At 62.1% G+C, this 57,319-nt stretch carries 36 protein-coding genes and 1 pseudogene; 21 read left to right on the plus strand and 16 right to left on the minus strand.

Going from position 1 to position 57,319, the window contains the following annotated elements; all coding sequences use genetic code 11:
* Together ACZYR5_RS07565 and ACZYR5_RS07570 are read right to left on the minus strand one after the other, a co-directional pair.
* Positions 1-12,625 (minus strand): retention module-containing protein (locus ACZYR5_RS07565; RefSeq protein WP_489107614.1); only part of this gene is annotated, 12,625 nt, incomplete at its 3' end.
* A gap of 266 nt (positions 12,626-12,891) precedes the next feature.
* Positions 12,892-13,083: a hypothetical protein gene (locus ACZYR5_RS07570; RefSeq protein ID WP_489089539.1), complete on the minus strand. Its 192-nt coding sequence runs from the start codon at positions 13,081-13,083 to the stop codon at positions 12,892-12,894.
* Between ACZYR5_RS07570 and ACZYR5_RS07575 the strand changes: the two genes are divergently transcribed.
* The 9 genes from ACZYR5_RS07575 to ACZYR5_RS07615 all read left to right on the plus strand — a co-directional run bounded on the left by ACZYR5_RS07575 (position 13,006) and on the right by ACZYR5_RS07615 (position 25,642).
* On the plus strand, positions 13,006-14,334 hold the full coding sequence (locus ACZYR5_RS07575; protein ID WP_489089514.1) for a TolC family outer membrane protein: 1,329 nt from the start codon (positions 13,006-13,008) through the stop codon (positions 14,332-14,334). The two genes, ACZYR5_RS07570 and ACZYR5_RS07575, sit on opposite strands and share 78 nt — an antisense overlap.
* 40 nt (positions 14,335-14,374) lie before the next feature.
* Positions 14,375-16,531: a type I secretion system permease/ATPase gene (locus ACZYR5_RS07580; protein WP_489089063.1), complete on the plus strand. Its 2,157-nt coding sequence runs from the start codon at positions 14,375-14,377 to the stop codon at positions 16,529-16,531.
* On the plus strand, positions 16,521-17,888 hold the full coding sequence (locus ACZYR5_RS07585; RefSeq protein ID WP_489089064.1) for an HlyD family type I secretion periplasmic adaptor subunit: 1,368 nt from the start codon (positions 16,521-16,523) through the stop codon (positions 17,886-17,888). Before ACZYR5_RS07580 ends, ACZYR5_RS07585 begins: the two co-directional genes overlap by 11 nt.
* Positions 17,889-18,000: 112 nt before the next feature.
* The gene (locus tag ACZYR5_RS07590) at positions 18,001-18,651 is read left to right on the plus strand and encodes an energy transducer TonB (RefSeq protein ID WP_489089065.1); all 651 of its coding nucleotides are present in this window, start codon (positions 18,001-18,003) and stop codon (positions 18,649-18,651) included.
* Positions 18,652-18,706: 55 nt separating this feature from the next.
* A complete protein-coding gene (locus tag ACZYR5_RS07595; protein ID WP_489089066.1) occupies positions 18,707-19,627 on the plus strand; it encodes a LysR family transcriptional regulator in 921 nt (306 codons plus the stop codon).
* Positions 19,628-19,739: 112 nt separating this feature from the next.
* Positions 19,740-21,278: an MFS transporter gene (locus ACZYR5_RS07600; protein WP_489089067.1), complete on the plus strand. Its 1,539-nt coding sequence runs from the start codon at positions 19,740-19,742 to the stop codon at positions 21,276-21,278.
* A gap of 19 nt (positions 21,279-21,297) precedes the next feature.
* Positions 21,298-22,362, plus strand: coding sequence for an HlyD family secretion protein (locus ACZYR5_RS07605; protein ID WP_489089068.1), 1,065 nt, complete (start codon positions 21,298-21,300; stop codon positions 22,360-22,362).
* On the plus strand, positions 22,359-23,951 hold the full coding sequence (locus ACZYR5_RS07610) for an efflux transporter outer membrane subunit (RefSeq protein WP_489089069.1): 1,593 nt from the start codon (positions 22,359-22,361) through the stop codon (positions 23,949-23,951). Before ACZYR5_RS07605 ends, ACZYR5_RS07610 begins: the two co-directional genes overlap by 4 nt.
* Positions 23,952-24,061: 110 nt before the next feature.
* Positions 24,062-25,642 carry a glycosyltransferase family 39 protein gene (locus ACZYR5_RS07615; protein ID WP_489089070.1) on the plus strand — a complete coding sequence of 527 codons (1,581 nt, stop codon included), beginning with the start codon at positions 24,062-24,064 and terminating at the stop codon, positions 25,640-25,642.
* 12 nt (positions 25,643-25,654) lie between these two features.
* Here ACZYR5_RS07615 and ACZYR5_RS07620 read toward each other — a convergent pair whose 3' ends face one another.
* Together ACZYR5_RS07620 and ACZYR5_RS07625 are read right to left on the minus strand one after the other, a co-directional pair.
* On the minus strand, positions 25,655-26,413 hold the full coding sequence (locus ACZYR5_RS07620) for a slipin family protein (RefSeq protein WP_489089071.1): 759 nt from the start codon (positions 26,411-26,413) through the stop codon (positions 25,655-25,657).
* Positions 26,414-26,415: 2 nt separating this feature from the next.
* Positions 26,416-26,952 (minus strand): NfeD family protein, encoded by a 537-nt coding sequence (locus ACZYR5_RS07625; protein WP_489089072.1) that lies wholly within the window; start codon positions 26,950-26,952, stop codon positions 26,416-26,418.
* Positions 26,953-27,169: 217 nt separating this feature from the next.
* On the opposite strand from ACZYR5_RS07625, the gene ACZYR5_RS07630 reads away from it, so the two are divergent.
* The 10 genes from ACZYR5_RS07630 to ACZYR5_RS07675 all read left to right on the plus strand — a co-directional run bounded on the left by ACZYR5_RS07630 (position 27,170) and on the right by ACZYR5_RS07675 (position 35,838).
* Positions 27,170-27,631 carry an aminoacyl-tRNA deacylase gene (locus ACZYR5_RS07630; RefSeq protein ID WP_489089073.1) on the plus strand — a complete coding sequence of 154 codons (462 nt, stop codon included), beginning with the start codon at positions 27,170-27,172 and terminating at the stop codon, positions 27,629-27,631.
* A 57-nt stretch (positions 27,632-27,688) separates the two neighbouring features.
* On the plus strand, positions 27,689-27,934 hold the full coding sequence (locus ACZYR5_RS07635) for a DUF2789 domain-containing protein (protein WP_489089074.1): 246 nt from the start codon (positions 27,689-27,691) through the stop codon (positions 27,932-27,934).
* Positions 27,935-28,045: 111 nt separating this feature from the next.
* A complete protein-coding gene (locus ACZYR5_RS07640; RefSeq protein ID WP_489089515.1) occupies positions 28,046-28,474 on the plus strand; it encodes a MarR family winged helix-turn-helix transcriptional regulator in 429 nt (142 codons plus the stop codon).
* Positions 28,471-30,552, plus strand: a complete 2,082-nt coding sequence (locus ACZYR5_RS07645; RefSeq protein WP_489089075.1) for an FUSC family protein — start codon at positions 28,471-28,473, stop codon at positions 30,550-30,552. Before ACZYR5_RS07640 ends, ACZYR5_RS07645 begins: the two co-directional genes overlap by 4 nt.
* Positions 30,549-30,758, plus strand: a complete 210-nt coding sequence (locus ACZYR5_RS07650; RefSeq protein ID WP_027619396.1) for a DUF1656 domain-containing protein — start codon at positions 30,549-30,551, stop codon at positions 30,756-30,758. The genes ACZYR5_RS07645 and ACZYR5_RS07650 overlap by 4 nt, the downstream gene beginning before the upstream one ends.
* Complete coding sequence (locus ACZYR5_RS07655) at positions 30,755-31,645, plus strand: efflux RND transporter periplasmic adaptor subunit (protein WP_489089076.1); 891 nt, start codon at positions 30,755-30,757, stop codon at positions 31,643-31,645. The genes ACZYR5_RS07650 and ACZYR5_RS07655 overlap by 4 nt, the downstream gene beginning before the upstream one ends.
* A complete protein-coding gene (locus tag ACZYR5_RS07660; protein WP_489089077.1) occupies positions 31,642-33,090 on the plus strand; it encodes an efflux transporter outer membrane subunit in 1,449 nt (482 codons plus the stop codon). Before ACZYR5_RS07655 ends, ACZYR5_RS07660 begins: the two co-directional genes overlap by 4 nt.
* Positions 33,091-33,173: 83 nt before the next feature.
* Positions 33,174-33,815 (plus strand): NADH:ubiquinone oxidoreductase subunit N, encoded by a 642-nt coding sequence (locus tag ACZYR5_RS07665; RefSeq protein WP_489089078.1) that lies wholly within the window; start codon positions 33,174-33,176, stop codon positions 33,813-33,815.
* A gap of 217 nt (positions 33,816-34,032) precedes the next feature.
* Positions 34,033-35,544 carry a YdgA family protein gene (locus ACZYR5_RS07670; protein WP_489089079.1) on the plus strand — a complete coding sequence of 504 codons (1,512 nt, stop codon included), beginning with the start codon at positions 34,033-34,035 and terminating at the stop codon, positions 35,542-35,544.
* 120 nt (positions 35,545-35,664) lie between these two features.
* Positions 35,665-35,838, plus strand: coding sequence for a hypothetical protein (locus ACZYR5_RS07675; protein WP_489089080.1), 174 nt, complete (start codon positions 35,665-35,667; stop codon positions 35,836-35,838).
* A gap of 2 nt (positions 35,839-35,840) precedes the next feature.
* On the opposite strand, the gene ACZYR5_RS07680 is transcribed toward ACZYR5_RS07675, so the two are convergent.
* Entirely contained in the window at positions 35,841-36,437 is a 597-nt protein-coding gene (locus tag ACZYR5_RS07680) for a transglycosylase SLT domain-containing protein (RefSeq protein WP_489089081.1), read from the minus strand.
* 131 nt (positions 36,438-36,568) lie between these two features.
* Here ACZYR5_RS07680 and ACZYR5_RS07685 point away from each other — a divergent pair, with 131 nt between their 5' ends.
* Complete coding sequence (locus ACZYR5_RS07685) at positions 36,569-37,573, plus strand: DUF4434 domain-containing protein (protein ID WP_489089082.1); 1,005 nt, start codon at positions 36,569-36,571, stop codon at positions 37,571-37,573.
* A gap of 3 nt (positions 37,574-37,576) precedes the next feature.
* Here ACZYR5_RS07685 and ACZYR5_RS07690 read toward each other — a convergent pair whose 3' ends face one another.
* The 11 genes and pseudogenes from ACZYR5_RS07690 to wecB form a co-directional block, all read right to left on the minus strand.
* Positions 37,577-38,704, minus strand: coding sequence for an acyl-CoA dehydrogenase family protein (locus ACZYR5_RS07690; RefSeq protein WP_489089083.1), 1,128 nt, complete (start codon positions 38,702-38,704; stop codon positions 37,577-37,579).
* Positions 38,705-38,712: 8 nt separating this feature from the next.
* Positions 38,713-39,366: an alginate O-acetyltransferase AlgF gene (locus tag ACZYR5_RS07695; RefSeq protein ID WP_489089084.1), complete on the minus strand. Its 654-nt coding sequence runs from the start codon at positions 39,364-39,366 to the stop codon at positions 38,713-38,715.
* Positions 39,363-40,835: an AMP-binding protein gene (locus ACZYR5_RS07700; protein ID WP_489089085.1), complete on the minus strand. Its 1,473-nt coding sequence runs from the start codon at positions 40,833-40,835 to the stop codon at positions 39,363-39,365. Before ACZYR5_RS07700 ends, ACZYR5_RS07695 begins: the two co-directional genes overlap by 4 nt.
* Positions 40,836-40,870: 35 nt before the next feature.
* Positions 40,871-41,116, minus strand: a complete 246-nt coding sequence (locus tag ACZYR5_RS07705) for an acyl carrier protein (RefSeq protein WP_489089086.1) — start codon at positions 41,114-41,116, stop codon at positions 40,871-40,873.
* Between the two features lie 25 nt (positions 41,117-41,141).
* Positions 41,142-42,722, minus strand: a complete 1,581-nt coding sequence (locus ACZYR5_RS07710) for an MBOAT family O-acyltransferase (protein ID WP_489089087.1) — start codon at positions 42,720-42,722, stop codon at positions 41,142-41,144.
* Entirely contained in the window at positions 42,712-43,824 is a 1,113-nt protein-coding gene (locus ACZYR5_RS07715) for an alginate O-acetyltransferase AlgX-related protein (RefSeq protein WP_489089088.1), read from the minus strand. Before ACZYR5_RS07715 ends, ACZYR5_RS07710 begins: the two co-directional genes overlap by 11 nt.
* Before the next feature lie 3 nt (positions 43,825-43,827).
* A complete protein-coding gene (locus ACZYR5_RS07720; RefSeq protein ID WP_489089089.1) occupies positions 43,828-44,823 on the minus strand; it encodes an alginate O-acetyltransferase AlgX-related protein in 996 nt (331 codons plus the stop codon).
* A gap of 26 nt (positions 44,824-44,849) precedes the next feature.
* Positions 44,850-47,654 carry an NfrA family protein gene (locus ACZYR5_RS07725; protein WP_489089090.1) on the minus strand — a complete coding sequence of 935 codons (2,805 nt, stop codon included), beginning with the start codon at positions 47,652-47,654 and terminating at the stop codon, positions 44,850-44,852.
* 53 nt (positions 47,655-47,707) lie between these two features.
* Positions 47,708-49,351: pseudogene (locus tag ACZYR5_RS07730) on the minus strand (glycosyl transferase family protein); the annotation flags it as partial.
* Positions 49,352-49,369: 18 nt separating this feature from the next.
* The gene (locus ACZYR5_RS07735; protein ID WP_489095159.1) at positions 49,370-51,526 is read right to left on the minus strand and encodes a hypothetical protein; all 2,157 of its coding nucleotides are present in this window, start codon (positions 51,524-51,526) and stop codon (positions 49,370-49,372) included.
* A 409-nt stretch (positions 51,527-51,935) separates the two neighbouring features.
* Positions 51,936-53,099 (minus strand): non-hydrolyzing UDP-N-acetylglucosamine 2-epimerase, encoded by a 1,164-nt coding sequence (gene wecB, locus ACZYR5_RS07740; RefSeq protein ID WP_489089092.1) that lies wholly within the window; start codon positions 53,097-53,099, stop codon positions 51,936-51,938.
* 913 nt (positions 53,100-54,012) lie between these two features.
* Between wecB and ACZYR5_RS07745 the strand changes: the two genes are divergently transcribed.
* Positions 54,013-57,319, plus strand: a 3,307-nt coding sequence (locus ACZYR5_RS07745; protein ID WP_489107615.1) for an Ig-like domain-containing protein, incomplete at its 3' end; no start/stop codon positions are given.

A 57,319-nucleotide genomic window follows, 5' to 3' on the forward strand; every position in this document is an offset into this window, starting at 1 on the left:
CGATGGTGACGCTCAGTGGACCGCCGTCTTTGTAGACGTCATCACCCTGGATCGGCGCGGTGTAGATCGCACTGGTCTCACCGGCTTTAACGGTGACGGTGCCGCCGTTGCTCAGCTTGACGGTCAAGTCGTCGGCGAGGGCTCTGTTGATGCTGACAGTGAAAGTCGGGCTCGCGTTCTCGAACACATCGCCGTTGCCTTTAATGCTCACGGTGACGGTGTCCACGGTGTCGTTGATCTGCACGACGCCCGGCTCTTTGCTCAGTTGCAGGTCTTCGAAGACCTGGTCTTTCACGGTTGCGCTGTCGATGGTGACGCTCAGCGGACCGCCGTCTTTGTAGACGTCATCGCCCTGGATTGGCGCGGTGTAGATCGCACTGCTCTCACCGGCTTTAACGGTGACGGTGCCGCCGTTGCTGAGTTTGACGGTCAGGTCATCCTTCAACGCTTGGTTGAGGGTAATGGTGAAAGTCGGGTTGGCGTTTTCCAGCACTGGACCATTGCCAGCAATGCTGACCATCACGGTGTCGGTGGTGTCGTTGATCTGCACCACACCCGGCTCTTTGCTCAGTTGCAGGTCTTCGAAGACCTGATCCTTCACCGTGGCTTCGGTGATGGTAACGCTCAGCGGGCCGCCGTCTTTGTAGACGTCATCACCCTGGATTGGGGCGGTGTAAATCGCACTGGTCTCACCGGCTTTAACGGTGACGGTGCCGCCGTTGCTGAGTTTGACGGTCAGGTCATCCTTCAACGCTTGGTTGAGGGTAATGGTGAAAGTCGGGCTCGCGTTCTCGAACACATCGCCGTTGCCTTTGATGCTCACGGTGACGGTGTCCACGGTGTCGTTGATCTGCACGACGCCCGGCTCTTTGCTCAGTTGCAGGTCTTCGAAGACCTGGTCCTTCACCGTGGCGCTGTCGATGGTGACGCTCAGTGGACCACCGTCTTTGTAGACGTCGTCGCCTTGAATCGGTGCGGTGTAGATCGCTGAAGTCTCACCGGCTTTGACGGTAACCGTACCGCCGTTGCTCAGTTTGACGGTCAGATCATCTTTCAACGCCTGGTTGAGGGTAATGGTGAAGGTCGGATTGGCATTTTCCAGCACAGGACCGTTGCCAGCGATGCTGACGGTGACCGTGTCCACGGTGTCGTTGATCTGCACGACACCCGGCTCTTTGCTCAGCTGCAGGTCTTCGAAGACCTGATCCTTAACAGTCGCTTCGGTGATGGTGACGCTCAGCGGGCCGCCGTCTTTGTAGACGTCGTCGCCCGGGATTGGCGCGGTGTAAATCGCGCTGGTCTCACCGGCTTTAACGGTGACGGTGCCGCCGTTGCTGAGTTTGACAGTCAGGTCATCCTTCAACGCTTGGTTGAGGGTGATGGTGAAGGTCGGATTGGCATTTTCCAGCACAGGACCGTTGCCAGCGATGCTGACGGTGACCGTGTCCACGGTGTCGTTGATCTGCACGACACCGGGTTCTTTGCTCAGCTGCAGGTCTTCGAAGACCTGGTCCTTCACGGTGGCGCTATCGATGGTAACGCTCAGCGGACCGCCGTCTTTGTAGACGTCATCGCCTTGAACTGGCGCGGTATAGATCGCGCTGGTCTCACCGGCTTTAACGGTAACCGTGCCGCCGTTGCTGAGTTTGACGGTCAGGTCATCCTTCAACGCCTGGTTGAGGGTGATGGTGAAGGTCGGATTGGCGTTTTCGAATACGTCGCCGTTGCCTTTGATGCTGACGGTGACGGTGTCGGTGGTGTCGTTGATCTGCACCACACCCGGCTCTTTGCTCAGCTGCAGGTCTTCGAAGACCTGATCCTTCACAGTCGCTTCGGTGATGGTGACGCTCAGCGGGCCGCCGTCTTTGTAGACGTCATCACCCTGGACTGGGGCGGTGTAGATCGCACTGGTCTCACCGGCTTTAACGGTGACGGTGCCACCGTTGCTGAGTTTGACGGTCAGGTCATCCTTCAACGCTTGGTTGAGGGTGATGGTGAAGGTCGGATTGGCGTTCTCGAATACGTCGCCGTTGCCTTTGATGCTGACGGTGACCGTATCGGTGGTGTCGTTGATCTGCACCACGCCCGGCTCTTTGCTCAGCTGCAGGTCTTCGAAGACCTGGTCCTTCACCGTGGCGCTGTCGATGGTGACGCTCAGCGGGCCGCCGTCTTTGTAAACGTCGTCGCCCTGGACTGGGGCGGTGTAGATCGCCGAAGTCTCGCCGGCTTTGACGGTTACGGTGCCGCCGTTGCTGAGTTTGACGGTCAGGTCGTCGGCGAGGGCTCTGTTGATGCTGACAGTGAAAGTCGGGCTCGCGTTCTCGAACACATCGCCGTTGCCTTTGATGCTCACGGTCACGGTGTCCACGGTGTCGTTGATCTGCACCACGCCTGGCTCTTTGCTCAGTTGCAGGTCTTCGAAGACCTGGTCCTTCACGGTGGCGCTGTCGATGGTCACGCTCAGTGGACCGCCGTCTTTGTAGACGTCATCGCCTTGAATCGGTGCGGTGTAGATCGCTGAAGTCTCACCCGCCTTAACGGTAACCGTGCCACCGTTGCTCAGCTTGACGGTCAAATCATCCTTCAACGCCTGGTTGAGGGTGATGGTGAAAGTCGGGTTGGCATTTTCCAGCACAGGACCATTGCCAGCAATGCTGACGGTGACTGTGTCCACGGTGTCGTTGATCTGCACCACGCCCGGTTCTTTGCTCAGTTGCAGGTCTTCGAAGACCTGGTCCTTCACGGTGGCGCTGTCGATGGTGACGCTCAGTGGACCGCCGTCTTTGTAGACGTCATCGCCCTGGATTGGGGCGGTGTAGATCGCCGAAGTCTCACCCGCTTTAACGGTAACCGTACCGCCGTTGCTGAGTTTGACGGTCAGGTCGTCGGCGAGGGCTCTGTTGATGCTGACAGTGAAAGTCGGGCTCGCGTTCTCGAACACATCGCCGTTGCCTTTGATGCTCACGGTGACGGTATCGGTGGTGTCGTTGATCTGCACGACACCCGGTTCTTTGCTCAGCTGCAGGTCTTCGAAGACCTGGTCCTTCACCGTGGCTTCGGTGATGGTCACGCTCAGCGGACCGCCGTCTTTGTAGACGTCATCGCCCTGGACTGGAGCGGTGTAGATCGCCGAAGTCTCACCGGCTTTAACGGTAACCGTGCCACCGTTGCTCAGCTTGACGGTCAAATCATCCTTCAACGCCTGGTTGAGGGTGATGGTGAAAGTCGGGTTGGCATTTTCCAGCACAGGACCATTGCCAGCAATGCTGACGGTGACTGTGTCCACGGTGTCGTTGATCTGCACCACGCCCGGTTCTTTGCTCAGTTGCAGGTCTTCGAAGACCTGGTCCTTCACGGTGGCGCTGTCGATGGTGACGCTCAGTGGACCGCCGTCTTTGTAGACGTCATCGCCCTGGATTGGGGCGGTGTAGATCGTCGAAGTCTCACCAGCTTTGACGGTGACGATGCCGCCGTTGCTGAGTTTGACGGTCAGGTCATCCTTCAACGCCTGGTTGAGGGTGATGGTGAAGGTCGGATTGGCGTTTTCGAATACGTCGCCGTTGCCTTTGATGCTCACCGTCACGGTGTCGGTGGTGTCGTTGATCTGCACCACACCCGGCTCTTTGCTCAGCTGCAGGTCTTCGAAGACCTGATCCTTCACCGTCGCTTCGGTGATGGTGACGCTCAGCGGACCGCCGTCTTTGTAGACGTCATCACCCTGGATTGGGGCGGTGTAGATCGCCGAGGTCTCGCCGGCTTTAACCGTTACGGTGCCGCCGTTGCTGAGCTTGACGGTCAAATCATCCTTCAACGCCTGGTTGAGGGTGATGGTGAAAGTCGGGTTGGCATTTTCCAGCACAGGACCATTGCCAGCAATGCTGACGGTGACGGTGTCCACGGTGTCGTTGATCTGCACCACACCTGGCTCTTTGCTCAGCTGCAGGTCTTCGAAGACCTGGTCTTTCACGGTTGCGCTGTCGATGGTGACGCTCAGCGGACCGCCGTCTTTGTAGACGTCATCACCCTGGACTGGGGCGGTGTAGATCGCACTGGTTTCACCGGCTTTAACGGTAACCGTGCCACCGTTGCTCAGCTTGACGGTCAGGTCGTCCTTCAACGCCTGGTTGAGGGTGATGGTGAAGGTTGGGTTGGCGTTTTCCAGCACAGGACCGTTGCCGACGATGCTGACGGTCACGGTGTCCACGGTGTCGTTGATTTGCACCACACCCGGCTCTTTGCTCAGTTGCAGGTCTTCGAAGACCTGATCCTTCACAGTCGCTTCGGTGATGGTGACGCTCAGCGGACCGCCGTCTTTGTAGACGTCATCACCCTGGATTGGGGCGGTGTAGATCGCCGAGGTCTCGCCGGCTTTAACCGTTACGGTGCCGCCGTTGCTGAGCTTGACGGTCAAATCATCCTTCAACGCCTGGTTGAGGGTGATGGTGAAAGTCGGGTTGGCATTTTCCAGCACAGGACCATTGCCAGCAATGCTGACGGTGACGGTGTCCACGGTGTCGTTGATCTGCACCACACCTGGCTCTTTGCTCAGCTGCAGGTCTTCGAAGACCTGGTCTTTCACGGTTGCGCTGTCGATGGTGACGCTCAGCGGACCGCCGTCTTTGTAGACGTCATCACCCTGGACTGGGGCGGTGTAGATCGCACTGGTTTCACCGGCTTTAACGGTAACCGTGCCACCGTTGCTCAGCTTGACGGTCAGGTCGTCCTTCAACGCCTGGTTGAGGGTGATGGTGAAGGTTGGGTTGGCGTTTTCCAGCACAGGACCGTTGCCGACGATGCTGACGGTCACGGTGTCCACGGTGTCGTTGATTTGCACCACACCCGGCTCTTTGCTCAGTTGCAGGTCTTCGAAGACCTGATCCTTCACAGTCGCTTCGGTGATGGTGACGCTCAGCGGACCGCCGTCTTTGTAGACGTCATCGCCCTGGACTGGAGCGGTGTAGATCGCCGAGGTCTCGCCGGCTTTAACGGTGACGGTGCCACCGTTGCTCAGCTTGACGGTCAGGTCGTCCTTCAACGCCTGGTTGAGGGTGATGGTGAAGGTTGGGCTCGCATTTTCCAGCACAGGGCCGTTGCCGACGATGCTGACGGTCACGGTGTCCACGGTGTCGTTGATCTGAACGACGCCTGGTTCTTTGCTCAGCTGCAGGTCTTCGAAGACCTGATCCTTAACAGTCGCTTCGGTGATGGTCACGCTTAGTGGACCACCGTCTTTGTAGACGTCATCACCCTGGACTGGGGCGGTGTAGATCGCACTGGTCTCGCCGGCTTTAACGGTAACCGTGCCACCGTTGCTCAGCTTGACGGTCAGGTCGTCCTTCAACGCCTGGTTGAGGGTGATGGTGAAGGTCGGATTGGCATTTTCCAGCACAGGACCGTTGCCGACGATGCTGACCGTCACGGTGTCGGTGGTGTCGTTGATCTGCACCACACCTGGTTCTTTGCTCAGCTGCAGGTCTTCGAAGACCTGATCCTTAACAGTCGCTTCGGTGATGGTGACGCTCAGCGGACCGCCGTCTTTGTAGACGTCGTCGCCTTGAATCGGTGCGGTGTAGATCGCTGAAGTCTCACCCGCCTTAACGGTGACGATGCCGCCGTTGCTCAGCTTGACGGTCAGATCATCCTTCAACGCTTGGTTGAGGGTGATGGTGAAGGTCGGATTGGCATTCTCGAATACGTCGCCGTTGCCTTTGATGCTCACGGTGACCGTGTCCACGGTGTCGTTGATCTGCACGACGCCTGGTTCTTTGCTCAGTTGCAGGTCTTCGAAGACCTGGTCCTTCACCGTGGCGCTGTCGATGGTGACGCTCAGAGGGTCGCCGTCTTTGTAGACGTCGTCGCCTTGAATCGGCGCGGTGTAGATCGCCGAAGTCTCGCCGGCTTTGACGATAACGGTGCCGCCGTTGCTGAGTTTGACGGTCAGGTCATCCTTCAACGCCTGGTTGAGGGTGATGGTGAAGGTTGGGCTCGCATTTTCCAGCACAGGACCATTGCCAGCAATGCTGACGGTCACGGTATCGGTGGTGTCGTTGATCTGCACGACACCGGGTTCTTTGCTCAGCTGCAGGTCTTCGAAGACCTGATCCTTAACAGTCGCTTCGGTGATGGTGACGCTCAGCGGACCGCCGTCTTTGTAGACGTCATCGCCCTGGATTGGGGCGGTGTAGATCGCCGAAGTCTCACCAGCTTTGACGGTGACGATGCCGCCGTTGCTGAGTTTGACGGTCAAATCATCCTTCAACGCCTGGTTGAGGGTGATGGTGAAAGTCGGGTTGGCGTTTTCCAGCACAGGACCATTGCCAGCAATGCTGACCGTCACGGTGTCGGTGGTGTCGTTGATCTGCACGACGCCTGGTTCTTTGCTCAGCTGCAGGTCTTCGAAGACCTGGTCCTTCACCGTGGCGCTGTCGATGGTGACGCTCAGAGGGTCGCCGTCTTTGTAGACGTCGTCGCCTTGAATCGGCGCGGTGTAGATCGCCGAAGTCTCGCCGGCTTTGACGATAACGGTGCCGCCGTTGCTGAGTTTGACGGTCAGGTCATCCTTCAACGCCTGGTTGAGGGTGATGGTGAAGGTTGGGCTCGCATTTTCCAGCACAGGACCATTGCCAGCAATGCTGACGGTCACGGTATCGGTGGTGTCGTTGATCTGCACGACACCGGGTTCTTTGCTCAGCTGCAGGTCTTCGAAGACCTGATCCTTAACAGTCGCTTCGGTGATGGTGACGCTCAGCGGACCGCCGTCTTTGTAGACGTCATCGCCCTGGATTGGGGCGGTGTAGATCGCCGAAGTCTCACCAGCTTTGACGGTGACGATGCCGCCGTTGCTGAGTTTGACGGTCAAATCATCCTTCAACGCCTGGTTGAGGGTGATGGTGAAAGTCGGGTTGGCGTTTTCCAGCACAGGACCATTGCCAGCAATGCTGACCGTCACGGTGTCGGTGGTGTCGTTGATCTGCACGACGCCTGGTTCTTTGCTCAGCTGCAGGTCTTCGAAGACCTGATCCTTAACCGTCGCTTCGGTGATGGTCACGCTTAGTGGACCACCGTCTTTGTAGACGTCATCACCCTGGACTGGAGCGGTGTAGATCGCCGAGGTTTCGCCGGCTTTAACCGTTACGGTGCCGCCGTTGCTGAGTTTGACAGTCAGGTCATCCTTCAACGCTTGGTTGAGGGTGATGGTGAAGGTTGGGTTGGCGTTTTCCAGCACAGGACCATTGCCAGCAATGCTGACGGTGACCGTGTCCACGGTGTCGTTGATCTGCACGACGCCTGGTTCTTTGCTCAGTTGCAGGTCTTCGAAGACCTGATCCTTCACCGTGGCTTCGGTGATGGTAACGCTCAGCGGGCCGCCGTCTTTGTAGACGTCATCACCCTGGACTGGGGCGGTGTAGATTGCACTGGTCTCACCGGCTTTAACGGTAACCGTGCCACCGTTGCTGAGTTTGACGGTCAGATCATCCTTCAACGCCTGGTTGAGGGTGATGGTGAAGGTTGGGTTGGCGTTTTCCAGCACTGGACCGTTGCCAACGATGCTGACGGTGACGGTGTCCACGGTGTCGTTGATCTGCACGACGCCCGGCTCTTTGCTCAGTTGCAGGTCTTCGAAGACCTGATCCTTCACCGTGGCTTCGGTGATGGTGACGCTCAGAGGACCGCCGTCTTTGTAGACGTCATCACCCTGGACTGGGGCGGTGTAAATCGCACTGGTCTCACCGGCTTTAACGGTGACGGTGCCGCCGTTGCTCAGTTTGACAGTCAGGTCATCCTTCAACGCTTGGTTGAGGGTAATGGTGAAGGTCGGATTGGCGTTCTCGAATACGTCGCCGTTGCCTTTGATGCTGACGGTCACGGTATCGGTGGTGTCGTTGATCTGCACGACGCCTGGTTCTTTGCTCAGCTGCAGGTCTTCGAAGACCTGATCCTTAACAGTCGCTTCGGTGATGGTGACGCTCAGCGGACCACCGTCTTTGTAGACGTCATCACCCAGGATTGGGGCGGTGTAAATCGCACTGGTCTCACCGGCTTTAACGGTGACGGTGCCGCCGTTGCTCAGTTTGACAGTCAGGTCATCCTTCAACGCTTGGTTGAGGGTAATGGTGAAAGTCGGGTTGGCGTTTTCCAGCACAGGACCATTGCCAGCAATGCTGACAGTGACGGTGTCCACGGTGTCGTTGATCTGCACGACGCCTGGTTCTTTGCTCAGCTGCAGGTCTTCGAAGACCTGATCCTTCACCGTCGCTTCGGTGATGGTGACGCTCAGCGGACCGCCGTCTTTGTAGACGTCGTCGCCCTGGATTGGCGCGGTGTAGATCGCCGAGGTCTCGCCGGCTTTAACCGTTACGGTGCCGCCGTTGCTGAGCTTGACGGTCAGATCATCCTTCAACGCCTGGTTGAGGGTGATGGTGAAAGTCGGATTGGCGTTTTCCAGCACAGGGCCGTTGCCGACGATGCTGACGGTCACGGTATCGGTGGTGTCGTTGATCTGCACCACGCCCGGCTCTTTGCTCAGTTGCAGGTCTTCGAAGACCTGATCCTTCACCGTGGCTTCGGTGATGGTCACGCTCAGCGGACCACCGTCTTTGTAGACGTCATCGCCCTGGACTGGGGCGGTGTAGATCGCACTGGTCTCACCAGCTTTAACGGTGACCGTGCCGCCGTTGCTGAGCTTGACGGTCAGATCATCTTTCAACGCCTGGTTGAGGGTGATGGTGAAGGTTGGGTTGGCGTTTTCGAATACGTCGCCGTTGCCTTTGATGCTGACGGTGACGGTATCGGTGGTGTCGTTGATCTGCACGACGCCTGGTTCTTTGCTCAGTTGCAGGTCTTCGAAGATCTGATCCTTCACCGTGGCTTCGGTGATGGTGACGCTCAGAGGACCGCCGTCTTTGTAGACGTCGTCGCCTTGAGTCGGTGCGGTGTAGATCGCCGAAGTCTCACCCGCTTTAACGGTAACCGTACCGCCGTTGCTCAGTTTGACAGTCAGGTCATCCTTCAACGCTTGGTTGAGGGTGATGGTGAAGGTTGGGCTCGCGTTCTCAAATACGTCGCCGTTGCCTTTGATGCTGACGGTGACGGTATCGGTGGTGTCGTTGATCTGCACGACGCCTGGTTCTTTGCTCAGCTGCAGGTCTTCGAAGACCTGATCCTTCACCGTCGCTTCGGTGATGGTGACGCTCAGCGGACCGCCGTCTTTGTAGACGTCATCACCCTGGATTGGGGCCGTGTAGATCGCACTGGTCTCACCGGCTTTGACGGTGACGGTGCCGCCGTTGCTCAGCTTAACGGTCAGGTCATCCTTCAACGCCTGGTTGAGGGTGATGGTGAAGGTCGGATTGGCATTCTCCAATACCGGACCATTACCGGCGATGCTCACCGTGACGGTGTCCAGCGAATCACTGATGGTGGTGACGGCTGGGGTAGTGCTCGGCATCAGGTTTTCAAAGTTGCCGCCGGTGGTGCCGGTAATGGTGGTGCTGACGGTGCTGCCATTGACGTACACGTCGTTGGCCGGGGTATCGACCACCACGGTGCCAGTGGTCTTGCCCGCTTCAATCACAATGACCGAGCCATTGCTCAAGGTCACGGTCATCGCGGTGCCGGCCGGATTGGTCAGAGTCGCGGTGTAGGTGATCGATCCGCCTTCGGTGATGCCGCTGGTAGCGGTCAAGGTCAGACCGGTCGCATCCAGCGAGTCACTGATAGTAGTGACGGCCGGAGTAGTGCTTGGCACCAGATTTTCGAAGTTGCCACCGGTGGTGCCGGTGATGGTGGTGCTAACGGTGGAACCATTGACGTACACGTCGTTGGCCGGGGTATCGACCACCACGGTGCCAGTAGTCTTGCCCGCTTCAATCACAATGACCGAGCCATTGCTCAAGGTCACGGTCATCGCGGTGCCGGCCGGATTGGTCAGAGTCGCGGTGTAGGTGATCGATCCGCCTTCGGTGATGCCGCTGGTAGCGGTCAAGGTCAGACCGGTCGCATCCAGCGAGTCACTGATAGTAGTGACGGCCGGAGTAGTGCTTGGCACCAGATTTTCGAAGTTGCCACCGGTGGTGCCGGTGATGGTGGTGCTAACGGTGGAACCATTGACGTAAACGTCGTTGGCCGGGGTATCGACCACCACGGTGCCAGTAGTCTTGCCCGCTTCAATCACAATGACCGAGCCATTGCTCAAGGTCACGGTCATTGCGGAGCCAGCTGGATTGGTCAGGGTCGCGGTGTAGGTGATCTGGCCGCCTTCGGTAATCGCACCGGTAGCGGTCAAAGTCAGGCCGGTCGCGTCCAGCGAGTCGCTGATAGTAGTGACAGCAGGAGTAGTGCTCGGCACCAGGTTTTCAAAGTTGCCGCCGGTAGTGCCGGTAATGGTGGTGCTAACGGTGGAACCGTTGACATACACATCATTGGCCGGGGTATCGACCACCACGGTGCCGGTAGTCTTGCCCGCCTCAATCACAATGACCGAGCCATTGCTCAAGGTCACCGTCATCGCCGTGCCGGCCGGATTGGTCAGGGTCGCGGTATAGGTGATCGATCCGCCTTCGGTGATGCCGCTGGTAGCGGTCAAGGTCAGGCCGGTCGCATCCAGCGAATCACTGATAGTAGTGACAGCCGGCTCGGTGCTCGGCACCAGGTTTTCGAAGTTGCCGCCGGTGGTGCCGGTAATGGTGGTGCTAACGGTGGAACCATTGACGTACACGTCGTTGGCCGGGGTGTCGACGACCACGGTGCCAGTGGTCTTGCCTGCTTCAATCACAATGACCGAGCCATTGCTCAAGGTCACGGTCATCGCGGTGCCGGCCGGATTGGTCAGAGTCGCGGTGTAGGTGATCGATCCGCCTTCGGTGATGCCGCTGGTAGCGGTCAAGGTCAGACCGGTCGCATCCAGCGAGTCACTGATAGTAGTGACGGCCGGAGTAGTGCTTGGCACCAGGTTTTCAAAGTTGCCGCCGGTGGTGCCGGTAATGGTGGTGCTAACGGTGGAACCATTGACGTAAACGTCGTTGGCCGGGGTATCGACCACCACGCTGCCAGTAGTCTTGCCCGCTTCAATCACAATGACCGAGCCATTGCTCAAGGTCACGGTCATCGCGGTGCCAGCCGGGTTGGTCAGGGTCGCGGTGTAAGTGATCTGGCCGCCTTCGGTAATCGCACCGGTAGCGGTCAAGGTCAGACCGGTCGCATCCAGCGAATCACTGATAGTAGTGACGGCCGGAGTAGTGCTTGGCACCAGGTTTTCAAAGTTGCCGCCGGTGGTGCCGGTGATGGTGGTGCTAACGGTGGAACCATTGACGTACACGTCGTTGGCCGGGGTGTCGACGACCACGGTGCCAGTGGTCTTGCCCGCTTCAATCACAATGACCGAGCCATTGCTCAAGGTCACCGTCATCGCCGTGCCAGCCGGATTGGTCAGGGTCGCGGTATAGGTGATCTGCCCGCCTTCGGTAATCGCCCCCGTAGCGGTCAAAGTCAGGCCGGTCGAATCAGGCGAATCAGTGATAGTAGTAACAGCCGGCGTCGTGCTCGGCACCAGATTCTCGAAGTTGCCGCCAGTTGCACCAGTAATGGTGGTACTGACAGTGCTGCCATTGTTGTAGACATCATTGGCGGGGGTATCGACCACAACGGTGCCAGTAGTCTTGCCCGCCTCAATCACAATGACCGAGCCATTGCTCAAGGTCACGCTAACCGGCGTCTGCGCCGGATTGGTCAGTGTGGCGGTGTAGGTGATCTGGCCGCCTTCGGTGATCGTCGGCTGCGCGGTCAGGGTGACGGTGGTGGTGTCGATGGTGTCCGTGATCTGGGTCACGGCCGGGGTCGGGTCGACGGTCAGGACCTGGTTGCCGCCGCCCGTGGTGCCGGTGACGGTCACGGTGATTTGCGACGGGTCGACGTAGACACTGTCATTGGGCGCCAATGGCACGTTGACGCTGCCGCTGACCTGGCCGGCCGGGATGACGATGGTCGAGCCGTTGGACAGAGTGATGGTCAGGTCGGTCAGTGGCGCACGGCTGACGTTGGCGGTGTAGACCAGGACGCCACCGGCTTCGGTGATGGTCGGCGTGGCGCTCAGGGTAAGGACCGAGCCCGGCACGACGGTGGTGTCATTGCCAGTGTTGTTGGTCTGTGGACCTTGGGTTTCTTCCACGGCGGTGAAGGCCGAGTCGATGCCTGCAGTCGGGAAGCCAATGGTGGGATCAACCCGCCCGGCGGTGGCCTCGAGCATCACAAAGCTGTGGCCGCCACCGGCGTCGCCGCCGCTGCCTGAAGCGGACTGGCCCGCCGCCGTGGCTTCGAGTTCGGTGGTCGGGTCGGCGCCGGCGACGATGGCTTGTTGCAGTTCTTCTACCGACGGCGCGGCCTGCGCAGTGGCTTGTGCCAGGTCAGTGCTGGAGTCCGGGGCGCTGGCGCTCCATTGCGTGTCACGGCCCAGATCGAGCAGGCGACCGTCCGCCAACTCCAGGGTGACGGCCCCCGCCAGGCCAGTGTCCAACTGGTCGCCTGTGAACAGTCGATCGCCTTCAATCAAAACGCGTCGAGTGCCCTCTGGGGACACCGCGAAAACTTGACCAACAATGCTTTTGACGATGGCAACAACACTGCTCATTGAAGACTCTCCGATGTTCCGTTCAGTAGGCTTCCATTGATCTGAAGGGTCTCTTGCCCGTTCAGCCTGGACGTACTTGCAAAATAATAGACGTACAAATGACGCTCTTTTTAGTCAATAATTTGGCTATAACTTTTCGCACTTAACTCAATGCCAAACTATTGACCTTATTCAATGCATCCTAAACAATCGCCCAAGTAATGTCACATTGATATTTACGCGGCGACCTGACCTACAGCATGTATTTCAGTTAATAGTTTTGAGCCTCACGACATACGGTCATTCCGGTTGCCATTTTCCGCCGCAGCCCGCTTTTTTGCTGTGATTCGAGACATGAAGTCCTGGGAAATTCTTTTATGCTTTCGCACTTGTTCAAAGCTTTGCCTTTCACGCTCGCCGCTACTTTCGTACAAGCCCAAACCCTTCCCCAAGCGATGCAACAGGCGCTGGATGTCCATCCGGAAATCCAGGCAGGTGTAAACAGCCGTTTGGCCGCGGATTATCAATTAAGAGCTGCTGAAGGGGGATACCTGCCGAAGGTCGATCTGCTCGGCGGTTATGGTCGGGAAGGCACCGACAGCCCTTCCACTCGTTCGGGTACCGGACGTAACGATTGGGAAACCCTGAACCGCGGCGAGTCGAGTTTGCGACTGCAGCAAATGGTTTTTGACGGGTTTGCGACGTCGAGCGAAGTTGGGCGTCAACAAGCCACCGTCAATTCCCGTGCTTATTCGTTGTTGGGCACCTCCGAGCGCACCGCGCTGACCGTTGCCCAGGTCTACCTCGACGTGCTGAGCCGTCGCGAGTTCGTGCAGTTGGCTGAAGACAATCTGCGCAACCACGAGCGGATCTTCGATCAGATCCGCCTGCGCACCGAGCGTGGCGTCGGCCGTACCGCCGACCGCGACCAGGCCGAAGCCCGTCTGGCCCAGGCGCGCAACAACCTGATCACCGAGCAGACCAACCTCGCGGACGCCCAGACCAACTTCCTCAGCGCCGTGGGCCAGATGCCCGATCAACTCGAGCGTCCTGCGCCGTTCCTGGCCATGCTGCCGGCCGACCTGAACGAAGCGCGCCAGCAGATGCTGGACAACAGCCCAATCCTGCGCTCGGCGGAATCGGACATCGTCGCGGCGGAAAAGCAGTACGACACTGCCAAGTCGACCTTCTACCCGCGCTTCGACGCCGAGTTGGGGCGTTCTGCCGACAACGACATCGATGGCTCGGACGGTCACAGCAATGAATGGCAGGCCATGCTGCGCATGCGCTTCAACCTGTATGCCGGCGGCAGCAACAAGGCTGACCTGGAATCCAAGGCCTACCTGTCCAACCAGGCACTGGACGTGCGCAACAACGCCCTGCGCGTACTCAATGAAGAACTGGGCCTGGCCTGGAACGCCCTGAACAACGCCAACGCCCAGGTGCCGATCGCGCAGAAGTACGTCGACTACAGCACCAGCGTGCGCAGCGCCTACCAGCAGCAGTTCAGCCTTGGCGAGCGAACCCTGCTCGACTTGCTCGACAGTGAAAACGAATTGTTCAACGCTTCCCGCCGTTTGGTGGAAATCAAGAACATTCAGTTATTTACTCAGTATCGAATCAAGGCGACCATGGGCGAGTTGCTCAAGAGCCAGGGAGTGGTCGCACCGATGGCCTCCGTCGTACAGAACGACGTGAAGCCAAAAGTTCAGCTTCCTGGCATGAATTGAGCTTTAGTTAATGTTCAATTGATAGCCGAGAGTATTGAGCGTGGAATCAGAAGCCAGTCGAGTTCATCTCAGTCATGATCCACGCGCCTCGCACGACGATCCGTTACTCGACGGATTGTTGGCGTTGTGCATGCTGCACCAGAAACCTGCCAGCGCGGCGATGCTGACCACCGGTCTGCCACTGCCCAAGCAGCGCCTGAGCGTCGAGCTGCTGCCACGCGCCGCCGCGCGTGCCGGCCTGCAAGGGCGGGTGCTGCAACGCAAGCTGGATAAAATTCCGACGATCGCCATGCCGGCGCTGTTGCTGCTCAAGGACGACCGCAGTGCGGTCCTGCTGGGCTGGCACGGCGAGGATCAGGCACGTCTGCTGCTCAGCGAAAGCGATGGCGGCGAAGTCCTGGTCAGCCGTGAGCTGCTGGCAGACGATTACATCGGCCAGGCATTCTTCGCCCAGCCCCAGCATAAATTCGACGTCAACCACGGCACCCTGATCCCGCGCGCGCGCTCGTGGTTCCGCGACACCCTCAAGCGCTCGCGCTGGCTCTACGCTGACGCGATCGCCGCCAGTTTCCTGATCAACATCATCGCCATGGCCGCGCCCCTGTTCGTGATGAACGTCTACGACCGTGTGGTGCCGAACCAGGCCGAAGCGACCCTCTGGGTACTGGTGGTCGGGATTACCGGCGCCTATATGTTCGACCTGATCCTCAAGAGTCTGCGCAGCTTGTGCCTGGACCTGGCGGGCAAGAAAACCGACCTGATCATCTCCGCGACCCTGTTCGAGCGGATCGTCGGCATGTCGATGAAATACCGTCCTGCCCGGGTCGGCAGCTTTGCGCAGAACATCCATGAGTTCCAGAGCCTGCGCGACTTCCTTGCCTCGCTGACACTCACCAGCCTGATCGACCTGCCGTTCACCTTGCTGATTTTCCTGGTGATCGCCCTGTTGGGTGGGCACCTGGTGTGGATCCCGGTGCTGGCATTCCCGATCGCGCTGCTGATTGGCTACATGCTGCAAAAGCCATTGCACGCAACCATGGAACGCACCATGGCGCTCGGCGCCGAGCGGCAGTCGAGCCTGATCGAAACCCTCTCCGGCCTCGACGCAGTCAAGGTCAACAACGCCGAGAGCGAGCGTCAGTACCAGTGGGAGCAGACTATCGGCACCCTCAGCCGCCTCGAACTGCGGGTGAAAATGCTCTCCGGGCTGTCGATCAACATCACCTTGCTGATCCAGCAACTGGCCGGGGTGATCATGATCGCCTTCGGCGTGTATCAGATCATCGCCGGTAACCTGAGCATGGGCGGGCTGATCGCCTGCTACATGCTCAGCGGCCGCGCACTCAGCCCGCTGGCCTCGCTGTCCGGCCTGCTGACGCGCTATCAACAGGCCAGGGTCACCATGGGCTCGGTCGACCACATGATGGAGCTGCCGCAGGAGCGCAACTTTGACGAGCGCCCGCTGAGCCGCCAGGTGGTGCAAGGCGCCATCGAGTGCCGGCAGCTGAACTTCACCTACCCGGGCCAGCAGAACCCGGCGTTGAAAAACATCAACCTGGTGATCAAGCCGGGCGAGAAGATCGGCATCATCGGCCGCAGCGGCTCGGGCAAGAGCTCCCTGGCCAAGCTGCTGGTCGGCCTCTACCAGCCGGACGACGGCGCCTTGTTGGTCGACGGCGTGGACATTCGTCAGATCGACGTCAGCGAACTGCGCCACAACATCGGCTACGTGCCGCAGGACATCCAGCTATTGGCCGGTACCCTGCGCGACAACCTGGTGTCCGGTGCGCGCTACATGGAAGACGAACTGGTGCTGCAGGCCGCCGAACTGGCCGGTGTGCACGAATTTGCCCGCCTGCACCCGCAGGGTTATGAACTGCAAGTCGGCGAGCGCGGACAAAACCTTTCCGGCGGTCAGCGCCAGAACGTCGCCCTGGCCCGAGCGCTGCTGCTCAATCCGCCGATCCTGCTGCTCGATGAACCGACCAGCGCAATGGATAACACCGGTGAAGAACGCTTGAAACAACGCCTGCAGTCGGTGATCGAGAGCAAGACCGTGCTGCTGGTCACGCACCGGGCCTCGCTGTTGTCGCTGGTCGACCGGTTGCTGGTGATCGACCGCGGACAGATTCTCGCCGATGGCCCGAAAGCCGTGGTGATGGAAGCATTGAAGAAGGGGCAGATCAGTGTTGCTTAAGTCCGGTGTGCGCGACTCGATCCGCAGTTACTTCAAAGGCTCCGAATCCCTCGACGGGCAGCCATTGCCCGAGGTCAAGAAAGCGCTGATCGAAGACGCCCCGCGGGTGGTTCGATTGACCATCTGGGGCATCATCGCCTTCTTCCTGTTCATGCTGCTGTGGGCCAACTTCGCGGTGATCGACGAAGTGACCCGCGGCGATGGCAAGGCCATTCCATCCTCCAAGCTGCAGAAAATCCAGAACCTGGAAGGCGGTATCGTCTCCGAGCTGTTCGTCCGCGAAGGGCAGATTGTCGAGGCCGGTGCGCCGCTGATTCGCCTGGATGACACGCGGTTTGTCTCCAACGCTGGCGAAACCGAGGCCGATCGCCTGTCGATGTTGCTGCGGGTGGAGCGCTTGAGTGCCGAGGTCGATGATCGCCCGCTGGCCTTCGCCGCCGACGTTGTGAAGGCCGTGCCGTTGCAGGCCGCCAACGAAGAATCCCTGTACATCAGCCGTCGCCAGCAACTGCACGATGAAATCGGCGGCTTGCAGGAGCAGTTGATCCAGCGTCAGCAGGAGCTGCGCGAGTTCATCTCCAAGCAGGCGCAATACCGCCAGGCCCTGGGTTTGCAGCGCCAGGAAATCAACATGTCCGAGCCGCTGGTGGCCCAGGGCGCGGTATCGCCGGTGGAAGTGCTGCGCCTCAAGCGCGCCGAAGTCGAGACCCGTGGCCAACTGGACGCGACCACCCTGGCCATCCCGCGTGCCGAGTCGGCGATCAAGGAAGTGCAGCGCAAGGTCGACGAAACCCGTGGCAAGTTCCGCAGTGAAGCGCTGACCCAGCTCAACGAGGCGCGCACTGAACTGAACAAGGCGCAGGCCACCGGCAAGGCCCTGGAGGACCGGGTCAGCCGGACGCTGGTGACCTCGCCTGTGCGCGGCATCGTCAAGCAGTTGCTGGTCAACACCATCGGCGGGGTGATCCAGCCCGGCAGCGACATGGTGGAAATCGTGCCGCTGGACGACACCCTGCTGGTCGAGGCGAAGATCCGTCCGCAGGACATCGCCTTCCTGCACCCCGGCCAGGAAGCCGTGGTCAAGTTCACCGCCTATGACTACACCATCTATGGCGGCCTCAAGGCCAAGCTGGAAAAAATCGGTGCCGACACCATCACCGACGAAGACAAGAAAACCACCTACTACATGATCACCCTGCGCACCGAACGCAGCCATCTGGGCACCGATGAAAAGCCGCTGCTGATCATCCCCGGCATGGTCGCCTCGGTGGACATCATCACCGGCAAGAAAACCATCCTCAGCTATCTGCTCAAGCCGATCATCAAGGCTAGGGCGGAGGCGTTGCATGAGCGGTGAGGGCGCTGCTGCAAGCCGCAAGCTTGGAGCTTTGCAGATGAGAATGGTTGTCCTTTAGCGCCGAGGTGCGCGACAATCGTCGCCATTGTTTCGGCGCCTCAAAAGGATTTCCATGCGTCTTCTCCTCCTCGGTGCAGCCCTGCTGTGCTCGCTGAATGTCTCGGCGGCGTTCCCGCCCACGGCTGACACGGCCTACCTGCCAAAGCCGGCTTATCCGGCGGCGATGGGCAGGGTGTCGGGCAATGTGCGGGTCAGCCTGAATATCCATAACGACGGTTCGGTCACTGACGTGAAAGTCTTGAGTGCCACCCATGAGGCCTTCGGCCTGGCAGCGACGGCGGCGGTCGAGCAATGGCGGTTCCAGCCGTGGAAGGTCGACAAGGACGCCCCGGCGGTGGTCGATGCGCAGAACACGCTGATCTTTGAACCGGGGCTCAGCACCGAGTCGCCGAACAATCCGTATAACGCCATTCACAGCATGCTGTTCCAGACCTGCGAGATGCTCAATGCTGAGCTGGCGATGCACCGCAGCCGCTATCCCGGCCAGCCCCTGAGCAGCGCTCCGACATTCTCCCGGACCACCGCCGCGCTGTTGTACCCGGTGTTTGCCAATTCGCGCAATGCCGAGGAGGGCACGACCCTCAGTCTTGAATTACTGAGTGCCTTGCCCCAGGTGGTGCAGCGTTGTCATGACCATCCCAAAGCGCTGTACGGAACCTTGCTGCCGAAAAATGTGCAAAAGGCATTCGACATTTCCGGCTAGCCAACACGGCCAGAATTGCGCTTGAATCATTTTCCATCTGCCATGAGTGCTTGCCATGCAACTCCCGGACATGAACCTGTTGGTCGCCCTCGATGCGCTGCTCGATGAAGGCAGCGTGGTCGGTGCCGCGCGGCGGATGAACCTGAGCCCGGCGGCCATGAGCCGGACCTTGACCCGGGTGCGTGAAGCTTTAGGCGATCCGATCCTGGTGCGTGCCGGGCGCGGCCTGGTGCCGACGCCCAAGGCCCTGGAATTGCGCGCCCAGGTGCGCGACCTGGTGGAGCAGGCGGCGCTGCTGTTTCGATCCGCTGATGACGTCGACCTGAGCACCTTGCGTCGGCGCTTCAGCGTGCGTGCCAACGACTTTTTCGTCGGCGTCTATGGCGGTCATCTGATCGATACCCTGGACCGTCAGGCGCCTCATTGCGAACTGCGCTTCGTGCCGGAAGGCGATGGCGACGACGAAGCGCTGCGCGAAGGGCGCATCGACCTGATGATCAGCAACACGGTCCCGCGTACGCCGGAAGTGAAGGTACAGAACCTGTTCACCACGCACATGGTCGGCCTGGTGCGCGAAGGGCATCCCTTGCTGGAAGGCGAAATTACCGCCGAGCGCTACGCCCGTTTTTCCCATATCAGCATGTCCCGCCGCGGCATCGCTCGCGGGCCGATCGACACCGCGCTGCAAGCCTTGGGCCTGGAGCGGCGGGTGGCATTGATTGCCCCGAGCTTCCACGCGGCGATGTTTGTCCTGCCCGATTCCGACCTGATTCTGCCGGTGCCCAAGGAGGCCTTGCGCAGCGTCGCGCGCCTGGGGCTGCGCTTGCGCTCGTTTACCTTGCCGATCCCGTTGCCGACGATGATGCTGACCCAAGCCTGGCACCCGCGTTACGACAAGGACCCGGCCCATCGCTGGTTGCGCGAAACGATCAAAAGCAGCTGTGATGCGACCTGGCTGGCGACGCAGCCGGAGTGACCCGCGATACGTGCGCCTGACGCACTTATAAGCTGTCGATAAGTCAGTTTTCGTCAGTTGTCGTACTTCTTAAACTGCTCCGGTATTTCTGTAATCCGGAGCGGTTCTTCCCATGACTTCCCTCGCTGTTCCCGCCACGCTCGATGCGGCCAGCGCACCCAAGGTGGCGGCACCGCCGAGTTTCGGCCCACGGATCATCCTCGGCCTGGTGGGCGTGCTGCTGGCGGTACTGGTGTCGGGCCTGAACGAGATGGTGACCAAGGTCGCCCTGGCCGACATTCGCGGCGGCATGGCCATTGGCTACGACGAAGGCACCTGGCTGGTCGCCAGCTACGCTGCAACCTCGGTGGCGGCCATGGCGTTCGCACCCTGGTGTGCGGTGACCTTCTCCCTGCGCCGCTTCACGTTGTGCGCGATCGGCCTGTTCACCCTGCTGGGCCTGTTGATCCCGTTCGCCCCGACCTACGAAAGCCTGCTGCTGTTGCGCACGGTGCAGGGCCTGGCCGGCGGCGCCCTGCCGCCGATGCTGATGACCGTCGCCCTGCGTTTTCTGCCGGCCAACGTCAAACTCTACGGCCTGGCCGGCTACGCCTTGACCGCCACTTTCGGTCCGGGCCTGGGCACGCCGTTGGCCGGGCTGTGGACCGAGTACGTCAGCTGGCATTGGACCTTCTGGCAGATCATCGTGCCGAGCCTGCTGGCCATGGCCGCAGTGGCCTACGGCTTGCCCCAGGATCCGCTGCGCCTGGAGCGCCTCAAGCACTTCAACTGGCGCGGCCTGCTGTTGGGTTTTCCGGCGATCTGCATGCTGGTGATCGGCATTCTCCAGGGCAATCGCCTGGACTGGTTCGAGTCGAGCCTGATCTGTTGGCTGCTGGGCGGTGGCCTGCTGTTGCTGGTGTTGTTCCTGTGCAACGAATGGTCGCAGCCGGTGCCGTTCTTCAAGTTGCAGATGCTCGGTATCCGCAACCTCAGTTTTGCCTTGATGACCCTGGCCGGGGTGCTGGTGGTGTTGCTGGCGGTGATCATCATTCCTTCGAGCTACCTGGCGCAGGTGCAGGGTTATCGGCCGATCCAGACCGCACCGATCATGCTGCTGATGGCCGCCCCGCAGCTCATCGCGCTGCCGTTGGTCGCGGCCCTGTGCAACCTGCGTTGGGTCGATTGCCGCTGGGTGCTGGGGATCGGCCTGAGCATGTTGGCGCTGTCGTGCATCGGCGGCTCGCACCTGACCTCGGTGTGGATTCGCGACGACTTCTACGTGCTGCAACTGCTGCAGATTTTCGGCCAGCCGATGTCGGTGCTGCCGTTGCTGATGCTCTCCACCGGCAGCATCAGCCCGCTGGAGGGGCCGTTCGCCTCGGCCTGGTTCAACACGGTCAAGGGCCTGGCGGCGGTGATTGCCACCGGCGTGCTGGAAGCGCTGACCACGGCGCGCCTGCATTTCCACTCGTCGATGCTGGTCGACAGTCTGGGCAATTCGCCGCTGGTCGAAGGCGACAGCGCCGCGCTTGCCCGGCGCCTGCACCAGCAAGCCGTGGTCCTGACCTCTTCCGATTTGTACCTGTGCATGGCCGGGGTCGCGCTGGCGCTGATCCTGCTGATTTTCTGGCTGCCGACGCGGATCTACCCACCGCGCGCGCCGACCTGACTTATACAGAAGGTTTTCTATGACGATTTCATCCAGGCAAAAACTCACCGGCGCCGCGGCCGCGGTACTGGCCGTCGGCGTATTGGTTTACCTGCTGGCGCCCGGCGTCTTTGGCCGCACGCCCCAGCAAAGCACCAATGATGCATTTGTCAGTGCCGACTTCACCCTGGTGGCGCCGCGCGTGGCCGGGTTTATCAAGGAGGTGCTGGTGGAGGATAACCAGCAGGTCAAGGCCGGGCAGTTGCTCGCGCTGATCGACGACCGCGACCTGCGCGCCGCCGCCGAGGCGGCCGACGCCGACACGCTGGTGGCCGCGGCGCAATTGCAGAACGCTCGGGCGACCCTTGAGCGCCAGGCTTCGGTGATCGCCCAGGCACAAGCGACAGTGGTGGCTGCCAAGGCGGAAATGGCCTTCGCCGATCACGAGTTGAACCGCTACAACCACCTGGCGGGCGTCGGTGCTGGCACGGTACAGAATGCCCAGCAAGCACGCACCCGCATCGACCAGGCCGCCGCGCGGCTGGCCAATGCCACGGCAGTGCTCGCGGCGGAACGCAAGCAGGTGGAAATCCTCAGCGCCCAGCGCGACGCCGCTGAAGGCGGGCTCAAGCGCGCCCACGCCGCGCTGGAAATGGCCAGCTACGAGCTGTCTTACACCCGTATCGTCGCGCCGGTGGATGGCATGGTCGGCGAGCGTGCGGTGCGGGTCGGCGCCTACGTCACGCCGGGCAGCAAGATCCTCGCCGTGGTGCCGTTGGCGCAGGCCTATGTGATCGGCAACTTCCAGGAAACCCAGCTGACTGACGTGCAGCCGGGGCAGGGGGTCGTGGTGCGTGTCGACAGCCTGGGCGGTGAGGCGCTGACCGGGCGGGTCGAGAGCATCGCGCCGGCCACCGGGGTGACCTTCGCGGCGGTGAAACCGGATAACGCTACCGGCAACTTCACCAAGGTCGTGCAACGCATTCCGGTGAAAATCATGCTCGACCCGGGCCAGCCGATGGCCCAGCGCCTGCGGGTGGGCATGTCGGTGGAAGCGAGCATTGATACCGTTGGTGTGAGGGAGAATGAGGTGGTTCAGCGATGAAGATGTTCGTTGAACGGGCCGCCGCCTTCGCGAGCAGGCTCGCTCCCACAGGTGATCTCGGCAGTACACACAAACCCTGTTCAGACACAGGTCCAGTGTGGGAGCGAGCCTGCTCGCGATGGGGCCTGAAGCCGCGCCTCACACTGTGTGCCTTGCTCGTCTTGAGCGTGTCAGCCTGCACCGTCGGCCCGGACTTCCAGATACCCGAGGCGCAACAAGTCACTGAATGGTCTAAACCGCAGCACCCGGCGGCCAGCCAGGCCGTGGCGGCAGTCATGGAGGAACGCTGGTGGGAGGTATTCCAGGACGCGCAACTGTCTGCCCTCAGCCGCCGCGCCCTGACCGACAACCTCGACCTGCAACTGGCCAGCGCCCGCCTGCAACAGAGCCGTGCCGTGCGCCAGGTGATCACCGCCGAGCAATACCCCAACAGCGCCGCCACCGGCAGCTACGGGCGCAAGCGTAACAGCGGCGAGGGCTTGAGCGATCCGTCCGGGCGCAACGGCGATTCCGCCTTCAACCTGTGGGAGGCGGGCTTCTCGGCGTCGTGGGAACTGGATTTCTGGGGGCGGGTGCGGCGCCAGACCGAGGCCGCCGACGCCAGCCTCGAAGTCGCTGAAAACGATCGTCGCGGGGTGCTGCTCTCGGTGCTGGCGGAAACCGCCCAGGACTACATTCAACTGCGTGGCGTGCAGAGCACCCGCGCCGTCACCGAGCAGAACCTCGAGGTCGCCCGGCATAGCCTGAAGTTGTCGCAACTGCGCCTGGCGGACGGCGTGGCAACCGATCTGGACGTCGCCGAAGCGGCCGCCCAGGTGTCGGCCATCGAAGCGCGCTTGCCCGCACTGCAACAGCGACAGGCGCAACTGATCAATGCCTTGAGCCTGTTGATGGGCGAGCGTCCGCAGGCGTTGCAGGCCCAGTTGGCGGAGGACGGCCCGGTGCCGCAGACACCGCGCCAGGTGGCGATCGGTTTACCGTCGCAACTCGCCGAGCGGCGTCCGGACATCCGCCAGGCCGAAGCGCGCCTGCATGCCGCCACCGCCAACATTGGCGTGGCCAAGGGCGATTTCTACCCACGCATCACCCTGTCCGGCAGCCTCGGCTCCCAGGCCATGCAACTGAGTGATTTCGGCTCCTGGGGCTCGCGCCAATTCGCCATTGGCCCGCAGTTCAGTCTGCCGCTGTTCGATGGCGGACGCCTGCGCGGGATGCTGCAACTGCGTGAGGCGCAACAGCAGGAAGCGGCGCTGGCCTATCAGCAAACCGTGCTGCACGCCTGGCATGAAATCGACGACCAGTTGACCCGCTACAACGCCAGCCAACTGCGCCGCGACAGCCTGGCCGAAGCCGTGCGCCAGAACCAGATCGCCCTGCGCACCGCGCAACAGCAATATGTCGAAGGCGTGGTGGATTTCGTCAACGTCCTGACCGTGCAGGGCGAGTTGCTGGCGACCCAGGAGCAGTGGGTGGAAAGCGCCACCGGTGTGTCGCTGGCCATGGTCGATTTGTACAAGGCCCTGGGCGGCGGCTGGCAGTCGGTCTACCCGTTGGCCAGGGTCGCGGCCCGAGCACCGGACCCCGCTTGAGGGCAGTGCCGCGTGTCGGCGGCTGACGCTGCCGAGTCGTTAAAGGCATGCACAGCCGCCTGCCTTGCCCTACAGTTGCAGGGCGAACGAGGGCTTGGACGAGGTTAGGCATGGCGGTCCGACGCGTAATAGAGAGCGGTACTCAACTCGCCGATTTACCGGCCCTGCAATCCTTGCCGGCGACCCGCAGGGCCTGGGCGTGGCAAAGTCTGTACGGCTGGTTGGCGATCCTGACGCTGGCCATCGCCACACGTGTCTACGGCCTGACCGCCGCCGCGGTCTGGGGCGATGAGGGTTCCAGCCTGCTGATGAGCCAGTATTCGCTGTCCGGGATCTGGTTCCACGCCGCCCATGACGTCCATCCGCCGCTGTACTTCATGCTCCTGCATGGCTGGATCGAGCTGTTCGGCGACAGCCTGCTGTCGATCCGCAGCCTCAGTGCGCTTCCCGGCGTCCTGTGCGTGATACTCGGCGCCTGGCTGATGCGCGTGATCGCCACGCCGCGCGCAGCGCTACTGGCCGGGTTGCTGCTGGCGCTGTTGCCGACGGCGGTGCGCTACAGCCAGGAAGTGCGCATGTACTCGTTGTTGGGTGTGTGGCTGCTGGGCGCCACCCTGGCGTTGGCGTACTGGGTCAAGCAGCCCCGGCAGTCACGCTATCTGGTGTTCTACGCGCTGTTGATGAGTGCCGCGTTCTACACCCACTACTTCACGGCCTTGTGTGTGATCGTCCACTGGGCGTATCTGCTGGTGCTGCGCTGGCAATCGCCATTGGCGTCGCGGCCTATCCAGCGTCCTGGCTGGTGGTTGGCCAACGCGGCGATTGTCGTGCTGTTCATGCCCTGGCTGCCGAGCCTGATCGACCTGGTGCAGCATCTGGATCAGCTCAAGGCCAATGGCGATGTGGGTTGGGAGCTGCCGGTGACCTGGAGCTCCGTGCCCTCGATGATCTGGAGCTGGCTGATTCAGGATGACGGAGAGGGCCTGTCCAGGCCGGTGTTTGTCGCGATGCCGCTGATGTTGCTCGGCGTGACCCTGTTGACACTGAGGCGGGACCGCAGCGAGTTTCGCTGGAGCGTCCTGTTGGCCCTCTACACCTTTGTGCCGCTGGTGCTGGTGTACCTGGTGTCGTTGATTTCCCCGGTGTTCATCGAACGCTACCTGACCGCTTTTGCCCTGGGCTTGCCGCTGATTGTCGCGCTGGCGGTCGATCGGCTGCTGCAGCGCTCGCGGGCGTTGGCGCTGGCCGTGCTGGTGCTGTTCATCGGCACCGAACTGGTCGGCCTGGCAAACAACGCCACGGTGGATGTGAATGACCAGACCAGCGTGATGGTCGAGTTCGTCAATAAGCGTTATGTGGCCGGCGATCAGATCGTCATCAGCGACATGCTCTGGTACCTGAGTTACGTCTACTACAACCGCACCGCGGCCACGCCGCTGCTCTACACGCCACCGCAGGCCGATGGTCGCAGCAGCCGGCCGAACGCCTATGGTTTCGGCACCCTGATTGATGATGAACAACAGCGGACCTACCTCGATCACCTCGCGCAATTGCCTGCGCCGACCCGGCGGGTCTGGCTGATCAGCACCGCCGACCAGCCGGATGAGTTCGCACCCTTGCCGCACGGCTGGCAGCAGCTCAATGAAAGCGTGGCGGGCGGGACGCGGGCGCGGCTGTTTGTTTTGCCGTAGATGGCTCGGGCTTCAGTCCTTGGCCGATAAATCCGCCATGCCCTTGAGCAACTCGATCGGCAGCGGAAAGACGATAGTGGAGCTCTTGTCGCCGGCAATCGAGCTCAAGGTCTGCATGTAGCGCAGTTGCATCGCACCTGGCTGGCGCCCGAGCATTTCGGCGGCCTGCATGAGCTTTTCCGAGGCTTGCAGTTCGCCTTCGGCATGGATCACCTTGGCCCGCCGCTCGCGCTCGGCCTCGGCCTGTTTGGCGATGGCGCGGATCATCGATTCGTTGAGGTCGACGTGCTTGATCTCGACATTGGCGACCTTGATCCCCCAGGCATCGGTCTGAGCGTCGAGGGCTTGCTGGATATCCACATTCAGGCGCTCGCGCTCGGCGAGTAACTCGTCCAGCTCGTGCTTGCCGAGCACTGCACGCAAGGTGGTCTGGGCCAGTTGGCTGGTGGCGGCGAGAAAGTCCTCGACCTGGATGATCGCTTTCTGCGGATCGAGCACGCGAAAGTACAGCACGGCGTTGACCTTCACCGAGACGTTGTCGCGGGTAATCACATCCTGTGGCGGCACATCCAGCACGATGGTGCGCAAATCGACCCGGACCATTTGCTGGACCACCGGAATCAACAGGATCAACCCCGGCCCCTTGACCTGCCAGAAACGCCCGAGCTGGAACACCACGGCCCGTTCGTACTCGCGCAGGATGCGGAACGTCGAGCCCGCCAGTGCAATCAGCAGCACCAGCAGCGCGGCAAAACCCAATTGCAGGCCCATGATCATTCTCCCAGCGCCGGCGCGTCAGTGGCGGCCACTTCGAGCATCAGCCCCTTGCGTGCGATCACCTGTACCCGTTGCCCCGGTTGCAGCGGCGTGGTGCTGCGCACTTGCCAGCGTTCGCCCTGCAGGTGCACCCAGCCGTGATAGGCGCTGCCGGGCTGCAGGGCGAGCACCGGGGTGACGCTGCCGAACAGCTCGGTATCGCCAGTCACCGCGTGGCGCGGCCGGGTTCTAAAGGCATGGATCAGCAAGGCGATCAGCAACAGCGCGCTGACCACCGCCAGGCCGGTGATCAGCGGCGTGGGAATCTCTGCGTTGCTCAGCATCACCGCGCCAATCACGAACATCACAATCCCGGCCAGGCCGACCACGCCGTAATTGGGCAACAGGGCTTCGGCCACCAGGAACGCCACGCCGAACAGCATCAACCAGACGGCAAACGGATTGCCCGCCATCAGCGTCACCGCATCGGTGGCGAGCGCCGAGGTGCTCAAGCCCGATAACAGTGCAACCACACACCAGCCACGAATATTCACTTCGACCCTCCGGGAGAGTCATCCGTCTGCGAGCCGGAAGAAGGCTCTCTCTACAGTCTAGTAGAGCCTTGGGTTGAACGAATTTCGATCAGACGGGGTCGAGTCTTCCAGTGGGCGGATTTTCCGTCGTCGACCCTCACCCGGCCTAGACTTTGAAGTATTAACCAAGGGTTTAACCATCGTCCGTCAGCCTTCGCGGCGGACACCGAGGTGCATCATGCGTATGGCAAGAACCGTGCAGCGCAGCCTGGAAGACGCGCACTGCGAATTTGACCTGGTGGCCCACCCGCACTCGGCCACCAGCCTGGAAAGCGCCCGGGTCGCGGGGATCGCGGCCGAGCGTGTGGCGAAATCGGTGATCCTCGACGATCACCATGGTCACTACCTGATGGCCGTACTGCCAGCCAGCCGGCATCTGGACCTGAGCAAGGTGCGCGGCAGCGGCGAATGGCAAGTCACCCGCGAAAGCACCCTGGCGCACCTGTTCAACGATTGCGAACGAGGTGCCGTGCCCGCCCTGGGTGAGTCCTATGGCTTGAACATGGTCATCGATCCACTGCTGACCCGCCAGAAAGACATCTATGTTGAAGCCGGCAACCACAACAACCTGCTGCACATGAGCATGGATGAGTACCTGAAAATGGTGCCACACGCCCAGGTCTGCGAGTTGAGCCAATAACCTCGGGCGGCGCACTCAGCGCCGCCGCCTGTTTCCCCCTGCACAAGGAGTCCCCTCATGGAAAAACCAACCCACAGCCTGCCCAGCCTGTTCAAGCAACTCGGCCTGCCGGATGACGCCGAGAGCATCGACAAATTCATCGCGACTCATTCCCCGCTCAAACCGGAACTGCATCTGGCGGATGCGTTTTTCTGGACGCCAAGCCAGGCCCAGTTCCTGCGCGAGGAAATTCGTGAAGATGCTGATTGGGCTGAGGTGGTGGATCAGTTGAATGTGTTGTTGCGTAAGGGGCGGGGGGGCTAGCAGTAATTTGTTTCAAAACTTGACTGAAATTCCTCACCAATGTCATATTGATAGTTAGCAAACTAACAGTGTGCGAAGCCTCCCGTGCCCCAGACCCTCGACACCCTCCACATGAACATCAGCAGCGCCATGGTGGTCGCTTCGCGGCATTGGCGCAAAGTCTGCCAGACCACCCTGGTTAACTTCGGCATTTCCGAAGCCTGTGCCGTGCCGTTGCTGATGATCGGCCGGCTCGGCGAAGGGGTGCGGCAAGTGACGGTGGCGCAGGCGGCCGGGATGGAGAGCCCGTCGCTGGTGCGCCTGCTCGATCAGCTGTGCCAGGCCGGTTACGTCTGCCGCACTGAAGATCCCCACGACCGGCGCGCCAAGTGCCTGAGCCTGACCGACAGCGGTCGGGTGCTGGTGCAGGCGGTCGAGGTGGAACTGGTGCGCCTGCGCCGTGAGGTGCTGCAGGGTATCGATACCGCCGATCTGGAAGCGGCGTTGCGGGTCATCCGAGCATTTGAAAGCGCCGAGCAGCCAGCGGTGACCCAGTCTTGAGCGGATTTTTCAGCGGTCTGCCACCGGCCCGTGACTGGTTCTACGGCGTGCGCACGTTCGCCGCGTCGATGATCGCCCTGTACATCGCCATGCTCATGCAAATGCCCCGTCCCTATTGGGCGATGGCCACGGTCTACATCGTTTCCAGCCCATTCGTCGGGCCTACCAGTTCCAAGGCGCTGTACCGCGCCGTCGGCACCTTTGCCGGTGCGGCGGCGGCTTTGCTGTTTGTCCCGATGTTTGTGCAGAGCCCTTATGTGTTGGTGGTGGTCATTGCGCTGTGGACGGGGATCCTGTTGTTCCTGTCCATGCACCTGCGCACCGCCAACAGCTACGCGCTGATGCTCGCCGGGTACACCTTGCCGCTGATCGCCCTGCCAGTGGTGGATAACCCGCTGGCGGTATGGGATGTGGCGGAAGCGCGTACCGAAGAAATTTTCCTCGGCATCATCTGCGCGGCGGTGGTCGGCAGCCTGTTCTGGCCCCGGCGGCTGGCGCCGGTGCTCGATGATGCGGTGAACAAGTGGTTTGGCGCGGCAGTCACCTACAGCCAACGCTTCCTCAGCCGTGACGTGCAGCCCGAGGAAGTCAGCGCGCTGCGCGCCTCGATGGTGGCGACCTTCAACACCCTGGAATTGATGATTGGCCAGTTGCCCCACGAAGGCGCGCGCCCGCAAACCGTGCGCAACACCAAGGAGTTGCGCGGGCGGATGATCCACCTGTTGCCGGTAGTAGACGCGCTGGACGATGCGCTCTACGCCTTGCAACGGCGCACGCCGGACCTGGTGGAAAAGATCGAACCCATGCTCGCCGCCGCCCAGGAGTGGCTCGAGCACCGCGACGCTTCGGTCGAGCGCTGGCAGGCGTTGCGTGAGCAGTTGGGCGCCCTGCAGCCAAGTCCCGAGGCGCTGGATGAGCGCAAGCAATTGGTGTTTTCCAACGCGCTGTATCGCCTCGGCGAGTGGATCGACCTGTGGCAGGACTTGCGCAGCTTGCAGCAGGCCATTCACAACGACAGCCAGGACAACTGGCGCGCGGTCTATCGGCATTGGCGACTGGGCCGGCTGACGCCGTTTCTCGATCGTGGGCTGATGCTCTATTCCGCCGCCTCCACGGTGCTGGCGATCATCGTTGCCTCGGTGTTGTGGATTCTTTTGGGCTGGACCGACGGTGGCAGCGCGGTGATCCTCGCGGCGGTGGCCTGCAGCTTTTTCGCCGCGATGGACGACCCGGCGCCACAGATCTACCGGTTCTTCTTCTGGACCGCGCTGTCGGTGGTGTTCGCCAGTCTGTACCTGTTTCTGATCCTGCCGAACCTGCACGACTTCCCGATGCTGGTCCTCGCGTTCGCCGTGCCCTACATCTGCGTCGGCACCCTGACGGTGCAGCCGGCGTTTTACCTCGGGATGCTGCTGACCATCGTCAACACCTCGTCCTTCATCAGCTTGCAGGGCGTCTACGATGCCGACTTCCTGAGCTTCATCAACTCCAACCTGGCCGGGCCTATCGGCTTGCTGTTCGCCTTTATCTGGACCCTGGTGGCGCGGCCCTTCGGCTCGGAACTGGCGGCCAAGCGCCTGACCCGTTTCAGCTGGCGCGACATCGTCGGCCTCAGCGAGCCGGCCAATCTCAATGAGCATCGCTACCTCGGCGTGCAAATGCTCGACCGCCTGATGCAGCACCTGCCACGTCTGGCGATGATCGGCCAGGACACCGGCGTGGCCCTGCGTGAAGTGCGCGTGGCGCTGAACCTGCTGGACTTGCTGGCCTACGCGCCCCGAGTGAGCGGCCCGGCGAATGCCCTGGTGCGCCAGGTGGTGGCCGAGGTTGGCGACTACTTCAATGCTTGCCTGAAAGCCGGTGAACGCTTGCCCGCGCCAGCACCCTTGCAGATGACCATGGACCGTGCCCGTCGCGCGCTCAACAGCCAGGCGCTGGCCGGTGATGACGACACCCGCCTGAACCTGCTGCACGCCCTCAGTGGCCTGCGCCTGGCACTGTTGCCCGGTGTGGCCTTCATCGGCGCCGGCGAGACCGAAGAACTGCTTCCCCATGGAATCGATGGAGCGCCTTTATGATCGGTGACCTGGATGTCAGCGGGGTATTCCTGCCCACGCTGCTGGTGCTGATGGGCATCACCTACCTGCTGTATTTGCTGGTGCACGGCCTGCTGACGCGCCTGCACTTTTATCGTCTGGTCTGGCACCGGGCTTTGTTCAACGTCGGTCTTTACGCCTTGCTGCTCGGCGCTGTGGACTCACTCAGTCGATACCTGATGACATGAAAAAACCTGTTTTGACCCTGGGCCGCGTGGTCGTGACCCTGCTGGTGGTGACCCTGGCCAGCTTCGTCGTGTGGCGCATGATCATGTACTACATGTTCGCGCCGTGGACGCGGGACGGGCACATCCGTGCCGACATCGTGCAGATCGCCCCGGACGTGTCCGGGCTGATCCAGCAAGTGGACGTGCGTGACAACCAGTTGATCAAGCGCGGCCAGGTGCTGTTCACCATCGATCAGGACCGCTTCAAGCTGGCGCTGCGCCAAGCCAAGGCGGCGGTTGCCGACCGTCAGGAAACCCTGGCCCAGGCCCAGCGCGAAGCCAAGCGTAATCGTGGCCTGGGCAACCTGGTGCCGGGCGAGCAACTGGAAGAAAGCCAGTCGCGCGTGGCCCGTGCCGAAGTGGCGCTGATGGAGGCCCAGGTGGCGGTTGACAGTGCCCAGCTCAACCTCGATCGCTCGGTGATCCGCAGCCCGGTGGACGGCTACGTCAACGACCGCGCGCCGCGTCCCCAGGAATTTGTCAGCGCCGGGCGTCCGGTGCTGTCGGTGGTGGACAGCAACTCATTCCATATCGACGGCTATTTCGAAGAGACCAAGCTCGATGGCATTCATGTCGGGCAGAGCGTCGATATCCGTGTGGTCGGTGATCGCGCGCGGTTGCGCGGGCATGTCGAAAGTATCGTTGCCGGCATCGAGGATCGGGATCGCAGCAGCGGCTCCAACCTGCTGCCCAACGTCAACCCGGCGTTCAGCTGGGTGCGCCTGGCGCAACGGATTCCAGTGCGCATTGCGTTTGACGATGTACCGGCAGATTTCCGCATGATCGCCGGGCGCACCGCCACGGTGTCGATCATCGGCGACAAGCCAGTGCAGGAGCCGGCGCAATGAGAGCGCTCAGCGCCTTGGCGACACTCGGGCTGGGCTTGATGCTGTCTGCCTGTCAGGTGGTCGGTCCGGATTACCAGCTGCCGGCCGATGCGGCGGTGCAGCGTAAAGATGCGCAAGGTGAGTTGGGCGCCGGCAACCAGGATGTCGTCTCGGCGCCGGTGCCGAGCGACTGGTGGCGGCTGTATCAGGATCCGCGCCTGGATGAGCTGGTGCGCCAGGCCATGCTCGCCAACACCGATCTGCGGGTGGCGGCGGCCAACCTGGCCCGCGCTCGGGCACAGGTCGAGCAGGCCGAAGCTGCGGGGGGGTGGAGCGGCGGGGTGAAACTCGGCGCGCAGCGCTTGCAGGAGTCGGGCGAGGCGTTCCTGTTGCCGGAAAAGGTCCCGGTGGCCAACATCGGTGAGGTGGCGATCAGCACCTCCTATCAGTTCGATCTGTTCGGCACCTTGCAACGCGGGATCGAAGCGGCCAAAGCCAATGCCGATGCGACCCAGGCGGCCGCGGACACCGCGCGCATCACACTGGTGGCCGATGTCGTACGGGCCTACACCCAGGTCTGCGCAGCCAATGAAGAGCGGGAAATCGCCGAGCACTCCCTGGCCCTGCAAGACCAGAGCACCAGCCTGATCCAGCGCCTGCGCGATGCCGGGCGTGGCGATGAAACCCAGGTCACCCGCTCGCAGACCCAACTCAAATCGTTGCGCGCCGACCTGCCGCGTTACGAGGCCGCGCGCCAGGCCGGGCTGTTCCGGCTGTCGATGTTGCTGGCCAAACCCGTCGACCAGTTGCCGGCGGGCACCAACACCTGCCATGAGTTGCCGAAAATCGCCCAGCTGTTGCCAGTCGGCGACGGCGCCGCAATGCTCAAGCGTCGCCCGGATGTACGCCAGGCCGAACGCCGGCTGGCGGCAGCAACCGCGGAAATTGGCGTGGCCACCGGAGAGCTGTACCCGGACATCAGCATCGGCGCGACCGTCGGCACCGTGGGTATTCTCGACCACCTGGGGCAAGCCCAGACCAATCGCTGGGGCTTCGGCCCGTTGCTGACCTGGAGCGTGCCGACCAACGGTTCGCGTGCCCGGGTCCGTGAAGCCGAAGCCGCCACCCAGGGCGCGCTGGCGCATTTCGACGGGGTGGTGCTCAACGCCATCCGCGAAACCCAGACCGGTCTGGCGCAGTACTCCGCCTTGCTGCAGCGCCGCGATGCCCTGGCCGATGCCGAGCAGTCGGCGCAAGTGGCGGCCGACCAGACTCACCGCTTCTTCCAGGCCGGGCGCGCGTCTTTCCTTGCCGACCTGCAGGCGACCCGCACCTACACCGACGTACGGGCACAAGTGGCCACGGCCAACACCCAGGTTGCGATGAGCCAGATCGATCTGTTCCTGGCCCTGGGCGGCGGTTGGGAAAGCGGACGAACGCAAGCGGCAAAACCGACGCAACCCTGAGGCCGTTGCTATGCTTTGACATGTCGGGTCCGCGCGGGCGGATCCGTCGATCAAGGCTCGCACAGGTCATGGGGATTCCAATAATGAAAAACCCTTATGCTCCCGGCTTCTGGTGCGCAATCGTCGCACTGGTGCTGCTCTCCGCTACGTATTTCTATGGCGTCATGCTGACGCATCAGCTCGACAAGGCCTTGATCTTTCTCGACAGCGCCAGCGCCCTGATCGGCGTGCTGTCGATGGTCGTCGTCGCCTGGGCTTCGCTGCAAAGCCGGCGGATCAAGAAAAAACAACTCGAACAGGGCAAGACCCTGGTGCAGATCTGGGACACCAAGGTTGCCCTGCGCCGGGTCGAGACAGTGTTCGACCGCTATTTCTGGGGCAGCTACTGGCAGCCGGGACGCACCTTTCAGGAAGTCATGGGCGAACTGACCGGCACCCCTCTGGAAAAAAGCCTCGAAGCGCTCAAGGTGCAATGCCGCGCCCTCGACCAGCAGGTCACCGGCGAAGGCTGGCACTGGCTGAACAATGCTCGCGAGCTGTCCAATGTCGCCAACGCCATGGCCCGCGAACGTTATCAGCTGGATGTCTGCGACCCGCGTTGCGACTCCCCCAACGGCACGGTAATCAACCGCGATTTCGAAGTGCTGGTGTACACCTGGACCGCGCGCCTGAAAAGCTTCGATCATCAGCTCGATGAAATGGAGATGGAGTACTCCGCAGCCTGATTTTTTGCCAGGCAGGAAGCTCGACACAGCAAACAGCGATTATTCCTACATCAATCCGGGAGTGATCGCTGGACACTCTTTAACCCTTATTCATTGGGTTGCGCTATACAGCTAATGCTAATCTCCTCGCCACTTTGAGCGACGTCGAGCCACGGCCTGTCACAGGGTTCAGGGAAGACGACAGCACCTCCAACAACGGACATCGATCAGGTTCTTCATGAATAAATCAGCAGGCGTGCTTCTTGGAATTGTCGTGGCCATCGGTGCGATCAGCGTCGGCGGCGCCTGGTACACCGGGACCAAACTGGAAGGGGTATTGCAGACCACCATCAGCGATGCCAACCAGCAACTGCAGGCGGCCATGGTCGGCTCCAATGGCACCGCGTCACTGGAACTGGTGTCGCTGGAGCGCCACCTGTTCAGCAGCACCGCCCATTACCGGCTCAAGGGCCAGGGCGAGATGTTCGGCGAGCACGCCGATGGCGTCGAATTGCTGTTCACCGATCGCATCGAACACGGTCCGCTGCCGTTCTCGCGGCTGGTGACCCTGAAGTGGCTGCCGGTGATGGCTACCAGTCATTACACCCTGGAAAAAACGCCGTTCACCGAGAAGTGGTTCGCCGCCACCAAGGACGTGTCGCCGCTCAAGGGCGTGGTCAATCTCGGCTACGACCGCGCGACCAGCGGTACGCTCGAGCTGCTGCCGGTGGATACGGCACTGGACGAACAGTCGACCCTGAAATTTTCCGGGCTGAAAGTCGAGGTCTCGGCCAGCGCCGAGGCGCAGAAGGTCAAGGCCGACGGTTACATGGACAGCCTGGTGCTGACCAGCGTGGCCGAGGATGAGTCACCGGTCAAAGTCGAACTCAATGGGCTGACCCTGGCCAGCAATCTCAGCAAGAGCACCTTTGGCTACTACCTGGGGGATAACACCGTCGAGGTGGCCAGCAGCAAGACCACCTTCGGCGACAAGCAGGAAGTGCTGAACTTCAAGAAGCTGGAAATGAAGACCGCCACCAGCGAGTCGGGGACCAACGCGGCGGGGCGCGCCGATTACCGGATTGCCGAGATCAGCCTCAACGACAAGAACATCGGCTCGGCCAAGATGGCCTGGAGCATGAAGAACCTCGACATCCCCTCGACCCTGGCACTGGTGCAGCTCTATCAGACCAAACTGCAGCCCTACGAAAAGGCCGCCGCGGCAGCAGAGGCGGCGGGTCAACCGTTGCCGGAACTGAAGCTTACAGAAGCCGAGGAAGCCGAGGTCAAGGCCAACCTGGAAAAACTCCTGGCCGCCCAGCCGCAAATCGCTTTGGAGAATCTCTCGTTTACCACCAGCAACGGTGAAAGCAAGGCCAGCCTGGTGATTGACCTGGCCAAGCCGCAGTCGCTGGACCTGCCGGTCGACCAGTTGGTGCTGCAACTGATCGCCCTGCTGGACCTCAACGTGCAAGTCTCCAAGCCGATGATCACCGACCTGGTGAGCCTGCAGGCGCTCGCCGAAGGCCAGACCGACGCCAAGGCCATTGCCGAACAAGCGCTGGCCACCAGCGACATGGTCAGCAGCATGGCGGTTGGTACCCAGTTGGCGACGCTTTCGGGCGATAACATCGTCTCCAAGCTGCACTACGCCAACAACCAGGTGGACTTCAACGGCCAGAAAATGACCGTCGAAGAATTCGTCGGCTTTGTCATGAGCAAACTGGGCACCCAGGAAGTCGAACAGTAAGTCAGCCTGCGTGAACGCAACGCCCGGCCTGAAACGCCGGGCGTTTTGTTTTCAGGCATTGGCGTCGCGACGGGAAAACGCGCACTATCGAGGCAATTCCTGGCGAGTTGGAGGCCAGCCGTGACACAACGTATCGACCGCATAGCCCAATTGCTCAATTGCCCGGTCAAGGGTGAGGAGATGCGCCGGGCAATCACTGAAGCGCGTAAAGATTATCTGCTGGAAGAGGATGACGAGGATGAGAGCGAGGACGGCGAGGCGGATCCCACCGATGATGCTTCACCGCAAACCTGACCTCACCACCAACTGCGATTGCTCTCCAGTTCCGACCGGCATTGCTTGAGTTGCCAGCCGTAGGTTTTCGCCTGTTGCTCGACCTTGCGCGCCACCTGGATCAGCCAGGGTTTCTGTAGATAACTCTGCCGACTGAAGCCGCCGCGGCCCTCGTGGTAGGCCAGGTATTGGCTGTAGGTGTCCCATTTGGAAATGCCCAGCTGGCGTTGCGTGCCGGCGGCGTACCAGCCGACGAACATCACCGCGTCGTCGAAATTGTCTCGCGAGCCGCCGTATCCGGCGCTCTTGTACTCGCCCCACACCGGATCCTGTGCCTGGGCGTAGCCATACGCCGAGCTGACCCGGCCCCAGGGAATCACCCACAAAAAGTAGTCGCGCGGCGGCAGGGCGTCTTCGACGAAGCTGCTTTCCTGCTTGATGATTGCCATCGCCACATGCGGCGGCAATCCAAAGGTTTTCTCCATCTTCAGCGTGTCTTCGTACCAGTCCGGGTACTGGCGGTAGATGCTGCAGATGTTGCCCTGGTCCCGAGGCGGCGTGGTCGAACAGCCGGCCAACAGGGCCAATGCCACGAGTACTGCGAAAAAACGTCTGTACAAAAAACACTCAATTGGCGGGGGCCAATCCTGGTGGGTGGAAGAGGGGGCCGATTGGGCAATCCCCATCATAACCGCTCGATAGACGCTATGATGAGCCCTCCAGACATGCAAACACTGTCGAAGAGCACTCAATGTCCACTCCATTGAACGATCCATGCCAAGGTCGGCGGCAGTTCTTGCGCCTGGCGAGTGGTGTCTCATTGCTGGCCTTGCTGGGCCCGATAGCGGGCTGTTCACCCAAGCCGCGGATGGACGCGAGCTTTTTGCAGATCTGGAAAAGTCACGCGCAACTCAGTCCCAAGGACTGGCAGGCACGCATGAAAGCCATGGGCGATCTGGGCTGTGATGAGCTGGTGCTGCAATGGGTGGGCCTGCTCGGTGGCGACGAGCCGGACTGGATGCTGCCGGACCCGGTGATGCAGGCGCTGATGGATGCGGCGGGCGAACAGGGGATCAAGGTGCGCATCGGCCTGCCCTATGACAACGGCTGGTGGCAGGCGCTGTCGGCCACCGACGAGTCGACCCAGATCGAGTTCTTCAGCAGCTCATTGCAGGCCGCGAGCCGCTTCATGCGCGAATCTCAGTGGTCGAAGCACGGGCAATTCGCCGGCTGGTACATCCCTTACGAAATCGAGCAGTACCACTGGACCGAGGCGGCCCGCCAGGAGCGCCTGGGCAAGTGGTTGATGGCGCTGTCGGGCGTATCGCAGAACGCCGGCCATGGCGTGCCGGCGATTTCCACCTACTTCAGCACCCTGCAGACCGACGGCAGCCTGGTGCAGTTATGGCAAAGCCTGCTGGATCGGGCGCAGTTGCGGCCCATGGTGCAGGATGGCGTCGGCGTGGCGGGCTGGAAAAACCTTGAGGGCATCGAACCGTTGCTGGCCTACCTGCGCCGGCGCGATGTGGCGTTCGATGTGATTGTCGAGCTGTTCGAGCAACTGCCGTCGGAGCGTGGCGACGGCACGGATTTCAAGGCGGTTTCCGCCGATTACCACCGGGTCGCCCGGCAACTCAAATGGGCGCAGGGCACTGGTGCCGAGCGAGTTGTCGCTTTCGCCATCGACCCCTGGGCCACCGGCGACGATCCCCAGGCACAAAGCCTGCGTCGGCAGTGGCTCAAGTCGCGCTCCTGAGGCTCAGAGCGAGCGGCCGATGATCTCGCGCATGATCTCGCTGGTGCCGCCGAAGATCCGCAGCGCCCGCGCATCCGACCAGGCGCGGCCGATCCCATACTCGGCGCTGTAGCCGTAACCGCCATGCAGTTGCAGCAACTCGTCGAGAATCTGCCCCTGCATCTCGGTGGCGTTGAGCTTGGCCATGGCCGCGACAACCGGGTCAAGGCTGCCTTCCATCAGGTTCGCCACGCAGTCATCGAGGAACACCCGCAGCATGGTCAGGCGCGCCTTGGCGTCGGCCAGGGCGAAGCGGCTGTTCTGGTAGTCGATGACCCGCTTGCCGAACACCTTGCGGTCGCGGGTGTAGGCCTTGGTCTGCTCCAGCATGCCTTCGGTCGAGGCCGCCGCGCGCAGGGCGATCGCCAGGCGTTCGCGGGCCAGCTCGTGGCTCATGTAGGTAAAGGCCGAGTTCAGCTCGCCGAGCAGGCAATCGGCAGGCAGGCGGACCTCGTCGAAGAACAGCTCGCAGGTGTCCTGGGCATGCTGGCCGATCTTGCGCATCGCCGGGCCCTTGCTGAAGCCGGGCAGGCCTTCCTCGACACAGAACAGCGACAAACCGCGCGCGCCGAGGTCGGGGTCGGTACAGGCGAGGACGATCACCAGCCCGGCGTTGACGCCGTTGGTGATGAAGGTCTTCTGGCCGCTGAGCACGAAGTCGTCGCCATCACGTACAGCACGGGTGCGCACGGCCTTGAGGTCGCTGCCGGCGCCGGGTTCGGTCATGGCGATGGCGCCGATCATGTCGCCGCTGGCCATTGCCGGCAGCCAACGGTCTTTCTGCGCCTGGGTGCCGAGGTTCCACAGGTAGGGCGAGACCATGTCCGAATGGATCGAGAAACCGATGCCCAGGCAGTTGGCCCGCGCCAGTTCCTCGATCACCACCACTGCATGCCCGAAGTCACCTTCGGCGCCGTAAGGCGAAGGCAGGGCCGAGTTGAGCAAGCCTTGCTCGCCGGCTTCGCGCCACAGTTCACGCGGGGTCACCCCGGCGGCTTCCCACTCGTCATAGCGCGGCAGGATGCGATCAGCGATGAAACGCTGGACCTGCTCGCGAAACATCTCATGGTCTTCACGGAATATCTTGCGCATGACTAGGCCTATTTGCCGACGGGTTCGGTGCTGCTGAGCAAGCCCTTCAACACCGGTTTGGCGGCGCTGCCGGTGAGGAACAGGCTGTAGTGATCGCCCGCGCGCAGTTGCGGCAGCGCCAGTTTTTCTGCCGAAGCGCTGCCGCAGCCGGCAGTCAGCGAGGCGCTGACCGGGTTGATGGCGCGGGTGCTGGAGCTGTTTGGCGCAACGTCGCCAATCACTTGCGGGCCGCCATCGGCCACCGACAAGCTGCCTTTGGCGCAGTCGCTGGCCAGGTTGTAGAAGCGCAACTCGGCCTTCATCGCGTCATCGCTGCCGGCCGTGTCATCCAGCACCTGGAATGTGCCGTCCTGTTGGACAAGGGTGTTGAAGCTGTCTTTTTTCACGGACATTTGACCGGCCGACTTACCGTTGATGGTCACGGTGAAGGGCTCGTCACCTTTGACAATTGCGTAGCTGCTGGCCAGTTGCGCAGGGCCGATGGCTTGCTCGGTGCCGGTGCTGATTTTCACCTTGAGGGTGTCCGGCGTCGGGTTGACCACCCGCACGAACGCTGAGCCCTCCGCAGGACGCGGCGCGTAAAGCTGGGCCAGGACCCCTTCGGCCATGGCCGGGCCAGCCAGGCAGGTGCCCAGCAGCAGGATGAGAACGCGGGGTTTCATGGTTTCTCCTTGGCGGGTTTCATGCGCGTTTCCCGGTATTGGGCTTCCAGGCGCTTGCGGTCGACCTTGTCCGATACGTTGGTGAGGAAGCGTCCACAGGCCACCAGTTCCGAGGGCACCATGTAGTGGGGCAGGCGTTCGCCCAGCGCTTCTTTCCAGTTGTGCAGCTGTTCCGGCAGCGGGCCGATCACCCCCGGTTCCAGGCTTTCCGGGGTCGAAACGAAGCCGATCATCCGCACCAGGGTGCCATCGGGACGGCGCAGGGCGATGGTCGCGGCGGCGTGTACGCCCGGCAGGCCAGAGAGGGCGGCATCGATTTCACCGAGCTCGATGCGGTAGCCGTTGAGCTTGATCTGATCGTCGCGCCGGCCATGGAAATACACCAGGCCCTGGTCGTCGATCTCGCCGATGTCACCGGTGCGGTAGGCGCGTTTGCCTTTGTGCTGGAACAGGCTCTTGGCGGTCAGGTCCGGGCGGCCGAGGTAGCCGCGCATCACGTGATCGCCGGCGATGCAGATTTCCCCGTCATCGAGGAACACCTCGGCATAGGGCTTGGCCCGGCCAATCGACAGCGGGTTGCGCGCGCCATCCAGCGGCCGTTTGATTTCCACCCAGGTGGTCGAGCAGGTGGCTTCGGTTGGCCCATAGGAGTTGATGATCCGCGCAGTGGGAAAGCGCGACCAGAGCTGCTCGGCCATGGCCGGTGACAGCGACTCGGCACCGAACACGAACACCCCCAGTTGCGGCAAATGCTCGTGGTTGAAATCGTCGTTGAGAAACTGCTGGCGCACGAACGCCGGGGTCGAGGCCCAGACTTGCACGCCGGTGTCGGCCAGGTAGCGCACGAAGGCCACCGGATCGGCAATGGTCTCCCGTGGGCAGAGTACGCAGGCGCCACCCAGGGCCAGCGCGCCGCACAGGTCGAACAGGGAAAAGTCGAAGCTGAACAGCATCTGGTTCATGAACGCCGGATGGGGATTCAGTTCCAGGCAGTCACGAATCCAGCTGGCGAACAGCGCCACGCTGTCGCGGCCGATCTGCACGCCCTTGGGCTCGCCGGTGCTACCGGAGGTGAACATGACGTAGGCAATGCCTGGCTCCGCCAATGGTGCAGTCACCGCGGCGCCTTCGGTGAAGCTGTTCAGCGTGGCGTTGTAGACCTTGGCCGCCGCGACCCGCTCGGTAATCAGCTTCAGACGCTCGGGTGGGTTGATGCTGTCGACCGGTACATAGGTCACCCCCAGGCGCAGGCAGCCGAGCATGGCGACCACGAACTCGATCTCCTTGTGCCCGGTGATCACCAGCGCGTGGCCCGGCAGTACGCCAGCGGCGAGTGCACGTGTTTGCCAGGCGTCGGTGTCTGCCAGCAGGGTGCCCCAACTGATCTGGCGTTGGGCATCGCTCAGGGCAAGCGCGTCCGTGGCCTGATCCTGCTCGACGAAATCACAGCGATCGAAATCAAAATGCATATAGCCCCCTGGGTGTGCAGAGATGGATACGGGCGTCAGGCTTTCTGGTTTTCCTCGACGAAGGCCGCCAGGGCGTTCAGGGATTCCAGGTGTTCTTCGATTTCGGTCGCGGGAATCTTGCAGCCAAAGTCGGCTTGCACGGCCAGTACGATATCTACGGCGGTCAACGAGTCGACCAGGCCGGATTCGATCAGCAGGTCGTCCGGCTCGACTTCGGTCTGGATAACGTCTTTGATGATTTGGCCCAATGGCTTCAAGAGTTCTTCTTTGGTTTTGCTCACGATGTACTACTCCACTAATCAGTCATCAGAATTGGAAATACAGGAAGCGCGCTTCCTTGTGCAGGTTCATCAGGCACAGGAACAGCAGCAGCGCCAGAATCACCAGCCATTTAACGTTCGGCGCCCAGCGCAGGAAGGCCGGGCCGGTCGGCTGCGGTTTGGCCAGCGATGGCGACCAGTTGCCCATGATCTGGTGCGAATTGGGCAGGAACCAGACCACGGCCAGCAGGGCCAGGATATGGAATATCTCAAGATGGCGGCCGATGAACATCCGCCACGCGTCGCCCAGGGCGATTCCGGCCGGGTACACCACGTCCGGCAGGCTATCGAATCCACGCAACCCGAGCATGCCTTCCACCAGGCGCACGGCATCGGAGGTATCAGCGGCCCGGAAGAACGCCTGGGCGATGATCACCACGGCAAAGGTCAGCAGCACATAGCCGGCTTCCTTGAGCCAGTTGTCCTTGCGTGCAGCGGCCGGGGTGCGGCCAACCACGAAAATCCGCCAGGCATGGTTGATCGACAGATAGCCGGCGTGCAGCAGGCCGAAGATGAAGAACTGCAGGCCGGCGCCGTGCCAGATACCGGCCAGTCCCATGGTGAAGGCGGTGGGCAGGATGATGGTGGCGGCGAATCCGCCAACGGTCGACACGCCCTTGGTGCCCACCGGCATGTTGTGCCGGGTGCGGTAGTTGGAAACCGCCATTGCCACCGGGTAGTAGAGATAGGCCGTCAGGTAGCGCGTCAGGGTCATGTGCCAGCGCGCCCAGAACTCGATGATGCTGCTGGCCTTGTACGGCGAGTTGAAGTTCAGCGGGAAGCGGATGCCGAACATCTTCGCCAGGCCCAGGGCCATGTCCGAGTAGCCGGAAAAGTCGAAGTACAGCTGCAGCGCATAGGCCAGCCCGGTGCCCCAGGCGGTCCAGAACTGCAATTCACCGGGCTGGGCGAAGCCGGCATCGGCGAAGGGAGCGATGGGGTCGGCCAGCAGGACTTTTTTAGCCAGGCCAATGACGAACAGCATGCCGCCGACGCTGAGGTTTTCGAAGTTGAAGCGGTAGGTTTCGCGCTTGGCGAACTGCGGCATCATTTCCTTGTGATGCAGGATCGGGCCGGCGATCAGGTGCGGGAAGAAGGTCACGAACAGCACGTAGCTGAGCAGGCTGCGCTCCTTGACGATACCGGCGCGGCAGTCGAGCAGGAAGCCGATCTGGGTAAAGGTGAAGAACGAAATCCCCAGCGGCAGGATGATGTCGTCGAGTCGGCCGCTGCCCAAGCCCCAGTCGTGGGCGAAGTTCATCAGGGTGACGAAGTACTTGTAGTGGATCAGCAGGGCGATGTCCGCCGCCACGCCGAACGTTGCCACCGCCAATTGCACGCGCGGGCGATGGCTAGTGCTGAGGATCACCTGGCTGACCGCATAGTTGAACGCGATCGAGCCGACCAGCAGCATCACGAATTGCGGGTTCCACCAGCCGTAGAACACCAGCGAGGTGATGCACAGCCACACGGCGGCCAGCCGCGGGCTGATCGAGGCGAACAGGTAGTGGGCCGTGAGTGTCACCGGCAGGAACAGGAAGAGGAACAGATAAGAATTAAAGAGCATGGTCGTCCTGCGCGGGCAAGGTGGCCAGTACGGCACGTTCGTCGGCTGTCAGCGGCAGGGACAGGGCCATCTCGGAGAACTCCCAAATCACCAGCTTGAGGCTGGCGGGCCACTTGTCGCGTTTCTTCAGGGCGGCGAGCAAGGCGCCGGAGAACTGACCGCCGTCCATGCTCTGGTTCCACACCTGGCGCCCCAGGGTGATCCCCAGGCGTTCGGCAAATTCACTGCGCCGGCCATTCGAGCTGCCGGCCAGCAGTACTTCCACCGGCGGCGTTTCATCCAGCAGGCCGCCACTGCGCACCGGTTCGATGGTCACCGGTTGCACCACATCCAGCGGCGGACGCCAGGCCGGCTCGGCTTTTTCCAGGCCGGCCAGGGTGATCAGGTCGCCCATGCGCGGCTCGGTCGCACCGAGTGGCGAGACGTTGAAGGTCTGGCTGCCCTTGCTGCCCAAGAGTGCCAGGGCGCGAGTGCCAACCACCTCGGCCGCGGCTTGGGCGCCGGTGGCGGTCATGTGCACATCGGTATGGAAGAAACGCGGTTCGCTGCCTTGGGCAAGCGCCGGGTAGAGATCGGTGTAAGGCACGCCATCGCGCTCCAGGCGGGTTTGCCAGAGCTGCAATCGCGCCTGCATCTGCGCACTCTGCTGCAGGCCGCACAGGCCTTCGACCTGGATCCGCGACTTGTCGGGCACGGTCACCACCAGTACTTGCAGGCCTTGCTTGCGCAGGTCTGCGACCCAGTGGTCCATCAACCGCACACGGGCGTCATAAGCGTCGTGCACGCCAGGTTGCGGGCGCAGGCCGTCGCGGTAGAACAGCCAGCTCGGGCAACCCTGGACGACTTGCGCGCCGAGGTCGCCGAAGAAGCGGTAGCGCACCGCCGAAGTGATGGTGTCGGCCTCGTCCTGCAGCGGCAACTTCATCACGTGCCCCAGCACCTGGCCGGCCGTTCCATCGACCCAGGCCGCCGGCTGCAGTTGCCCGGGCTCGAGCTTGGCCTGGGCGAGCATCCCGATGCCCACGGCCAGGCCGATCACCAGCAGGGCAATGATCGCGGTGCCGCTCATGCGGTGCGAGACCGGGGTTTGCTCCGTCGCCATCGATCAACGTCCCAGGGCTTTTTGCATACGCTGGCGCCAGGCGCTGTCGCTCATGATTGACGCGTTGTCCCAGAAACCGGTGGCTTGCGGGCCGTAGGAGTAGCTGGGTTCAAACATCTGCCAGACCAGCACCTGCGGCGGGTTTTTCTTGAAGTCGGCGGACTCCAGGTATTCCAGCAGCATCACCCAGTGGCCGATGTTGCCCGGCTTCCAGTTCACCGACACCGGACGGTCGAGGACGTTGGACAATTTCTGCGGAAAGCCGAAGTACGGCTGCACCATGCTGTGGCCGGTCACGTGCACCGGCGCCGGGGCGGAGTCGAGCAGGCCGCCGCTGGTGTCCTGGCGGCGCACCACGAAGGTTTCACGGCCGGTGGCCTTGCGTTGGTCTTCGGTCAGGAAGCGTTCGGCGAGGTCGCCAAAGCGCCGTTCCTTGAACTCGTTACCCAGCTTCATGCCGCTACCGGCGCTGCCCTTGAGGTTCGGCTCGATCTGCTTGATCAGCTCGGCCGTGGCCACGGCGGTGGCATCGGCAGCCGGTTGCGCCCAGTGCTGGTCGGTGCGGTAGAACACGTCCTTGCCGGAGCTCTGGACCTGTTTCAGCACGGCGGCGTCGTCGAAGGTCGGGATGCCGGCCTGCTTGAGCTTGCCGTAAATCGTCTGGTAACGCTCCTTGACCTGCGGGCTGAGGGTTTTGTCGGCCGGCAGCTTGTCCTGATAGAACAGGGTCTTGTCCGGCAGCATCAGCACGATCAGCTTCACCCCACGGGCCTGCAGGGCATCGCGGGTGTCCTTGATCAAGGCGGTGTTGCTGTCGATGCTCTTGGTGTCGACCACGGTCAGGCTGCCCCAACCGGGGAACAGCCAGCCATCGTTGCCGCGAATCACCAGCGCTGAGTCATCGGCTTGCGCGGCGCCCATGCACAGCAACAGCGTGGCGCCGAGCGCAGGGGCGGTCAGGGGCTTGAACGTGTGAGTGACCAATCGTGAAAAAGACATAGTAAAAATCCTTATGACTACGGGTCTCAATAGGAAAAGATCAGGTTCATGAACAGACCTTTGGCGCGCTCGGTGGCGCCGCCGCCAATCGGGTAGCGGTACTGCATCGACCAACTGACGGACGAGCGTGGCGCGTGGTAGTGGTCCTCGCGGAACCAGTAGCGCGCCGCGATACCCGGCCCGACCCCCAGCGACCAGGAGGTCGCATCGTTGGTCAGCGACCAGTCCTGGCTGACGTTGCTCAGGTCGATCAGCGGGTTATTGCCGAAATCCAGGCCGGTGGCCTTGTCCTTCTGCCAGATCCAGTCCGCGGCGGTGACCACATGCGGAAAGATCACCACGTTCGGCCCCAGGGCATCGAACTTCAGGCTGCGGCCGACCCGCAGTTCACTGCTGGCGAAGACTTGCTGGCGCTTGAGCTGGCCGTCGGTCTTGGCCAGTTGCCGGGTGCGGCTGCCATTGGTGTCGACGTCGTAGGCGGTGAAGGTTGCATCGTTGTCTTCCCAGCTGTAACCGAGTTGGGCGTACCCATCCATGGTGAACCAGTTCGATTCATTCATGCGCAGTTCGGTGCCCTTGTAGAAACCGTAGGTGATGTACGACAGCCAGCCGCCAGCATCGCTGTCCAGTTGATAACGGGTGAGCATGCCGTTGATGGCCGGGTTGTTGGTCCGGTTGGCGTCCTGGACGGCATTCTGGATCGCGCACTGGTCGCCGCGCTTGGACGGGTAGACCGTCCCTTCACGAGTGGCCGAACCGAGGAAGAAACGCCGCTCCAGGCCGAAGGTAAAGCCGGTGTCCGAGAGCATGTAGCGCACCCCCAGCGAACCGATGGTGCTGGGGAAGCCGGTGGTGCTGCTGGTGCCGTTGGTGCGATCGTTGCTGTTGATGTTGTTGATGGTGTTGCCGCTGCAGGGGTCGACGAACTGGTTGGATTCGAATTGGCTGCCTTCGTCATACAGGGTATTGGTCAGCCGCCCATAGACCTCGAGAATGCCGTTCTGATCATTGAACTGGGTCGGCCGCCAGTACAGCTCGGCGGTGCTGAACAGTGAGTCGCCCGCGGTGCTCAGGCCAGCGCCGCTGCTGTTGGTGGTCGGCTGCGCGCCGCGAAAGCCCAGCGACACGGTCGCGCCCCATTCGCGGTCGAGTCCGGAAATCGCGCTGCGGGTGTTGTAGCGTTGCTCGTCGTCCATTTCCAGCTTGTTGGCGTCGGCCATGTCGATGGCTTTCTTCAACTGCTTGACCGCCCCGGGGTTGTCACCCATGGCCGACTGGGCATAGGCCTGGTTGAGGATAACGCTCGGTGGCGCCTTGCCGGTTGCCTCGGCGGCGCGGTAGTCCTGCAGTGCCAGTTCGGGCTGGCGATTGCGCTGGCGCACGTAGCCGCGCTGGATCAGCAGGTCGGCATCGTTGGGCGTGACCGCCAGGGCGCGTGACAGGCGTTGATCGGCTTCGGCGACCTGGGCAGGGTTGCCCGAGGCCAGGGCGGTGGTCAGCAGGCGTTGGTAGTCGGGATTGTCTGGCGCCTGTTCCACGGCCAGGCGCGCCTGGGTGATCGCTTCCTGATAATCCTGGCGACCGTAGGCGGCGTAGGCCTCGGTGGCGGGGCCTGCCGGGCCGGTGACCTGGTCGGAGGGCAGCAGCTCGCACTGGGTGCCGTAGGGCGTGTCCTGACAGGATTGGGCCGGCGCCGGGTACAGTGCGGTGGTCAGTTTGGCCGGTGGTTTCTTCGCCTCATCGAGGGCCTTGCGGCGCTTGATCGTTGCTTCGTCGCTGGCGTCGAGCTGGCTGAGCAACTGGTCGGCGCGGGCCGTGTCGCCCGCGGCCAGGGCGCCGTCGATGGCGATCAGGCGCACGTTGCGGCGTTGGTCGTCGTCGAGCCAGTCCTGGGCCAGGGCCGCGTCGAAATCAGCTTTGGCTGCGTCGGCATTGCCCTGCAGTTGGCGCAGATACGCGCGCATCACCAGCATCACGGTGTTTTCATCGTTCTCCTGCAGGGCTTCGGTGGCGGCCTGCTCGGCGGCAGCCGGCTGTTTGTTCTGCAGTAGCGCGGTGACCAGCAGCAAGCGCTGGCTGGCGACATCCGGGGCCAGGTCAACGGCCACGCGGGCCAGCCGGGCGGCTTCAGCCGGATTATTTTCAATCAGCGCCTTGTACGCCTGTTGGGTCGGCAGCACCGCCATGCGCCGTTGCAGCATGGCGCGGCGTGCTTCAAGGTCGCTGAGGTTCGGTGGCTTCAAGGCGATGGCTTCGTTGGCCGCCTTGACCCCATCCGACCATTTTTCCTGGGCCTCCAGGGCATCGAGCCACAGCAGCGCCCACGGTCCCTGAGTCGGGTCGGCGCGGAAGGCCTGCTCGCCGTAGCGGGCGGCGCCGGGCATGTCGCCGGCGTTATAGGCGGCATAGCCCTTGGTCGCCAAGGGGAAACCCTTTTGATAGGCGGCGGAGGGGCCTTTGCCGGGCGCAGCGGCGCCTTGCGGCTGGAGGTTTTTCACCGTGGCGCGCAACGCCGGATCATCCACCCCGCGCTTGATCGCCGCCTGCGCTGCCTGGCGTGCCTGGGTGGTGCGTCCGAGTTTTTGCAGGGTGTAGACCTGCAGCAGATTCAGCCGGACCACTTCCGGGCGCAGTTTCAGCGCCGCGTTGACCTGCTCCAGCGCATCGCGATAACGCCCGGCCGAGTAACTCTTGTAGGCCAGGTCGGCCTGCTGCCAGGCCTCGCCCTCCAGAGGTGCCTCATAGGCGGCCGCCGACGCTGGCAATGCCAGGAAGGACGAGCCGCAGAACAAGGCTGCGGTGAGCAGAAGCAGGCGCGAAGTCGGGGTCATGGCAGCTCGGTCGATCGTGGTTCATCGGGACGCGTAGCGAGTGGCTCGTCGTTGTCGTTCTGGAAGGAGATCGCTTCGCTCAGGGTGGCCTGGTCGAGGTAACCGTGCTCCAGCAGAATCTGCCCCAGTGGCTTGTGCTCCTTGGCCTGGGCCTCCAGGGCCTTGGTCAGCGACTCCTGGTCGATCGCCCGCCAGGACATCAACAGGTCACCGAGGCGCAGGCGCTGCTGGGTGAGTTGGTCGGAGGACGGGAAGTCGTGCATGGTCTTGTCCCAGACCAGTGGCTTGCCGAGGAACAGGTGGCCCAGGTACAGGCGCCAGGCCCGTGCGGCGGCCATGGCGTTGATGAAGTTGCCGATGATCATCCGCGGCGCCGAGAGAATCGCGTGCTCCCAGCCGTAAAGACGGCCGACAAAGTAGCCGCGCTGGAACACCCGCATGCTCAGCAGAATGCCGTTGGCCCACATCAGTTGCAGCAAGCCGCTGTGGGGACTGAACACCGAAGGGAAATAGGTGGTCCACCAGCCCATCGAGGTCATCAGCATGAACAGCAGGTGCTGGGCCAGCAGGAGGTAAGCGACGATCGCCACGAACGAGGTGATCAGGCCCTTGCGGTCGCGGAACAGCAGGTACTTGGTGGCCAGCGAACCTTCCCAGCCCACCTGGCTCCAGCCTTGCAAGCCGATGCCCAGGGTCCAGCGGGCTTTCTGCCGGTAGGCGGTGCGGAAGGTGTCGGGGAAATACTCACGCACACCCAGCGGCATGTGCACCGCGACCATATTCACCGAGCCATGGCCGAACCACTTGGTGCGCTTGGCGATGTAGTCCACCGGGAACTTGCCGAAGATCTGCTTCATGCCGCGCCGGGCGAGGCGCGCGCCGATGTCGTAGTCCTCGGTAAGGGTGTCGGTGTTGAACGGCTGGTTGTCGGTCTCTGCCGACAACTGCAGCAGCGCCTTGCGCGAAAAACAGGTGCCGACGCCGGCCGACGGCACCATCTTCGACATGCTTTCGCGCACCACCAGGTCCTTGGTGTGCCACTCGGCAAACTCGTCCATATAGGTGCCTGCCACCAGCTCGTACCACTCCCGCTCCAGGGACGTCACCGGCAACTGGATGAAGTCGATGCGCGGCAGCAGGTAGTTGAAGTAGTGCAGTTCCAGGTGGTGCAGCACGTCCTCGCTGTCGTGCAGGATGACCCCGGCAAACGGCTCCGGCTGGCGCAGGTCCTGGGCGAAGATCGCCTGGATGATCCAGTTCAGGCAGTCGGCCTTGCAGGTCGGGCCGTCGTGCGGGACTTCAACCCGGATCAACTGCTTGTAGCGCCGCCGCATGCGCTCCACTTCCTCGATGGTGCGCGCGTCGTTGCAGTAGGTGCCGACGAAGATGTGGTAGTTCTTGTACTCCAGCGAACCCACCATGTTCTCGAGCATCGGCGCGATCACGTCGTACTCGAGCCAGGCCGGGATCATGATCGCCAGCGGCTGCTGGTGCTTGGCGCGCAGTTGCTCGGCGGTCAGCTTCTTGTAGCGGTGCCGGACCGTCAGCGAGCGATACGTCTGGCGCACCCAGTACCAGCCATCGATGAACAGGTCATCGAGGCTGGAGAGCATGATCAGGACGCCGACTATCACGGTCACGATTTCAAGAACGTGATAGTAGTCCGCTAACAGGTAAGGCAAATATAGCGAGGACATGGGCTGTTCCCGTGATCGTTACAAGCCTTGTTTCTTTTTCTGGCGACGGGCCAGAACACCCAGTACCAGCAGCACCAACAGTGAGCCCGCAAACAGTGGCAACACCCACGCCAGGTACTTGCGCCACTGGTGGAACGGCGTCTCGCCCAGGCCCATCGCCTGGCTCAATTGCGGGTTGGAGGTATCGACCCAGGTCAGCGGTCCTTCCTCGCCCAGGACCACGGCATTGCCCTGGTTGAACACGAACGGCGCGCGCGGGGTCAGCACCTGGTTACCCAGGGCATACCAGATCACACCGTGCTGGTTGTTCGAGTCGACCACCGAGGCGGCGCTCAACGGCTGCGGTCCGGTCAGGTCGAGCAGGCGCTTGTTGTCGCCACCGGCGCGCAGGCGCTGCAGGTCCTTGACGTCGATCAGTGGCTTGGCGCCGTCGACCGGCACGTCCAGCGACAGGAATGGCTTGGTCGGCTTGAACAGCTGAGTGCTGTCGGCCAGGGTCAGCTCGGCATTGACCGGCGACACCGAGGCGGCGGCAGCCAGGCGAATGATCTGGCGCAGGTTGGCGGCCGGTGTATCCAATGCGGTTTTCGGCACAATGACCTGGGCGTTGCCGGCGAGCAGCGGCAGCAGGCCGACGAAGGTGCCATCCGGCTCGGCATCGGAGGAGCGCAGATAGCTGGTCGGCAGGACGTTGACCGGATAACCCTGGGGAATTTCCGCACAGTTCGGCGAGACCGGCTGGCGCTGGAAACGCACCTGCAGGTTGTTGGTGACGCCCAGTGCATAGCCGGGAACGCGGGCTGTGAGGCGCTCGGGCTGACCGTCGGCGGCCAGTTGCTTGGCGTTGAGCAGGATGCCGTTCCACAGCACCGAGGCCACTGGCTGGGTGCTCGATGCGCCCGGTGCAGCGGCGACATCCAGTACCAGTTCACCAGGCATGCGGCCCTGGACGGCGACGGCGCTCAGCGGAAAGACCGCGTTCCACTCACCGCGGGTCACCACGTCGAAGGCGGTGGACGAACCACCCAGTGTGCTCACGCGCAACTCACGCTCAGTGGCATCGCCGCTCTCGCCGGCCTGGCTGATGGTCGCTTCGGAGGAGACCAGCACATTGCGCCAGTGCGAATCGAATACGCCGGCGGCCTTGGCGCCGGCATCGGCAGCCACGGCAATCACCGCCTGGTGACCGAGGCTGACCAGCTGGATCTGCTGGTTGCCCGGGACTTTCTGCGCAGCGCTGGCGTGACGGCTGCGCCACTCCTGCACGGCCTTGACCGCATCTTCATCGTTCTTCAGTTGATCTTGCAGGGCATCCAGCGCGGCGTTGATCTGGCCGACCAGCGCGGTGTCGGCAATCGCCAGGTCGGCGCGGGTCGCGCTCGCGTCGAGCACCAGCAACGCACCCAGTTCGGCGGCGCTGGCCACTTTGTGCTGGATCTTGCCGGCGAGGGCCGAGAAGGGGGCGACCGAGGTCAGCGCGGTGGGGATTTTCAGCCCATCGACCGCAACGGTTTCGCCCACGGACGGGAACGCCCGAACCTGTGCCCGCTTGGCGTTGCGTTCCAGCGCCACGCCCAGGCGCCAGGCGCTGTCGAAACTTGGTTGTTCAAGCTTGCCGGCGGCAATCAGGATCACCGGTTTGCCGGGCAGGGTGCTCCAGGCATCGGCCAGGGTCTGCAGGCCCTGCATCGAGTAGCGGTAGGTCAGCGCGGTGTCCGGGGACAGCGTCAGGATGTTGCTGCTCTGGCGTGTCGGTTCGCACAGGGTCTGGCCGCTGGGGGAGCTCCAGTCGACGGTGAAATCGACAAAACCGGACTCGTGCCGACGGGCTTCTACCGGCAGCACGCGGGCCAGGTCGCCCTCGCGTTCGGTGACACGCTGGGCGTACAGCGGCCGGCTGTCGACGGACAGGCGCAGTGCGGCAGCGGCTTCTTCACCCTTGATGAAGTTGCCGAGGATGTTGATCGAGGCAGCATCCAGCGCGACGCCCTTGGGCACCGGCAGGAAGAACGATTGGTGGTTGTCGGTTTCTTGCAGCACCACCGGATTGGTGATGCCCATATCGGCCAATGACACGCTGCGTTGTACCCAGTCGTCCTGCGCCAGGGTACGGATCGCGTCGCTGCCGGGCGAGGCCATGGCCAACAGCGGCGCAGCGAAGGGTGCGACAAGCACAACCTGTTTGAGGAGGGTGAGGCACTGCTTACGATTCGAGAGAGTATTCATGCGTGGTTATCGGCCGCATCTTGTAAGTGAGAGGTCACGACTGCCCTGCGCGGGCCCACGGCAATCTGGCGTGGGCGCTGGCGCAGGCGACAGGCAATGTTCACGGGCTCAGTGGCGGTCCTCAGCCGGGACACCGGCTGGCGCACATACCTCGATAGCGGGCTGACATGAGCTCGAACAATAAGTGGCAGTGCAGGAGGGGCAATGACCATCGGTTTTCCATCTGGCTGCATTGGATCCATCCCCGCATTGGCACGCACACTGTGTAGTGCTGCAATGCCATGTGTCAATATTTTGATGAGTTTTCTTTTCTTATGCACGCCTTTGGTTTGGCGTGACGTTATTTTGACTTGTTAGTTTAGACGAAGGTTGTGTGATCTGCCGACTGCGGTGGCCCGAATTCGGTAAACGGCCGGCCTGTCAGGGCCGAAATGATGCGGCCGGTGGCGTGTCCATCGCCATACGGATTGACGCTGCGCGCGACCCGCTGATAGTGCTCGGCGTCATCCAGGAAACCCTGCACGGCGTTGACAATGCGCTCGCTGCGAGTCCCCACCAGTGTCACGGTTCCGGCGCTCACGGCCTCCGGACGTTCAGTGGTGTCGCGCATCACCAGCACCGGTTTACCCAGGTGCGGTGCTTCTTCCTGGACGCCGCCGGAGTCGGTGAGAATCAGGTAGGCGCGGCGCATGAACCAGACGAAATCCAGGTAATCCAGCGGCTCGATCAGGTGGATGTTGGGCAAGCCCGACAGAGTGGCCATCACCACGTCCCGCACCTGCGGGTTCAAGTGCACCGGGTAAACGACCTGCACGTCGTCGCGCTGGGCGATTGTTGCCAGCGCCGTGCAGATCTGTTTGAAGCCATCGCCGAAGTTCTCGCGACGGTGGCCGGTCACCAGCACCAGGCGTTGTGACGGGTCCACCCAGTCGTAGCGGGCCGCCAGGTCGGCGTCCATCTGCGGATTGTGGTCGAACTTGCGCAGGGTCAGGTCCAGCGCATCGATCACCGTGTTGCCGGTGACATAGATGCGCCCTTCGAGGTTTTCCTTGAGCAGGTTGTCGCGGGAGGTCGCGGTCGGGGCGAACAGCCATTTGCCCATCACATCGACTACCCGCCGATTCATTTCCTCGGGAAACGGCTGGGTCAGGTCGCCAGTGCGCAGGCCCGCCTCGACGTGACCGATCGGAATGCGCCGATGAAACGCCGCCAGGCTGCAGGCGGTCGCGGTCGACGTGTCGCCATGCACCAGCACGCAATCGGGGTTGACCTCTTCGAGCAGGGCATCGACCCGGGTCATCAGCCGTGCAAACAGGCCGTTGAGGGTTTGTCCGGGGACCATGACGTCGAGGTCGTGGTGCGCCTGAATATCGAACAACTGCAGCACCTGGTCGAGCATGTGCCGGTGCTGGCCAGTGGTGCAAACAATGCTTTGAATGCCTTCGGCCTCGGCCAGGCCGTGGACCAGCGGTGCCATCTTGATACCTTCCGGGCGAGTACCGAACAGCGACAGTACTTTCATGGTTCTACGACTCCTGGCAGGGGATGGCCCCGCGTGTTATCCATTTCGATGCCCCCAGGGTAGGGGTCGGATGATAGTAGACCTGTTGAAACAGGTATGTCAGCGCTCCCTGAAGGCGCCGCTTGGTCATCGTACTGTTGTCTGGTGGCGGGTGGTTTTCGTTCCCGGTTGCCAGAAAATATTTTTGAGAGGCGCAAGAAACGATCGTGCAGGTGGCTCCTCGTCAGGATTTTCTACTCGGCTTCAAAATAATTATTACAAATTGTAACAAGGCCTAATTACTTAATACTTTTGGCATGTTTTGATCACTAATCGAACATCTCCAGTCGCTTGATTAGCATTTTATGATAATGAAATTAACATCCGGTTGTTTTTTATTTAAACGGAGTAATCACTTGTGTTTAATCCGTTTTTCCGTGGCGTTAGTGCGGTTATTAACGGATTAAACATTTTTCTTTGACGCCAACTATATGCTCGCTAGTATCCCTTCAAGCGAGCCGTAGTTAGTGAGGTGGGAATGTTCTGCCGCGACGGTCTTACGCTTACTTTTTGCACCTTGACCAGGCGTGTTCGACAGGTCTGGCGACAGGATGCCAATCCCCAATCCACGGGGCAAAAGACAGGGAGCGTCTACGGTGATCAACCCCCTCCGCAAGCGCTGGCAACCGAGTTTGACAACGCTGCAGGCTGACGTTGCGGCTCTCTTGTGCACGTTCAACTCATCGAGTGTTGGCCAGGTGCAATACCTGACCTGCAATGAGCGCTCGGGCGTGGGTTGATTACAACTTCTGGATTAAACCTTTTATATAACTTTCGCTGATTCGAATGTTCAGCCTCCGTTTAAGGGGCTGCGGACGCGTTCGACTCGCTTTTGTTATCGGGTTCGACTAGCTGATACAAAAACAGGTGTGCGATGAAGAATATTGTAATAGTCGACAAGGCGACGGGGGCGGCCACCGAACAAGCGTTCGGTAACGTCGCCCTGACCGGAACCAGTGTTGTAAAAGTGCCTATAAATCCCGGCAGCATCCAGTCGATGCAACAGTCGGGCAAGAACCTGGTTATCACGCTCAAAAATGGCGGCACGATCACTGTCCAGAACTTCTTTGTGGTCGACAGTGATGGTGCGGCCAACCAGCTGGTGCTGGAAGACAGCGACGGAACCCTGCTGCTGGGCAGTTACTCCAGCCCGTACTCAGGCTTCAGTTGGAGCGAAATCGGCTCTGTCGAAGACCTGATGGCCGCCACCGCAGCCGGCAATACCACGCCGGACTGGCTGGCGTGGGGGTTGACCCTGTTGGGTGTGGGCGGTGCGGCAGCGATCTTCTTCGGTGGGCATGGCGGCAGTGGCGGTGGCGGCGGCAGTGGTGCCGACACCACTCCACCGGACGCACCCACCGATCTGGCGTTCAATCCAACCGGCACGGTACTCAGTGGCCGTGGCGAGCCAGGCACGACCGTAACCGTCAAGGATGCCAGCGGCCGAGTGATTGGCGTCGGCACCGTGGGCTCGGACGGCAACTTCCAGGTCGCGCTGACCACTGCGCAAACCAACGGCGAGACCGTCTCGGTGACCCTCACCGACCCATCGGGCAACGTGTCTGCACCAGGCGAGGTGACCGCCGGCGATACCACCGCCCCGGCTGCGCCGACTGATCTGGCGGTCAGTGCCGATGGCACCACCGTCACCGGCAAAGGCGAACCCAACACCACGGTGACCATCAAGGATGCCAACGGCAACGTGATCGGCACCGGCACAGTGGGTGCCGACGGTACGTTCCAGGTCACCCTGACCACCCCGCAAACCAACGGCGAAACCCTGACCGCCACCCTGACCGATGCCGCGGGCAACGTGTCGGCGCCGGCCAGCGTCGACGCCGGCGACACCACCGCCCCGGCCGCTCCGACTGACTTGAGTGTCAGTGCCGATGGCAGCACGGCCAGCGGCAAAGGCGAACCCAACACCACGGTGACCATCAAGGATGCCAACGGCAACGTGATCGGCACCGGCACGGTGGGCGCCGACGGCACCTTCCAGGTCACCCTGACCACCCCGCAAACCAACGGCGAACCCCTCACGGCCACCTTGACCGATGCCGCGGGCAACGTGTCGCTGCCGGCTGATTTCAACGCGGGTGACACCACGGCGCCGGCCGCCCCGACCGACTTGACCGTCAGTGCCGATGGCGCCACCGTCAGCGGTAAAGGTGAACCCAATACCACCGTCACCATCAAGAATGCCGGTGGTGATGTCGTGGGCACCGGCACGGTGGGGGCCGACGGCACTTTCCAGGTCACCCTGATTGCGCCACTGACCCACGCCGAGGCCCTGACCACGACCCTGACCGACGCGGCAGGCAACATCTCCCCGCCTGGCAACGTCAATGCACCGAACATCGTCGATGGCCGTGACCTCACCCCGCCCGACGCGCCGACAGACCTGGTGGTCAGTGCCGATGGCACCACCGTCACCGGCAAGGGCGAACCCAACACCACCGTCACCATCAAGGATGCTGACGGTAACGTCATTGGCACCGGCACCGTCGGCACCGATGGCAATTTCGAAGTCGTCCTGACCACTCCCCAGGTCAACGGCGAAATCCTGACCGTCACCCTCACCGACACCGCCAACAACGTCTCCGCCCCGGGCGAAGTCACTGCGCCGGATATCGATGATACGGATGCTGATGCGGACGCGGACGCTGACGCCGATGCTGACGCTGACGCTGACGCTGACGCTGACGCTGACGCTGACGCTGATGCTGATGCTGATGCTGATGCTGATGCGGATGCGGACGCTGATGCCGACGCCGACGCCGACGCCGACGCCGATGCCGATGCCGATGCCGACGCCGATGCTGACGCTGATGCGGATGCGGATGCTGATGCGGATGCGGATGCGGACGCCGACGCCGACGCCGACGCTGATGCTGATGCTGATGCTGATGCTGATGCTGATGCTGATGCTGATGCTGATGCTGATGCCGACGCCGACGCCGACGCCGATGCGGATGCTGACGCCGACGCTGATGCGGACGCCGACGCCGACGCCGACGCCGATGCCGACGCCGACGCCGACGCCGATGCGGATGCGGATGCCGATGCCGATGCCGATGCTGACGCCGACGCCGACGCCGACGCCGACGCCGACGCCGACGCTGACGCGGATGCCGATGCCGATGCCGATGCCGATGCCGATGCCGATGCTGACGCGGATGCCGATGCGGATGCGGATGCCGATGCGGACGCCGATGCCGATGCCGACGCCGACGCGGATGCGGATGCGGATGCGGATGCGGATGCTGATGCGGATGCGGATGCGGATGCTGATGCGGATGCTGATGCGGATGCGGATGCGGATGCGGATGCGGATGCGGATGCTGATGCTGATGCTGATGCTGATGCTGATGCTGATGCTGATGCTGATGCTGATGCTGATGCTGATGCTGATGCTGATGCGGATGCTGATGCCGACGCCGACGCCGACGCCGATGCCGACGCGGATGCTGATGCCGACGCTGATGCGGACGCTGACGCCGATGCTGACGCTGATGCGGATGCTGATGCTGATGCTGATGCTGATGCTGACGCGGATGCGGATGCGGATGCGGATGCGGACGCCGATGCCGATGCCGATGCCGATGCCGATGCTGATGCGGATGCGGATGCGGATGCGGATGCGGATGCGGATGCGGATGCGGATGCGGATGCGGATGCGGATGCGGATGCGGACGCCGATGCGGACGCTGACGCTGACGCTGATGCTGATGCTGATGCTGATGCTGATGCTGATGCTGATGCTGATGCTGATGCTGATGCGGACGCCGATGCGGATGCTGATGCTGATGCTGATGCTGATGCTGATGCTGATGCGGATGCGGATGCGGATGCGGATGCGGATGCGGATGCGGATGCGGATGCCGACGCTGACGCGGATGCCGATGCCGATGCCGATGCCGATGCCGACGCCGATGCGGATGCGGATGCGGATGCGGATGCCGATGCCGATGCCGACGCCGACGCCGACGCCGACGCCGATGCTGACGCGGATGCCGATGCTGATGCGGATGCGGATGCGGATGCGGATGCCGATGCCGATGCCGACGCGGATGCGGATGCCGATGCCGACGCGGATGCGGACGCCGATGCGGATGCCGATGCCGATGCTGACGCGGATGCCGACGCTGATGCTGATGCCGACGCCGACGCCGACGCCGACG

It is taken from the genome of Pseudomonas sp. F007, from assembly GCF_057814275.1.

Bases quoted from the DNA above. Each gene is read 5' to 3' on its own strand.
- ACZYR5_RS07655 (WP_489089076.1), top strand. From the start codon at position 30,755: ATGAAAAAACCTGTTTTGACCCTGGGCCGCGTGGTCGTGACCCTGCTG.
- ACZYR5_RS07695 (WP_489089084.1), bottom strand. From the start codon at position 39,366: ATGAAACCCCGCGTTCTCATCCTGCTGCTGGGCACCTGCCTGGCTGGC.
- ACZYR5_RS07700 (WP_489089085.1), bottom strand. From the start codon at position 40,835: ATGCATTTTGATTTCGATCGCTGTGATTTCGTCGAGCAGGATCAGGCC.
- ACZYR5_RS07570 (WP_489089539.1), bottom strand. From the start codon at position 13,083: ATGGACATCCAGCGCCTGTTGCATCGCTTGGGGAAGGGTTTGGGCTTG.
- ACZYR5_RS07660 (WP_489089077.1), top strand. From the start codon at position 31,642: ATGAGAGCGCTCAGCGCCTTGGCGACACTCGGGCTGGGCTTGATGCTG.
- ACZYR5_RS07715 (WP_489089088.1), bottom strand. From the start codon at position 43,824: ATGGCGACGGAGCAAACCCCGGTCTCGCACCGCATGAGCGGCACCGCG.
- ACZYR5_RS07590 (WP_489089065.1), top strand. From the start codon at position 18,001: ATGCGTCTTCTCCTCCTCGGTGCAGCCCTGCTGTGCTCGCTGAATGTC.
- ACZYR5_RS07670 (WP_489089079.1), top strand. From the start codon at position 34,033: ATGAATAAATCAGCAGGCGTGCTTCTTGGAATTGTCGTGGCCATCGGT.
- ACZYR5_RS07630 (WP_489089073.1), top strand. From the start codon at position 27,170: ATGCGTATGGCAAGAACCGTGCAGCGCAGCCTGGAAGACGCGCACTGC.
- ACZYR5_RS07640 (WP_489089515.1), top strand. From the start codon at position 28,046: ATGAACATCAGCAGCGCCATGGTGGTCGCTTCGCGGCATTGGCGCAAA.
- ACZYR5_RS07710 (WP_489089087.1), bottom strand. From the start codon at position 42,722: ATGCTCTTTAATTCTTATCTGTTCCTCTTCCTGTTCCTGCCGGTGACA.
- ACZYR5_RS07690 (WP_489089083.1), bottom strand. From the start codon at position 38,704: ATGCGCAAGATATTCCGTGAAGACCATGAGATGTTTCGCGAGCAGGTC.
- ACZYR5_RS07720 (WP_489089089.1), bottom strand. From the start codon at position 44,823: ATGTCTTTTTCACGATTGGTCACTCACACGTTCAAGCCCCTGACCGCC.
- ACZYR5_RS07620 (WP_489089071.1), bottom strand. From the start codon at position 26,413: ATGGGCCTGCAATTGGGTTTTGCCGCGCTGCTGGTGCTGCTGATTGCA.
- ACZYR5_RS07685 (WP_489089082.1), top strand. From the start codon at position 36,569: ATGTCCACTCCATTGAACGATCCATGCCAAGGTCGGCGGCAGTTCTTG.
- ACZYR5_RS07665 (WP_489089078.1), top strand. From the start codon at position 33,174: ATGAAAAACCCTTATGCTCCCGGCTTCTGGTGCGCAATCGTCGCACTG.
- ACZYR5_RS07615 (WP_489089070.1), top strand. From the start codon at position 24,062: ATGGCGGTCCGACGCGTAATAGAGAGCGGTACTCAACTCGCCGATTTA.
- ACZYR5_RS07650 (WP_027619396.1), top strand. From the start codon at position 30,549: ATGATCGGTGACCTGGATGTCAGCGGGGTATTCCTGCCCACGCTGCTG.
- ACZYR5_RS07595 (WP_489089066.1), top strand. From the start codon at position 18,707: ATGCAACTCCCGGACATGAACCTGTTGGTCGCCCTCGATGCGCTGCTC.
- wecB (WP_489089092.1), bottom strand. From the start codon at position 53,099: ATGAAAGTACTGTCGCTGTTCGGTACTCGCCCGGAAGGTATCAAGATG.
- ACZYR5_RS07725 (WP_489089090.1), bottom strand. From the start codon at position 47,654: ATGACCCCGACTTCGCGCCTGCTTCTGCTCACCGCAGCCTTGTTCTGC.
- ACZYR5_RS07635 (WP_489089074.1), top strand. From the start codon at position 27,689: ATGGAAAAACCAACCCACAGCCTGCCCAGCCTGTTCAAGCAACTCGGC.
- ACZYR5_RS07605 (WP_489089068.1), top strand. From the start codon at position 21,298: ATGACGATTTCATCCAGGCAAAAACTCACCGGCGCCGCGGCCGCGGTA.
- ACZYR5_RS07610 (WP_489089069.1), top strand. From the start codon at position 22,359: ATGAAGATGTTCGTTGAACGGGCCGCCGCCTTCGCGAGCAGGCTCGCT.
- ACZYR5_RS07600 (WP_489089067.1), top strand. From the start codon at position 19,740: ATGACTTCCCTCGCTGTTCCCGCCACGCTCGATGCGGCCAGCGCACCC.